Source organism: Solirubrobacter deserti (genome assembly GCF_027587175.1).
In the GTDB taxonomy this organism is placed as follows: domain Bacteria; phylum Actinomycetota; class Thermoleophilia; order Solirubrobacterales; family Solirubrobacteraceae; genus Solirubrobacter; species Solirubrobacter deserti.
The window spans coordinates 1-56082 of record NZ_JAPCID010000020.1 but is presented as its reverse complement, the minus strand read 5'-3'; the positions used below and the strand labels follow the sequence as shown (position 1 = coordinate 56082).

At 72.4% G+C, this 56082-nt stretch carries 55 protein-coding genes and 2 tRNA genes (1 of these 57 only partly in view); 31 read left to right on the top strand and 26 right to left on the bottom strand.

Going from position 1 to position 56082, the window contains the following annotated elements; translation table 11 throughout:
• Both OJ962_RS15700 and OJ962_RS15695 read left to right on the top strand, forming a co-directional pair.
• Positions 1 to 578, top strand: partial view of a sensor histidine kinase gene (locus OJ962_RS15700; protein WP_202954453.1) — the 3' portion only. 1051 nt of this gene lie to the left of the window's left edge; 578 of the gene's 1629 nt are visible here — the last part of the coding sequence; its start codon lies beyond the left edge, outside the window; its stop codon occupies positions 576 to 578.
• Between the two features lie 11 nt (positions 579 to 589).
• A complete protein-coding gene (locus tag OJ962_RS15695) occupies positions 590 to 1954 on the top strand; it encodes a dihydrolipoamide acetyltransferase family protein (RefSeq protein WP_202954454.1) in 1365 nt (454 codons plus the stop codon).
• Between the two features lie 147 nt (positions 1955 to 2101).
• Here the strand turns inward: OJ962_RS15695 and OJ962_RS15690 are convergent, their stop codons facing one another.
• Positions 2102 to 2671, bottom strand: coding sequence for a hypothetical protein (locus OJ962_RS15690; RefSeq protein WP_202954455.1), 570 nt, complete (start codon positions 2669 to 2671; stop codon positions 2102 to 2104).
• 139 nt (positions 2672 to 2810) lie between these two features.
• Between OJ962_RS15690 and OJ962_RS15685 the strand changes: the two genes are divergently transcribed.
• The 6 genes from OJ962_RS15685 (at position 2811) to lipA (ending at position 11237) form a co-directional block, all read left to right on the top strand.
• Positions 2811 to 3854 carry a thiamine pyrophosphate-dependent dehydrogenase E1 component subunit alpha gene (locus tag OJ962_RS15685; protein ID WP_202954456.1) on the top strand — a complete coding sequence of 348 codons (1044 nt, stop codon included), beginning with the start codon at positions 2811 to 2813 and terminating at the stop codon, positions 3852 to 3854.
• A gap of 4 nt (positions 3855 to 3858) precedes the next feature.
• Complete coding sequence (locus OJ962_RS15680) at positions 3859 to 4821, top strand: alpha-ketoacid dehydrogenase subunit beta (protein WP_202954457.1); 963 nt, start codon at positions 3859 to 3861, stop codon at positions 4819 to 4821.
• A 7-nt stretch (positions 4822 to 4828) separates the two neighbouring features.
• Positions 4829 to 6115, top strand: coding sequence for a dihydrolipoamide acetyltransferase family protein (locus OJ962_RS15675; protein ID WP_270006456.1), 1287 nt, complete (start codon positions 4829 to 4831; stop codon positions 6113 to 6115).
• 120 nt (positions 6116 to 6235) lie between these two features.
• Entirely contained in the window at positions 6236 to 9469 is a 3234-nt protein-coding gene (gene lipB, locus OJ962_RS15670) for a lipoyl(octanoyl) transferase LipB (protein WP_202954459.1), read from the top strand.
• Complete coding sequence (locus OJ962_RS15665; RefSeq protein WP_202954460.1) at positions 9469 to 10251, top strand: LLM class F420-dependent oxidoreductase; 783 nt, start codon at positions 9469 to 9471, stop codon at positions 10249 to 10251. Before lipB ends, OJ962_RS15665 begins: the two co-directional genes overlap by 1 nt.
• A complete protein-coding gene (gene lipA / locus OJ962_RS15660) occupies positions 10248 to 11237 on the top strand; it encodes a lipoyl synthase (protein WP_270006455.1) in 990 nt (329 codons plus the stop codon). The genes OJ962_RS15665 and lipA overlap by 4 nt, the downstream gene beginning before the upstream one ends.
• Here lipA and OJ962_RS15655 read toward each other — a convergent pair.
• On the bottom strand, positions 11227 to 12189 hold the full coding sequence (locus tag OJ962_RS15655) for an SIS domain-containing protein (RefSeq protein WP_202955196.1): 963 nt from the start codon (positions 12187 to 12189) through the stop codon (positions 11227 to 11229). The genes lipA and OJ962_RS15655 overlap by 11 nt on opposite strands.
• A gap of 50 nt (positions 12190 to 12239) precedes the next feature.
• Between OJ962_RS15655 and OJ962_RS15650 the strand changes: the two genes are divergently transcribed.
• The 6 genes from OJ962_RS15650 to OJ962_RS15625 are packed head-to-tail and all read left to right on the top strand — an operon-like array spanning position 12240 to position 17534.
• The gene (locus OJ962_RS15650; protein WP_202954461.1) at positions 12240 to 12986 is read left to right on the top strand and encodes a rhomboid family intramembrane serine protease; all 747 of its coding nucleotides are present in this window, start codon (positions 12240 to 12242) and stop codon (positions 12984 to 12986) included.
• Positions 12986 to 13945 (top strand): D-alanyl-D-alanine carboxypeptidase family protein, encoded by a 960-nt coding sequence (locus tag OJ962_RS15645; protein ID WP_202954462.1) that lies wholly within the window; start codon positions 12986 to 12988, stop codon positions 13943 to 13945. Before OJ962_RS15650 ends, OJ962_RS15645 begins: the two co-directional genes overlap by 1 nt.
• Before the next feature lie 22 nt (positions 13946 to 13967).
• Positions 13968 to 14939, top strand: a complete 972-nt coding sequence (locus OJ962_RS15640) for a hypothetical protein (protein WP_202954463.1) — start codon at positions 13968 to 13970, stop codon at positions 14937 to 14939.
• A gap of 3 nt (positions 14940 to 14942) precedes the next feature.
• Positions 14943 to 15578, top strand: a complete 636-nt coding sequence (locus OJ962_RS15635) for a sensor histidine kinase (protein WP_202954464.1) — start codon at positions 14943 to 14945, stop codon at positions 15576 to 15578.
• 40 nt (positions 15579 to 15618) lie between these two features.
• Positions 15619 to 15921, top strand: coding sequence for a DUF485 domain-containing protein (locus OJ962_RS15630; protein ID WP_202954465.1), 303 nt, complete (start codon positions 15619 to 15621; stop codon positions 15919 to 15921).
• Positions 15918 to 17534 (top strand): solute symporter family protein, encoded by a 1617-nt coding sequence (locus OJ962_RS15625; RefSeq protein WP_202954466.1) that lies wholly within the window; start codon positions 15918 to 15920, stop codon positions 17532 to 17534. The genes OJ962_RS15630 and OJ962_RS15625 overlap by 4 nt, the downstream gene beginning before the upstream one ends.
• Positions 17535 to 17585: 51 nt before the next feature.
• On the opposite strand, the gene OJ962_RS15620 is transcribed toward OJ962_RS15625, so the two are convergent.
• Entirely contained in the window at positions 17586 to 18143 is a 558-nt protein-coding gene (locus OJ962_RS15620; RefSeq protein ID WP_202954467.1) for a hypothetical protein, read from the bottom strand.
• Positions 18127 to 19104, bottom strand: coding sequence for an ROK family protein (locus tag OJ962_RS15615; RefSeq protein ID WP_202954468.1), 978 nt, complete (start codon positions 19102 to 19104; stop codon positions 18127 to 18129). Before OJ962_RS15615 ends, OJ962_RS15620 begins: the two co-directional genes overlap by 17 nt.
• On the opposite strand from OJ962_RS15615, the gene OJ962_RS15610 reads away from it, so the two are divergent.
• The gene (locus OJ962_RS15610; protein ID WP_270006454.1) at positions 19097 to 19999 is read left to right on the top strand and encodes a histone deacetylase family protein; all 903 of its coding nucleotides are present in this window, start codon (positions 19097 to 19099) and stop codon (positions 19997 to 19999) included. The genes OJ962_RS15615 and OJ962_RS15610 overlap by 8 nt on opposite strands.
• A 9-nt stretch (positions 20000 to 20008) precedes the next feature.
• A tRNA-Ala gene (locus OJ962_RS15605) sits at positions 20009 to 20080 on the top strand.
• A 1-nt stretch (position 20081) separates the two neighbouring features.
• On the opposite strand, the gene OJ962_RS15600 is transcribed toward OJ962_RS15605, so the two are convergent.
• Both OJ962_RS15600 and OJ962_RS15595 read right to left on the bottom strand, forming a co-directional pair.
• Positions 20082 to 21194, bottom strand: a complete 1113-nt coding sequence (locus tag OJ962_RS15600) for a thermonuclease family protein (protein ID WP_202954470.1) — start codon at positions 21192 to 21194, stop codon at positions 20082 to 20084.
• Between the two features lie 77 nt (positions 21195 to 21271).
• A complete protein-coding gene (locus OJ962_RS15595; RefSeq protein ID WP_202954471.1) occupies positions 21272 to 21547 on the bottom strand; it encodes a hypothetical protein in 276 nt (91 codons plus the stop codon).
• A gap of 394 nt (positions 21548 to 21941) precedes the next feature.
• Between OJ962_RS15595 and OJ962_RS15590 the strand changes: the two genes are divergently transcribed.
• Positions 21942 to 22760, top strand: coding sequence for an RtcB family protein (locus tag OJ962_RS15590; RefSeq protein ID WP_202954472.1), 819 nt, complete (start codon positions 21942 to 21944; stop codon positions 22758 to 22760).
• Here the strand turns inward: OJ962_RS15590 and OJ962_RS15585 are convergent.
• Positions 22757 to 23740 (bottom strand): hypothetical protein, encoded by a 984-nt coding sequence (locus OJ962_RS15585; RefSeq protein WP_202954473.1) that lies wholly within the window; start codon positions 23738 to 23740, stop codon positions 22757 to 22759. The genes OJ962_RS15590 and OJ962_RS15585 overlap by 4 nt on opposite strands.
• Before the next feature lie 151 nt (positions 23741 to 23891).
• On the opposite strand from OJ962_RS15585, the gene OJ962_RS15580 reads away from it, so the two are divergent.
• Both OJ962_RS15580 and OJ962_RS15575 read left to right on the top strand, forming a co-directional pair.
• Positions 23892 to 25460, top strand: a complete 1569-nt coding sequence (locus tag OJ962_RS15580; protein WP_202954474.1) for an alkaline phosphatase D family protein — start codon at positions 23892 to 23894, stop codon at positions 25458 to 25460.
• Complete coding sequence (locus OJ962_RS15575; protein WP_202954475.1) at positions 25460 to 26452, top strand: carbohydrate-binding protein; 993 nt, start codon at positions 25460 to 25462, stop codon at positions 26450 to 26452. The genes OJ962_RS15580 and OJ962_RS15575 overlap by 1 nt, the downstream gene beginning before the upstream one ends.
• Before the next feature lie 36 nt (positions 26453 to 26488).
• Here OJ962_RS15575 and OJ962_RS15570 read toward each other — a convergent pair whose 3' ends face one another.
• On the bottom strand, positions 26489 to 26929 hold the full coding sequence (locus tag OJ962_RS15570; protein ID WP_202954476.1) for a hypothetical protein: 441 nt from the start codon (positions 26927 to 26929) through the stop codon (positions 26489 to 26491).
• 22 nt (positions 26930 to 26951) lie between these two features.
• Positions 26952 to 28841, bottom strand: coding sequence for a GGDEF domain-containing protein (locus OJ962_RS15565; RefSeq protein ID WP_202954477.1), 1890 nt, complete (start codon positions 28839 to 28841; stop codon positions 26952 to 26954).
• Positions 28842 to 28926: 85 nt separating this feature from the next.
• On the opposite strand from OJ962_RS15565, the gene OJ962_RS15560 reads away from it, so the two are divergent.
• From OJ962_RS15560 to OJ962_RS15540, 5 genes are all read left to right on the top strand, one after another.
• Positions 28927 to 28999, top strand: a tRNA-Ala gene (locus tag OJ962_RS15560).
• Positions 29000 to 29083: 84 nt separating this feature from the next.
• Positions 29084 to 29623: a helix-turn-helix transcriptional regulator gene (locus OJ962_RS15555; RefSeq protein ID WP_202954478.1), complete on the top strand. Its 540-nt coding sequence runs from the start codon at positions 29084 to 29086 to the stop codon at positions 29621 to 29623.
• 88 nt (positions 29624 to 29711) lie between these two features.
• Positions 29712 to 30350 carry a hypothetical protein gene (locus tag OJ962_RS15550; protein ID WP_202954479.1) on the top strand — a complete coding sequence of 213 codons (639 nt, stop codon included), beginning with the start codon at positions 29712 to 29714 and terminating at the stop codon, positions 30348 to 30350.
• Between the two features lie 15 nt (positions 30351 to 30365).
• Positions 30366 to 31733: a signal peptidase I gene (locus tag OJ962_RS15545; RefSeq protein WP_202954480.1), complete on the top strand. Its 1368-nt coding sequence runs from the start codon at positions 30366 to 30368 to the stop codon at positions 31731 to 31733.
• A 34-nt stretch (positions 31734 to 31767) separates the two neighbouring features.
• Positions 31768 to 32211, top strand: coding sequence for a hypothetical protein (locus OJ962_RS15540; protein ID WP_202954481.1), 444 nt, complete (start codon positions 31768 to 31770; stop codon positions 32209 to 32211).
• Here the strand turns inward: OJ962_RS15540 and OJ962_RS15535 are convergent.
• The gene (locus OJ962_RS15535; protein WP_202954482.1) at positions 32193 to 33317 is read right to left on the bottom strand and encodes a serine hydrolase domain-containing protein; all 1125 of its coding nucleotides are present in this window, start codon (positions 33315 to 33317) and stop codon (positions 32193 to 32195) included. The genes OJ962_RS15540 and OJ962_RS15535 overlap by 19 nt on opposite strands.
• A 64-nt stretch (positions 33318 to 33381) precedes the next feature.
• Between OJ962_RS15535 and OJ962_RS15530 the strand changes: the two genes are divergently transcribed.
• Entirely contained in the window at positions 33382 to 33639 is a 258-nt protein-coding gene (locus tag OJ962_RS15530) for a hypothetical protein (protein WP_202954483.1), read from the top strand.
• Here OJ962_RS15530 and OJ962_RS15525 read toward each other — a convergent pair.
• The 5 genes from OJ962_RS15525 to OJ962_RS15505 are packed head-to-tail and all read right to left on the bottom strand — an operon-like array spanning position 33636 to position 37750.
• A complete protein-coding gene (locus OJ962_RS15525) occupies positions 33636 to 34109 on the bottom strand; it encodes a Crp/Fnr family transcriptional regulator (RefSeq protein WP_202954484.1) in 474 nt (157 codons plus the stop codon). The genes OJ962_RS15530 and OJ962_RS15525 overlap by 4 nt on opposite strands.
• A 17-nt stretch (positions 34110 to 34126) precedes the next feature.
• Positions 34127 to 35119 carry a winged helix DNA-binding domain-containing protein gene (locus tag OJ962_RS15520; protein WP_202954485.1) on the bottom strand — a complete coding sequence of 331 codons (993 nt, stop codon included), beginning with the start codon at positions 35117 to 35119 and terminating at the stop codon, positions 34127 to 34129.
• Positions 35116 to 35727, bottom strand: a complete 612-nt coding sequence (locus OJ962_RS15515; protein ID WP_202954486.1) for a cytidylate kinase-like family protein — start codon at positions 35725 to 35727, stop codon at positions 35116 to 35118. Before OJ962_RS15515 ends, OJ962_RS15520 begins: the two co-directional genes overlap by 4 nt.
• Before the next feature lie 3 nt (positions 35728 to 35730).
• A complete protein-coding gene (locus OJ962_RS15510; protein ID WP_202954487.1) occupies positions 35731 to 36726 on the bottom strand; it encodes a DNA glycosylase AlkZ-like family protein in 996 nt (331 codons plus the stop codon).
• On the bottom strand, positions 36662 to 37750 hold the full coding sequence (locus OJ962_RS15505; protein ID WP_202954488.1) for a quinone-dependent dihydroorotate dehydrogenase: 1089 nt from the start codon (positions 37748 to 37750) through the stop codon (positions 36662 to 36664). Before OJ962_RS15505 ends, OJ962_RS15510 begins: the two co-directional genes overlap by 65 nt.
• Before the next feature lie 25 nt (positions 37751 to 37775).
• Between OJ962_RS15505 and OJ962_RS15500 the strand changes: the two genes are divergently transcribed.
• Positions 37776 to 39065, top strand: a complete 1290-nt coding sequence (locus OJ962_RS15500) for a lytic transglycosylase domain-containing protein (RefSeq protein WP_202954489.1) — start codon at positions 37776 to 37778, stop codon at positions 39063 to 39065.
• On the opposite strand, the gene OJ962_RS15495 is transcribed toward OJ962_RS15500, so the two are convergent.
• Complete coding sequence (locus tag OJ962_RS15495) at positions 39037 to 39918, bottom strand: SDR family oxidoreductase (protein ID WP_202954490.1); 882 nt, start codon at positions 39916 to 39918, stop codon at positions 39037 to 39039. The genes OJ962_RS15500 and OJ962_RS15495 overlap by 29 nt on opposite strands.
• 45 nt (positions 39919 to 39963) lie before the next feature.
• Entirely contained in the window at positions 39964 to 40812 is an 849-nt protein-coding gene (locus OJ962_RS15490) for a GNAT family N-acetyltransferase (protein ID WP_202954491.1), read from the bottom strand.
• 15 nt (positions 40813 to 40827) lie between these two features.
• Here OJ962_RS15490 and OJ962_RS15485 point away from each other — a divergent pair, with 15 nt between their 5' ends.
• Together OJ962_RS15485 and OJ962_RS15480 are read left to right on the top strand one after the other, a co-directional pair.
• The gene (locus tag OJ962_RS15485; RefSeq protein ID WP_202955197.1) at positions 40828 to 41658 is read left to right on the top strand and encodes an alpha/beta fold hydrolase; all 831 of its coding nucleotides are present in this window, start codon (positions 40828 to 40830) and stop codon (positions 41656 to 41658) included.
• 77 nt (positions 41659 to 41735) lie between these two features.
• Positions 41736 to 42386, top strand: coding sequence for a DUF3105 domain-containing protein (locus OJ962_RS15480; protein WP_202954492.1), 651 nt, complete (start codon positions 41736 to 41738; stop codon positions 42384 to 42386).
• A gap of 86 nt (positions 42387 to 42472) precedes the next feature.
• Here the strand turns inward: OJ962_RS15480 and OJ962_RS15475 are convergent, their stop codons facing one another.
• Positions 42473 to 43081 carry a sugar transferase gene (locus OJ962_RS15475; RefSeq protein ID WP_202954493.1) on the bottom strand — a complete coding sequence of 203 codons (609 nt, stop codon included), beginning with the start codon at positions 43079 to 43081 and terminating at the stop codon, positions 42473 to 42475.
• Positions 43081 to 44181, bottom strand: coding sequence for a glycosyltransferase (locus tag OJ962_RS15470; protein WP_202954494.1), 1101 nt, complete (start codon positions 44179 to 44181; stop codon positions 43081 to 43083). Before OJ962_RS15470 ends, OJ962_RS15475 begins: the two co-directional genes overlap by 1 nt.
• A gap of 32 nt (positions 44182 to 44213) precedes the next feature.
• On the opposite strand from OJ962_RS15470, the gene OJ962_RS15465 reads away from it, so the two are divergent.
• Positions 44214 to 44696, top strand: a complete 483-nt coding sequence (locus OJ962_RS15465) for a GNAT family N-acetyltransferase (RefSeq protein WP_202954495.1) — start codon at positions 44214 to 44216, stop codon at positions 44694 to 44696.
• Here the strand turns inward: OJ962_RS15465 and OJ962_RS15460 are convergent.
• Together OJ962_RS15460 and OJ962_RS15455 are read right to left on the bottom strand one after the other, a co-directional pair.
• Positions 44675 to 45733, bottom strand: a complete 1059-nt coding sequence (locus tag OJ962_RS15460; RefSeq protein WP_202954496.1) for a glycosyltransferase family 4 protein — start codon at positions 45731 to 45733, stop codon at positions 44675 to 44677. The two genes, OJ962_RS15465 and OJ962_RS15460, sit on opposite strands and share 22 nt — an antisense overlap.
• A gap of 12 nt (positions 45734 to 45745) precedes the next feature.
• Positions 45746 to 46897: a S8 family serine peptidase gene (locus tag OJ962_RS15455; RefSeq protein WP_202954497.1), complete on the bottom strand. Its 1152-nt coding sequence runs from the start codon at positions 46895 to 46897 to the stop codon at positions 45746 to 45748.
• Between the two features lie 153 nt (positions 46898 to 47050).
• On the opposite strand from OJ962_RS15455, the gene OJ962_RS15450 reads away from it, so the two are divergent.
• On the top strand, positions 47051 to 47986 hold the full coding sequence (locus tag OJ962_RS15450) for a glycosyltransferase family 2 protein (protein ID WP_270006453.1): 936 nt from the start codon (positions 47051 to 47053) through the stop codon (positions 47984 to 47986).
• On the opposite strand, the gene OJ962_RS15445 is transcribed toward OJ962_RS15450, so the two are convergent.
• Complete coding sequence (locus tag OJ962_RS15445) at positions 47940 to 49412, bottom strand: lipopolysaccharide biosynthesis protein (RefSeq protein ID WP_202954499.1); 1473 nt, start codon at positions 49410 to 49412, stop codon at positions 47940 to 47942. The genes OJ962_RS15450 and OJ962_RS15445 overlap by 47 nt on opposite strands.
• A gap of 30 nt (positions 49413 to 49442) precedes the next feature.
• On the opposite strand from OJ962_RS15445, the gene OJ962_RS15440 reads away from it, so the two are divergent.
• The gene (locus OJ962_RS15440; RefSeq protein ID WP_202954500.1) at positions 49443 to 50642 is read left to right on the top strand and encodes a glycosyltransferase; all 1200 of its coding nucleotides are present in this window, start codon (positions 49443 to 49445) and stop codon (positions 50640 to 50642) included.
• Here OJ962_RS15440 and OJ962_RS15435 read toward each other — a convergent pair.
• The 4 genes from OJ962_RS15435 to OJ962_RS15420 form a co-directional block, all read right to left on the bottom strand.
• Positions 50569 to 51891 carry an ArnT family glycosyltransferase gene (locus OJ962_RS15435; RefSeq protein ID WP_270006452.1) on the bottom strand — a complete coding sequence of 441 codons (1323 nt, stop codon included), beginning with the start codon at positions 51889 to 51891 and terminating at the stop codon, positions 50569 to 50571. The two genes, OJ962_RS15440 and OJ962_RS15435, sit on opposite strands and share 74 nt — an antisense overlap.
• A 116-nt stretch (positions 51892 to 52007) precedes the next feature.
• The gene (locus OJ962_RS15430; RefSeq protein ID WP_202954502.1) at positions 52008 to 53561 is read right to left on the bottom strand and encodes an O-antigen ligase family protein; all 1554 of its coding nucleotides are present in this window, start codon (positions 53559 to 53561) and stop codon (positions 52008 to 52010) included.
• Between the two features lie 4 nt (positions 53562 to 53565).
• Positions 53566 to 55407: a N,N-dimethylformamidase beta subunit family domain-containing protein gene (locus OJ962_RS15425; protein ID WP_202954503.1), complete on the bottom strand. Its 1842-nt coding sequence runs from the start codon at positions 55405 to 55407 to the stop codon at positions 53566 to 53568.
• Positions 55408 to 55462: 55 nt separating this feature from the next.
• A partial coding sequence (locus OJ962_RS15420; protein ID WP_270006451.1) for a LytR C-terminal domain-containing protein occupies positions 55463 to 56082 on the bottom strand: 620 nt, incomplete at its 5' end.

The following is a 56082-nucleotide window of genomic DNA, read 5'->3' as shown; positions in this document are numbered from 1 at the left end:
GCTACCACGGCCGCCTCGACGACGACGCCGACGAGTTCATCGAGTACGCCGTCAACGGCGCCGCCCGTATGCGGAGCCTGATCGAGGGCCTGCTCGAGTACTCGCGCGCCGGGCGCGGCGAGGACCCGCTCGAGCCCGTCGAGCTGGCGGACGTGACGGCGGTGGTGCTGCAGTCGCTGGCGGCGGCGATGGTCGAGGCGAGCGCGCAGATCGAGATCGGCGACCTGCCGACGGTGATGGGCAACCGCGCGCAGCTCGAGCAGCTGCTGCAGAACCTCGTCGCCAACGCGCTCAAGTTCCGCCGCGACGGGCGCGCGCAGGTGTGGGTGCGCGCGGAAGGCGAGGCGGGCGGGATGGCCCAGATCGCGGTCGCGGACGGCGGCATCGGCATCCCGCGCGAGAAGCGCGAGCAGGTGTTCGAGATGTTCCAGCGCGCGCACGACCGCGAGGCCTACGAGGGCACGGGCATCGGCCTGGCCGTGTGCCGCAAGATCGTCGAGCGCCACGGCGGGCGGATCTGGGTCGACGAGCGTGAGGGCGGCGGCACCGTTTTCCGCTTCACGCTGCCGTCCGGGTAATACTGCCTCCCATGTCAGACGTCGCCATGCCCCGCCTGTCGGACTCGATGGAGGAAGGCACGATCCTCAAGTGGCTGAAGTCCGACGGGGATGAGGTCTCCAAGGGCGACGAGCTGGTCGAGATCGAGACCGACAAGGCCAACATGACCTACGAGGCCGACGAGGCCGGGACGCTCGAGATCGTGGCGCAGGAGGGCGACACGCTGCCGGTCGGCGAGACGATCTGCCGGATCGGCGAGGGCGGCGGCGCGTCCGACGAGTCCGAGGCATCCGAGTCCAACGACGAGGAGCCCGAGGCGCCCGAGGCCGAGGAGGCGGGCGACGAGGAGCCGGAGGCGTCCGACGAGGACGAGGACGACGAGGACGAGTCCGCGGGCGAGGAGGCCGAGGACCAGGGCGACTCCGGCGCGGCCGACGAGGCGTCCGAGGATGAGGGCGAGGCGGACACCGGCGAGGCCGGCGACAAGCGCGACGACAAGGAGCCCGAGCCGGAGGAGGGCGAGCGCATCAAGGCGTCGCCGATCGCGCGGCGGATCGCGTCCGAGCAGGGCATCGACCTCTCCACCGTCGAGGGCAGCGGACCCGGCGGGCGGATCGTGAAGGCCGACGTCGAGCAGTCCGCGCCCGAGGAGAAGGCGCCCAAGGAGGAGGAGGCGCCGAAGAAGGGGCGCGCGGCCGACCAGGGCCGCGGCGAGACCGAGCAGGTCGAGCTGTCCCGCCTGCAGCGCACCGTCGCGCGGCGCATGGCGGAGTCCAAGGCCACCGCGCCGGACTTCGTGATGACGCTCGAGGTCGACATGACCGACGCCGTCGACCTGCGCGCGCAGCTGAAGGCCGCCGCCGGGGACGCGCCCGCCCCGTCCTTCAACGACTTCGTCATCAAGGCCTCGGCGCTCGCGCTCAAGGACTTCCCGCGCGCGAACGGCGCCTACCGCGACGGGCAGTTCGAGCTCTACTCGCGCGTGAACGTCGGCGTCGCGGTCGCGGGCCAGAACGCGCTCGTCGTCCCCACGGTGTTCGACGCCGACGCCAAGAGCCTCGGTCAGATCGCCGAGGAGGCACGCAAGCTGGCCGAGCGCGTACGCGAGGGCAAGATCACGCCGCCCGAGCTCTCGGCGGGCACGTTCACGATCTCCAACCTCGGCATGTACGGCATCAAGCGCTTCGTGGCCGTGATCAATCCGCCGCAGGCCGCGATTTTGGCCGTCGGCGAGCTCACGCCGCGCCCCGTGGTCCGCGACGGCGAGGTCGTGGTCCGCACGATCATGGAGCTCACGCTCAGCTGCGACCACCGGATCCTGTACGGCGCGGAGGCCGCCGAGTTCCTGGGCCGCATCCGCGAGTACCTCGAGCAGCCGCTCCGGCTCGTCCTCTAGGAGGCGCTCCCGCCCCCGCCGCGGTCAGACGGCGGGGGCACCCGCTCGTCGCGCCAGGGAGGCGGCGACCGGGTTGAGCGCAGTCGAAGGATTCCCCCCGGACGCTTTCCGCAAAATCCGACGTTCGTCCAGCGACATAACGGTGGTTCAGCGTCGGTTCGGCAGGCGCTCGGTGTCGCGGATCAGGCCGGGCGGGTGCTGGTCGGTGTTCACGAACAGGCAGATCGGGTCGCGGTCGGCCGCGATGTAGGCGCACGCGCGGTAGCGGTTGGGCTCGAGCTCGAGCGTGTCCACGAACGTGATCGGCGCGAAGCGCGGCTCCTCGTCGCGCAGCCACTCGCGCGCCGCGAGCTCTGAGACCACGCGCGCGTTCTGCTGGGCCGCGCGCTCGGAGCGGTGCAGCAGACCGCCCACCAGCAGCGCGGCGAAGATCGTCACGAGCAGCGCCGTACCCGCGTAGTCGCGCGCGATCATGAAGGGCAGGTCGGGCCGGCGGCGCCGCAGCGCCATACCGAGAAACGGTGCCACGACGGCGATCGCGAGTAGATTGAAGAAGCCCGCGAGCAGCGCGGCACCCCACGGGTCGCCGCCCTCGCCCTGGAACGGGAGCCAGGCGACGAGCAGCGCGTCGCCCACCGTCAGCACGGCGAAGGCCGGCCACTGCCAGGCCCCGCGCAGGCGCCACCGCAGGCGCCGCCAGCGAACGGACTCGACCATCGTGGGCGTCAACGATAACCCGCCATGCCGTAGGCTCACCCCTGACCGGACAGCGACGGAGATCCCGTCCGCCCGGACCGGCGCAGGCCCCGGCGATCCTGGGGCGGCGCACAGAAACCGCGAAGGAGAGCACGCCCAGATGGCGACTGAGACCGCCCGAACCGAAGTACCTCCGGACGTATCGGAGCACCTGACGACGGAAGACCGCGTCGGGTTGCTCAAAGCGATGCTGATGATGCGGGGGATCGAAGAACGCGCGATGACGCTCTACCGGCAGGGCAAGGTGCCGGGGAGCTTCTACGACGGCTTCGGCCAGGAGGCCGTGTCCGCGGGAGCGACGTGGGCGATGGCGGCGCAGGACCGCCTGTGCATCCTGCATCGCGACCTCGCGGCGCACATCATCCGCGGCGTCGAGCCGTGGCGCATCTTCGCCCAGTACATGGGCCGGGCCGACGGCATCACGCGCGGGCGCGACGGCAACGTGCACTTCGGCGACCGCACGAAGGGCTGCGTCGGCATGGTCTCGATGCTCCCGGACATGATGCTGATCGCGACCGGGATGGCGATGGCGTTCAAGCTGCGCGGTGAACGGCGCTGCGCGATCACCTGGTTCGGCGACGGCTCGACCTCGCGCGGCGACTTCCACGAGGCCATGAACTGGGCCGGCGTGCAGAAGCTGCCGGTCATCTTCATCCTCGAGAACAACCAGTACGCCTACTCGACGCCGCTGGACCAGCAGTTCGCCGTGAACCCGATCGAGCGCGCCGCCGCCTACGGCTTCCCGGGCGTCTCAGCGGACGGCAACGACCCCGAGGCGATGTTCGAGGTCGTCCGCCAGGCGCGCGAGCGCGCGCTGGCCGGCGAGGGCCCGACGCTCGTCGAGGCCGTGACCATGCGCATGCACGGCCACGCCGCCCACGACGACATGAAGTACGTCCCGACCGAGAAGGTCGAGGAATGGCGCGCGAAGGACCCGATCGACCGCCAGGTGCGCCGCCTCGAGGCGTTGGGCGTGGACACGCAGGCCGTGCGCGACGAGGTCAAGGCCGAGATCGAGGCCGCCGTCGAGCGTGCGCTGCAGTCGCCCCAGCCCGATCCGGACACGGTGCTGGACGGCCTGTTCGCGGACGAGCCGGCGCTGCTCGAGGACGGCAACGCCCCCTGGTCGGGTTTCCGGAGCTAGCGCCATGCCGACCATGACCTACCTGCAGGCGATTTCCGACGCCATGCGCGAGGAGATGCGCTCCGACGAGCGCGTCTTCTTGATGGGCGAGGACATCGGAACCTTCGGCGGCGCCTTCAAGGTGACCGACGGCTTCATCGACGAGTTCGGGGCGAGCCGTGTGATGGACACGCCGCTGGCCGAGTCGGCGATCATCGGCTGCGCGATCGGCTCGGCGGTGGAGGGCATGCGCCCGATCGCCGAGATGCAGTTCTCCGACTTCGTCAGCTGCGGCTTCGACCAGCTGGTCAACGTCGCGGGCAAGACCCACTACCGGATGGGGCTGTCGGTGAACATCACCGTCCGGCTCCCTTCCGGTGGCGGCTTCTCCGGCGGCCCGTTCCACTCCCAGAACCCCGAGGCGTGGTTCATGCACGCGCCGGGGTTGAAGATCGTGGCCCCGAGCACCGCCGAGGACGCCAAGGGCCTGCTGATCAGCGCCGTCCGCGACCCCAACCCGGTGCTGTTCATGGAGCACAAGCACCTGTACCGGCGCGTGAAGGGCGAGGTGCCCGGCGGCACGTACGAGACGCCGTTCACGGCGCGGATCGCGCGCGAGGGGACCGACCTCACCGTGATCACCTACGGCGCGATGGTCCACACCGCGCTGGAGGCGACCGCCGACCTCGACGGCTCGGTCGAGGTGCTCGACCTGCGCTCGCTGGTCCCGCTCGACGAGGAGGCGATCCTCAACAGCGTGCGCAAGACGAGCAAGGTCGTGATCGTCGACGAGGCCAACCAGATGTGCGCCGCGGGCGCGCAGGTGTCGGCGATGATCGCCGAGCGCGCGTTCGAGGACCTGGACGGCCCGATCGTCCGCGTGGCGACGCCGGACGTGCCGATCCCGTTCTCGCCCACGCTCGAGCAGGCCGTCCTGCCCCAGGTCGACGACGTCAGGGAGGCGTGCCGTGAGCTCCTCGAGTACTAGCACTCACGTGGACGTGACCATGCCCCAGATGGGCGTGTCCGTCGCGGAGGGCACGGTCGTCGAGTGGAAGAAGCAGGTCGGCGACTGGATCGAGGCCGACGAGATCATCGCCTCGATCTCGACCGACAAGATCGACACCGACGTCGAGTCACCCGCCACGGGCCGCGTGGCGGAGATCATCGTCAACGTCGGCGACACCGTGGACGTCGGGGTCGTGATGGCGCGGATCGCGACCGATGCGCGGCCGGGTGAGGCGCACGCGTCCGAGAACGGCGACCTCGGCACGGGCGAGGCCGCGGCGGCGGTCGAAGCCCCCGGGGCGGCCGGCGAGTTGCTCGGCGACGCCGAGCGCGACACCTCGCAGGCCAAGCGCTACTCCCCCGTGGTCATGCGCATGGCGGCCGAGCACAACATCGATCTCTCGCAGGTTCAGGGCACCGGCCGTGGCGGCCGGGTGTCGAAGAAGGACGTGCTGGCGTTCATGGAGGGCGGCGCTGAGGAGCCGCCGATGCACATCGAGTCGCCGTACCGGCCCGACGAGCCCGCGATCAAGCGCAAGCCGAAGCCCCGGCTGCAGCGCGTCGAGGAAGTACCAAAGAGCGACACGGTCGCCGCTCCGAGCCCGAGCGGTGGGTCGCTGAGCCGCATGCGCCAGGCCATCGGCTCCCGCATGGTCCAGTCGCTGCAGACCGCCGCGACGTGCACGACCATCGCCGAGGCCGACATGAGCCGCATCGAGGTCGCCCGCAAGGCGGCCAAGATGAGCTACCTGCCGTTCCAGGCGCGCGCCACGATCGAGACCCTGCTCGAGTTCCCGCACCTGAACGCGACGCTCGAAGGCGACCAGCACACGGTCCACAGCGAAGCCGTGCACCTCGGCATCGCGGTGAGCCTGGGCGAGGGCGGCCTGATCGTCCCGGTGATCCGCGACGCGCAGGACCTCAGCGTCGAGGGTCTGAGCAAGCGCATCAAGGACCTCGCGGCCCGCGCGCGGACGAACCAGCTCACGCCGGACGAGGTGAGCGGCGGCACGTTCACGATCACCAACCCCGGGCCGTTCGGGTCGATCATGGCCACGCCCGTGATCAACCTCCCGCAGGTCGGCATCCTCGACACCGAGGCCGTCGTCAAGCGCCCGGTCGTGGTCACGGACGAGCTCGGCAACGACTCGATCGCGATCCGCTCGATGACGTACCTGTGCATGTCCTGGGACCACCGCGCGCTCGACGGCGCGTACGCCGCGCAGTTCCTCAGCGCGCTGCGAAAGAAACTGGAGTCCTGGCCGATCACCTGACCTAGAGAGACGGGGTCTGACGGACACCCGCCCCGGACGGCTGGAAGGCCTCCGGGGCGGGACAGATCCAGCGGGGGAGGCGCACCTCAAGATCGGCTCACGAGCGCCGATTCCCGGCTCATGAGCCGTTGGGCCATCTTCCTCGCCCTCGGCACGCTGATCGGGGTCCTGTACCTCATCCCGGGCCCGCTGCAGGGCAGCGAGACGGTGCTCGGCCTGACGGGGCTGTCCGCCCTCGTCGCGACCGTCTACGCCATCGTGCGCTTCAAGCCCACCGCCCGGCGGGCCTGGATCGTGCTGGCCGCGGGCGTGGCCTGCCTATCGCTCGGGGACGTGCTGCTCACCGCCGGGCTCAGCGCCACCGCGCACGTCGCCTACATGGCGATGTACCCGGTGGTGATGGCCGGGCTCGTGCTGCTCGTGCGCAGCCGCCGCTGCCGCACGACCGCGGGCACGATGATCGACGGCTTGATCGTCACGATCGGGCTCGCGCTCCCGACCTGGACGGCGCTCATCTCCCCGTACCTGCAGCGCAGCGACCTCGACCCGGTCGAGCAGCTGGCGGCGATCGCGTTCCCCGTCGGGGACCTGATCCTGCTCGCGGCGGCCGCGCAGCTCGCGCTCGACGGCGGCCGCCGCTCGCCCGCCTTCCGGCTATTGCTGGGAAGCCTCGCGCTGCTGCTCGTGACCGATTTCACCGCCGGGTCCATGACGCTCTCCGGGGCCGACCGCACGCCGCCGTGGCTGGAGGCCGGCTGGGTGCTCGCGACCGCGCTGTGGGGCGCCGCCGTGCTGCACCCCTCGATGGCCCGCCTCGGCGCGCCCTCCCCGCGGCGCACCGACCTGCTGCTCACCCGGCCGCGGCTGGCGCTGCTCACGCTCGCCTCGCTCGTGGCCCCGGTGCTCGGCGCCGTCGACGAGCTTCTCGAAGGCGACGGGGACTTCATCGTCGTCCACGTGGCGTCGGTGGCGCTGTTCGGGCTCGTGATCGCGCGCATGTTCCTGCTCTCCGCGCGCCAGCGGGCGCTCGGGGAAGAGCTGCACCGCCGCCGCGGCGAGGAGCGCTTCGCCGCGCTGGTCCGCCACGCGACCGACTTGCTGCTGGTGCTCCAGCCGGGCGGCGGGATCAGCTACGCCAGCCCGTCGGTGACGCGCATCCTCGGTGAGCAGCCCGCGGCGTCGTTCCTCGTGTCGGAGGATCGTGTCCGCGTGCGGGGCGCGATCGCCGCCGCCACAGCCGGCGAAGAGGTCGGCGCGTTCGCGTGCACGCTCGTGGACGTGGACGGCCAGCGGCGCGTGTTCGAGGTCCAGCTCACCAACCTGATCGACGAGGAGGCCGTCGGCGGCATCCTCGTCAACGCGCGTGACATCACCGAGCGCGAGGCGATCGAGGCCCAGCTCACCCACCAGGCCTTCCACGACCCGGTCACCGGGCTGGCCAACCGCGCGCTGTTCGTCGAGCGCGTGCGGGACGCGATCGCCCGCTCCCGGCGCTCGGACGGCTCGCTCGCGGTGCTGTTCCTCGACCTCGACGACTTCAAGCTCGTCAACGACTCACTCGGCCACGCCGCCGGCGACGACGTGCTGGTCGAGGTCGCCCGCCGGATCGACGGCGGGCTGCGCGGCTCGGACGCGGCGGCGCGGTTCGGCGGCGACGAGTTCGCGGTGCTGCTCGAGGGCGCCGGCAGCCAGGCGGCCGCCGACACGGCCCAGCGCATCCTCGACGTGCTCGCGGCGCCCGTCACCCTCGCCGACCGGTCCGTCACGCTGCGGGCGAGCCTCGGCCTCTCGGTCGCGATCGGCGACGACGGCCGCAGCGCCGAGGACCTGATCCGCGACGCCGACGCCGCGATGTACGTCGCCAAGCGCGCGGGCAAGAGCAGCTACCGCCTGTTCGAGCCCGCGATGCACGCCGGCGTGCTCGCGCGGCTGGAGCTGCGCACCGGCCTCGCGCGGGCGATCGACGCCGACGAGCTGGAGCTGCACTACCAGCCCGTCGTCCGGCTCTCGGACGGCTCGACGGCGGGTTTCGAGGCGCTGATGCGCTGGCAGCACCCCGAGCGTGGGCTCGTCTCGCCGGCCGACTTCATCCCGATCGCCGAGGAGACCGGGATGATCGTCCCGATGGGACGCTGGGCGCTGCACGAGGCCGCCGCCCACCTGCGCGCGCTCGACGGCGACTACCGGATGAACGTGAACCTGTCGGCCAAGCAGCTGCAGGACCCGGGGCTGGTCGAGGACGTGCGGGCGGCGATCGCCGGGCTCGACCCCTCGCGCTTCGTGCTCGAGCTGACGGAGTCGATGGTGATGGACGACGCCGACCACGCCGTCGACCAGCTGACCGCCCTCAAGGCCCTGGGGATCAAGCTGGCGCTCGACGACTTCGGCACCGGGCACTCCTCGCTCGGGTACCTCAGCCGCCTGCCCGTGGACATCCTCAAGCTCGACCGCGCGTTCCTCGCCGGGGACGAGCCGAACCTGATCGCGGCCGTGGTCAGCCTCGGCCATGCGCTGTCGCTCGAGGTCGTCGCCGAAGGGATCGAGGAGGACGAGCAGTGGCACGCCCTGCGCGCCCTCGGGTGCCAGTACGGCCAGGGTTTCCTGTTCTCGAAACCGCTCACCGCCGCGGACTCGCTGGCCGCCGTAGCGTGGTCTCTATGCTCGGAGCGTATGCCCTCCGAGCTGCTCGTCTGCCACCTGGGCCGCGTCGAATACCGCGAGGCCACGGCGCTGCAGGAGCGTTTGCGCGCGCAGGTGATCGCCGGGGAGCTGCCGGAGCTGATGCTCCTGCTGGAGCACCCACCGGTCTATACGGTCACGCGCCGGACTGATACGTCCGACCTGCCGTTTCCGGAGAGCTTCTACCGCGAGCGGGGGATCGACGTGGTGCAAACACCGCGCGGCGGCCAGCTCACTTACCACGGGCCCGGGCAACTGGTCGGCTACCCGATCATGCGCGTGAGCAGCGTGCCCGAGTACATCCTCACGATGGAGAAGGCACTCGTCGCCGCGCTGGCGGACGCGGGGGTCCAAGCCGGCACCAAGCTCGGCCACAAGCACGTCGGCGTGTGGGTGGGTGACCGCAAGATCGCGTCGGTCGGCGTGCACATCTCGCACGGCGTCTCCTCGCACGGCTTCGCGGTCAACGTCGACGACGACCTGGACCCGTTCGGCTGGGTGGTCGCGTGCGGCCTGCCGGACGTGCAGATGACGTCGATCGCCGCCGAGGGCGTGCGCGAGTCGGTCGCCTGCTTCCGCAAGCGCGCGGCGTGGCGCTTCGCCGAGGCCTTCGGCCGCCGGCAGCGGATCGTGAGCGCGTCGCGGCTGGGCATCGAGCAGCCGGTGCCCGCGTAGTGGACGTCGGCGCGGCCATCTTCCTCACCGGGGACGTCCAGCACCCGGCGCAGCTGGCCCAGCGCCTGGAGGCGGCGGGCTACGAGTCCCTGATGCTGACCGAGCACACGCACATCCCGGTGTCGGCCGGGATGGTCGCGCGCGACGGCGGGCCGCTGGCCGAGCACTACCGGCGCACGCACGACCCGTTCGTCGCGCTGGCGTTCGCGGCCGCTGCCACGGAGCGGCTCGTGATCGGCACGTCCGTGTGCCTGGTCACCGAGCACGACCCGATCGTGCTGGCCAAGGTCATCGCGTCGCTGCAGAACCTCTCCGGCGGGCGGTTCGTGTTCGGGATCGGCGCGGGCTGGAACAAGCCCGAGCTGCGCAACCACGGCACCGACCCGGCCACGCGCCACGGCCTGATGCGCGAGCGGATCGAGGCCATGCGCGCGCTCTGGACCGCGGAGGAGGCGGAGTACCACGGCAAGCAGGTGGACTTCGACCCGATCTGGCAGTGGCCGAAGCCCCAGCCGGTCCCGCCGGTGCTGGTCGGCGGCAATGGCCCGCGCGTGGAAGACCGCGTGCTGCGCTACGCCGACGGCTGGATGCCGAACATGCCCGACCTCGGCGAACTGCGCGAGCGCGTCGCGGCGCTGCGCGAGCGGGCGGGGCGCCAGGTTCATGTGACCTACTACGGCGCGAAGCCCGAGACCTTGGCGCAGCTGCGCGAGGCGGGCGTCGATCGCGCGCTGATCGTCCTCGAATCCGTTCCCGAGCCCCCGATACCATCGATCCAGTGAGCGAACCGGTCCTCCGCATCCACCAAACCCGCTCGCGGTCGAACCCGGGCGGCATGGACGTCCGCAAGGTGATCGGCGAGGACGTGCTGCCCTTCCGCTCGCGCAAGCCGGCCTGGTTCAAGGTCCCGCGCCCCGGCAGCGCGAAGTACCGCGAGCTGTCGAAGACGATCGCCGACGAGGGCCTGCACACGGTCTGCAAGGAAGCGGCCTGCCCGAACATCGGCGACTGCTGGGACCGCGGCACGGCCACGTTCATGATCCTTGGCGACACCTGCACGCGCCGCTGCGGCTTCTGCAACGTCAAGACCGGCAAGCCGACGTGGAACGACCCGCTGGAGCCGCTGCGCGTGGCCCGCTCGGTCGCCCGCATGGGCCTGCGCCACGCCGTGATCACCTCGGTGGACCGCGACGACCTGCCGGACTACGGCGCGTCCGTCTGGTGCGGCGTCATCCGCTCCGTGCGCATGCAGGCGCCGCTGACGAAGATCGAGTGCCTCACGCCGGACTTCCGCGGCGAGGAGATGCCGCTCGCGCGCGTCATCGCCGAGCGCCCCGACGTCTTCAACCACAACCTCGAGGTCGCGCCGCGCCTGTACCCGGTCGCGCGACGCGGCTCCACCTGGAAGCGCTCCCTGCGCGTGCTCGCGAACGCCCAGGAGATGGGCGAGGGCGAGGTCGCGACCAAGTCCGGCCTGATGGTCGGCCTCGGCGAGACGCACGAGGAGCTCGTGGACGCGTTCGGCCAGATGCGCGAAGCGGGCGTGCAGATCCTCACCGTCGGCCAGTACCTGCGCCCGACCGAGCGCCACCTGCCGGTCGTCCGCTACTGGGAGCCCGAGGAGTTCAAGGCGCTCGAGACCGCCGCCTACGACCTCGGCTTCGAGCATGTCGCCGCCGGCCCGCTCGTCCGCTCCAGCTACCACGCGGACGAGCACTTCCCGCAGGACCAGCCCGGTGTCGGGCCCCTCGCGGCCGCTACCGCGTGATTGTCACCTTGTTCAGGCCGCGCGGGGCGTCGGGGTCCAGCCCCTTGCGCAGCGCGAGCTCCAGCGCGAGCTGCTGACCGCGCACGGCGGCCGCGATCGGCGCCAGCGCTTCGGGCACGCCGGTGACCGTCGGCATCAGGTGCAGGTCGGCGCCGCGCTGCTGCAGTGCTTCGACGGCCTCGTCGACATCGGTCGCCGACGGACCGTCAGCGCGCAGGGCGAGCACGGCGGCGCCCGCATCCACGGCCGCGATCGGCCCGTGCAGCAGGTCGGCGACCGAGAAGCCCTGGGCGGACACGAGCGCGGTCTCGCGCACCTTCAACGCGGTCTCCAAGGCGGCCGAGAACATCCAGCCGCGGGCGGTGACGACGAGCTTGTCGATCGCGGCCCAGCGGACGGCGAGCGTCGCCATCGGGTCGGGATCCTCCAACACGGCTGAGACCGCGCCGGGGACGGCGGACAGCGCGCCCTGCTCCCACGGCACCTCGCCGAACGCCGCCGCCAGGACCGCGAACGCCGCCATCTGCGCCGTGTAGGTCTTGGTCGCGGGCACGGCCCGCTCCTCCCCCGCGCCGAGCTCGATCACGGTCTCCGCGGCGGCGGCCAGCGGGGAGTCGGCGTCGTTGGTGATCGCGACCGCGTGCCCGCCCGTCGCGCGCAGGCGTTCGACCACGTCGACGATCTCGGGCGTCTTGCCCGACTGGGACACGCCCACCACGAGCCAGCCGCTCGCGTCGGTCCGCGCGCCGTAGCGCGTGAACAGGCTGGGCGCGGCGAGCGCCACCGGACGGCGCGTCGCGAGCTCCAGCAGGTAGCGGCCGTAGACGGCCGCGTGGTCGGAGGAGCCGCGCGCGACGATGATCACGCCCGCCGGCCGCTCCAGTCCCACGTCGATCCGGCGCGAGAGCAGGCGGGCGAGCACCTCGGGCTGCTCGGTCATCTCACGACGCATGTGTGACCCTGGCATCGCCGTCGACCCTACCGGCTACCCTCGGCCGCGCGATGCTCCCGCTGCGCGACAACGTCCCGACCAGCCGGACGCCGTACGTCACCTACGTCTTCATCGCGGCGAACATCCTCGTCTACTTCTTCTGGCAGAAGGGCGGGTTCTCGCTCAACGGACCCGACAGCACCGCCTACCTGTGCCAGCTCAACGAGTGGGCGGCGATCCCGGCCGAGTTCTCCGGCGACAAGCAGCCGCTCCCGACCGAGTGCGGCACCGACGACGCGCCCACCTACGCGACCCTCTTCACCGCGATGTTCATGCACGGCGGCCTGCTGCATCTCGGCGGCAACATGCTGTTCCTGTGGATCTTCGGCAACAACGTCGAAGACGCGATGGGCCCGGTGAAGTTCGTCGTCTTCTACCTGATGGGCGGGATCGCGGCCTTCGCGCTGCAGTTCGTGACCGACACGGCGTCGGTGATCCCGACGGTCGGCGCCTCCGGCGCGATCGCGGGCGTGCTCGGCGGCTACCTGCTGCTGTACCCGCGCGCGAAGGTCGTGACGGTGATCTTCATCGTGTTCTTCTTCACCATCCTCGAGCTGCCCGCGCTGCTCGTGCTCGGCTTCTGGTTCCTCCAGCAGGCACTGATGGGCTATTTCGACCTGGCCGACCCCACCGGCGGGGGCGGCGGCGTGGCGTACTTCGCCCACATCGGAGGGTTCGTCTGGGGGCTGCTGGCCATTCGTCTATTCGCGAGTAAACAGCGCACCAAACGGCCGCCGGAGCGTTTGTATACACGGTGATGCGCCGAGCGTTCATGGCCCTGCTCGCGCTCGTGCTGTTCACGGCCGCGGGCTATCTGTTCTTCTTCCGCGACAGCGGTGAGCCGCCGCAGGCGCGCACGCCCGCGGCCGCCGGCGCGCTCGAGGACTCCTCGACGGCGCCGCTGGTGAGCGGCGGCACGGCGCCGTCGCCGCTCGCGGTGCGGCTGGACTCGGCCGCCGACCCGATCCAGGTTAAGTTCAAGAAGCCGCCCCGGTCCGCGGTCGTGTTCGACCTGGACACGGGCAAGGTGCTGTGGCGCCGGGACCCGACGAAGGTCCTGCCGATCGCGTCGCTGACCAAGATGATGACCGCGCTGGTGGTCGTCGAGCGCGTCCCCGAGGGCGCGAAGGTCCGCATCACCAAGGAGGCGCTGCGCTACACGGGCTCGGGCGTCGGCGTGCTCCCGCGCGGGAAGTGGATCGGCGTCAACACGATGCTGCACGGGCTGATGCTGCCGTCCGGCAACGACGCAGCCATCGCGCTCGCCCAGCGGGCCGCAGGCGGCAGCGAGAAGCGCTTCGTCCGCTACATGAACGAGAAGGCCGAGCAGCTCGGCCTGCTCTGCACCCGCTTCGCGTCCTCGAGCGGGATCGTCGACAAGGGCAACCACTCGTGCGCGGCCGACCTCGCCGCGATCGCCCGTGCCGTCATGCGCGAGCCGCGCCTGACCCGCATCGTCAAGCGCCGCCAGGCGGTGCTCCCGTTCCCGATCAAGGGCGGCCGGCTGTGGCTCTACAACCACAACCCGCTGCTGCGCGCCGGCTACCCGGGCACGACCGGGCTCAAGACGGGCTACACGGACGCCGCCGGGCGCTGCCTGGTGGCCACGGCGCGGCGCGGAGCGGTCAAGCTCGGTGTCGTCTTGCTCGACTCGCCGGACCCCGGCAAGCAGGCGATGCAGCTGCTCGACCGGGGCTTCAAGGCCTCATCCACCTGAGATCGGGGTAGATCGGGGGCTGATGGCCCCGTCACCCGAGGTGGTTCGACAGCGCCGTATCGCGGCCGTGATCGCGCTCGCGGTGGCCGCCGCGCTGCTCGTGCTGCTGTTCACGCAGCTCACCGGCTCCGACGCCGCCGAGCAGCCACGCGCGGCCGCGGACGGGGCCGAGGCCGAGCAGGGCGAGCCCACGCCGACGCCCGAGCCGCTGCCCGAGCTCCCGCGCGGCGGGCGCACGATCCTGCCCGACTACCGCGTGGTCGCCTACTACGGCGCGCCGCAGGACGACGAGCTCGGGGCACTCGGGATCGGGTCGCCGGCCTCGGCGGTCAAGAGGCTCAACCGCCAGGCGAAGGGCTACGACCGCAAGACGCGGCCGGTGATGCCGGCGCTGGAGCTGATCGCGACGGTCGCGGCCGCCCACCCGGGCGACGACGGCCAGTACATCCTGCGCCAGTCCGACACCGTCATCCGGCGCTATCTGAAGGCCGCGCGCAAGGCCAAGGCGCTGCTCATCCTCGACATCCAGCCCGGCCGCGCCGACTTCTTCAGCGAGACCAAGCGGCTGCGCAAGTGGCTCAAGGAGCCCGACGTGTCGCTCGCGCTGGACCCGGAGTGGCGGATGGGACCGAACGAGGTGCCGGGGAAGACGATCGGCAGCGTCAGCGCGCGCGAGGTCAACGCCACCACGGACTGGCTGAACAAGCTCACCAAGCGGGAGAAGCTGCCGCAGAAGCTGGTGCTCATCCACCAGTTCACCGACGACATGATCCCCGAGAAGGAGATCAAGGAGCGCAGCGACCTGGCGATCGTGTTCAACGTCGACGGCTTCGGGACGCAGACGCTCAAGGTCGCCAAGTACAACGAGTTCACCCGCCAGTCGCACGCCTTCCGCCACGGGTTCAAGCTCTTCTACAAAGAGGACCAGGACACGATGTCGCCGGCGGAGGTCATGCGCCTTCAGCCGCGGCCCGATGTCGTCGTGTACGAATAGGGCGTGCTGCGGCGCGATCGCGAGTCCGAACGGCAACTGCGGGACCTGAAGGCCGAGCTCGGGGCCGCGCGCGAGCGGCTCTCCCGGCTCGATGAGGCCGAGGAGCAGGCGCAGATCGCGCTCGAGCTCTACGACGGGATCGCACGCTCGCTGCACGCGATCGCCGCCGAGGCCGCGAACGGCGAGCAGCCCGCGATCACGCGGCTGACCGACGAGGCGCTGGGTGAGCTCGACCGGCTGCGCGGGATGCTGCGCGGCGGCGCCGACGAGGAGACCGAGCGCAGCCTGATGGCGGTGGCCGCGCTGGTCGACCGGGCGCGAGACGGGGGGATGCCGGTCACGCTGCACGTCGAGGGCACGCCGCGCCGGATTCCCGCCAGCGTCGACCAGGCGGCGTTTCGCATCGTCCAGGAGGCGCTGCGCAACGTGCACCGGCACGCACAGGGCGAGCCCGCGAGCGTGCGCGTGAGCTGGCGCGAGGACGAGCTCGGCGTCGCGGTGCGCAACACCGGCCCTTCGGCCGAGGACGCGCGCGGACTGGCGATCATCGGTGAGCGGGTCCGCTTTCACGGCGGTGAGCTGGCCGCCGGCGCGCCCGCGAGCGGCGGCTACGAGGTCGTCGCGCGCCTGCCCCTCTAGTTCGTTTCGTCACAAATGGGGCCGGGTATCTCGGGCCCCCATGAACAGTCTTGCCGAGCCCGGCTGGGAGGCCCTGGCTCGCGACCCGGAGTTCCGTGCGCTGGTGGCGAGCCGGAGGCGGTTCGTCGCGATCGGCACGGCGATCTACACCGGGTACCTGATCGCGTTCCTGGCGCTGCTGGGCTACGCGAAGGACTTCATGGCGAACGAGATCGGCGGGATCTCGCTGGCGCTCTGGGGTGGGCTGAGCATCTGCGCGCTCACCGTCCTGATGGCGTGGCTGTACGCCCGCCGCGCCGGTGAGTGGGAACGCATGGCCCAGCGGGTCGCGGAGCGGGCGTGACCGGCGAGTTCAACACGCTGGCGGTCGCGGTCTTCGGCTGCGTGCTGGCCGTGACGCTGCTGATCACGCGCTGGGCGGCCAAGCGCACGCACAGCGCGACCGAGTTCTACGCCGCGGGCCGCGGCGTCCGCGGCGCGCAGAACGGCATCGCGACCGCGGGCGACTACCTGTCGGCCTCGACGTTCCTCGGCTACGCGGGCCTGATGTACCTGTACGGCTTCGACGGCTGGATCATCGGCCTCGGCGCCTGCCTGTCGTTCCTGCCGGTGCTCTACCTGCTGGCCGAGCGCATGCGCAACGCGGGCAAGTTCACGGTCGCCGACGTGCTCGCGTTCCGCCTTAAGGCCCGCCCGGTGCGGATCGCGACCGCGATCAACACGCTGCTGATCTCCGGCATCTACCTCGTCGCGCAGCTCGTGGGCGCGGGCGCCGTGATCGAGGCGCTCGCGGGCATCTCGTTCCCGGTCGCCGTGCTCATCTGCGGCGTGTTCATGGTCGTCTACGTCGTCTTCGGCGGCATGCTGGCCACCACCTGGGTGCAGATCGTCAAGGCCGTGATGCTGATGATCGCGGGCACGATCGTCGCCGTCGCGGTGCTGGCGAAATTCAACTTCAACCCGGGCGCGCTGCTCGACGGCGCGGCCGCCAACCACCCGGACGGCGACGCGATCAAGGGCCCGGGGACGTACCTGACGTCGCCGATCCTGATCATCTCCACCGGCCTGACGATCTTCATCGGCACCGCCGGCCTGCCGCACATCCTGATGCGCTTCTTCACCGTGCCGGACTCCAAGGCCGCGCGCACGTCGGTGCTCTACACGATCGGCATCATCGCCACGTTCACGGCGATGGTCACGATCATCGGCTTCGGCGCCCGCGCGCTGCTCGGCCAGGGCGCGACGGAAGCCGTCGGCCCGGGCGGGAACCTCGCCGCGCCGCTGCTGGCGGCCGATCTGGGCGGCGGACTCGGCACCACGGGCGGCGACATCGCACTCGCGCTGTTCTCCGCCGCCGCCTTCGCGACGATCCTCGCCGTCGTCGCCGGCCTGGTGATCGCGTCGGCGGGCGCGATCGCCCATGACCTGTGGCGCAACGTGCTGGGTCGCGGCTCCGAGGAGTCCGAGCGCAAGGTCGCGCGGATCGCGTCGATCGGCGTCGGCGTGGCCGCGATCGCCGGCACGCTCGCGATCGGCTCCGGCTTCAACGTCACCGTGCTCGTGAGCATGGCGTTCGTGTTCGCCGCGAGTGCGAACTTCCCGCCGCTGCTGCTGGCGCTGTTGTGGCGGCGCTTCAACACCGCCGGTGCGCTGACCGGCATCACCTTCGGCATCGTCGCCTCCGTGGTGATGATCGTGCTCAGCCCGCCGGTGTGGCCCGGCCCGGACTCGCAGGGCTCACCTTCGCCCCTGACGTTCCCAGGCCTGGTCACGATCCCGATCGGGTTCCTCGGCTGCTGGCTGGGCACCGTGCTCAGCCGCCGAGAGGAGACGACGGACGCCACCTACGACGAGCTGCTCGTGCGTTCGGAGACCGGCATCGGCTCCGAGGGAGGACCGGAACCCAGCCGGTCAGGCCGCTTCGAGCGCCAGCCGGCCCCCGTGGAAGTCCGCTGAGTCGCCTCCGCGTGCACGGTGGGGGCTCCCGCCGTGCACGCGTGCCGAGGCCTACCGCTTGCGCCTGCGCCGGAGCAGGCGGCTCGCCGGCCCTCTGGGCGCGACCCCGCCGACGCGGTCCACCGTCTCGCGCAGGGCTTGCAGCGCCGCCGGCGAGTCGGCTTCCAGGTGCCACTCGGCGTCCCCTTCGGCGCCCCAGCGGACCGTCGCGTACTCGTGCGGGCCGTAGAAGCGGTAGATCACGAGCGCCTCGGTGGCGGTCACCGGGCCCGGCTTGAGGCGGCCCGCGAGCCACTCCAGGCCCGCCTCGCCCGGTATCGGGCCCTTGGCGCCGAGATGCTGGCCCTTCAGGCGCCCGGCGGCGGCGAGGTCGAAGACGAAGTTCGAGTACGACAGGGACACGCGGCCCTCCTCGTCGTACACGGGCGGGTCGTCGCCCTCGTCGCGCCGGACGTAGAAGCCGGGCGCCACGCGCACCCGGTCGCGGGTCTCCGCCAGGCCCTCGAGCGGCCACTCGGCCACGGCCGCGGGAACGTCCGCCTGGACGGCCTCGGGGGCGGCGCCGAGCATGTCGCGCGCCGCCGCGTGGAAGCTATTCCCCTCGGGCACGCCGCGCGGCGAGCAGCGCCCCGCCGTGCGCGCCGCCCAGGTCGCCGAGCTCGGCGAGCATGATCGCGGGCGGCGTGTCGTCGACGAACAGGTGCGGGATCATGGCCTTGCGGATGCGCTCCACCCACGGCTCGCCGAGCCGGATGCCGAGCCCGCCACCGATCACGACCGCCTCCGGGTCGAGCAGGTTCACCGCGGACGCGACGCCCGCGCCGAGCGCCTCGACGGCGTCCTCGAGCAGCTCGAGCGCCATCTGGTCGTCGCGCGCCAGGGCCCGTTCCCAGATGCCGGAGGACAGGCGGTCGCGGCCGCGCTCCTCCATGATCTCGAACAGGACCGTCTTCTCCTTCTGCTCCACGCGCCGGCGCGCGCGGGCCTCCATCGCGCCCCGGCCGGCGTAGGCCTCCATGCAGCCCCGCCGCCCGCAGCCGCAGACGGCGCCGTTGATGCGCACGACCATGTGGCCGATCTCGCCGGCGGTCTTGCGGCCCACCCACGGCTTGCCCTCGAGGATCAGCCCGCCGCCGACGCCCGTGCCCCAGAACACGCCGAGCAGCGTGTCGAACTCCTTCGCCGCGCCGATCTGGAACTCCGCGTCGGTCGCGAGGTCCACGTCGTTGCCGAGGCTGACGGGCGCGTTGAGCTCCTTCTCCAGCGCCTTGCGCAGGTTGAAGCTGCCGGACCACTCGCTCAGGTTCATCGCGCCCGAGACGGTGCCCTTCACGTCATCCACGCTGCCGGGCGAGCCGACGCCGACCCCGGCCAGGTCGGAGGTGGGGAGCCCGGCCTCTTCCAGCGACTCGATCAGCACGGCGGCCATGCGCGCGGCGATCGCCTTCGGGCCACCCTTCAGCGGCGTCTGATCGCGCTTGGCGCCGAGGACCGTATTGTCGGCGCCCTCGTCCACGACCGCGGCCTGGATCTTGGTTCCGCCGAGGTCGATCCCTCCGTAGATGGCCATGACCCGCAGCTTAAACATCGCTTTCGAGGTGTGGAGCCACGACCGGTGGTCGATTCCGCTGCCGGACGGCCACAAGTTCCCAATCTCGAAGTACACGCTGCTGCGCGAGCGGGTGCAGGACCGCGTGATCGTGCGGGAGAGCGATGCGGTGTCGTGGGAGACGCTCGCGCTCGTCCATGAACAGGACTTACTGGACCGGATCCGGACTGGTCAGATGTCGATCCGCGAGCAGCGCGGGCTCGGGCTGCCCTGGAGTGAGACGCTGGTGGAGCGCGGCCGGCGGTCGGTCGGGGGAACGATGGCCGCGGCCCGGCGGGCGCTCGAGCACGGCGTCGGGATGAACCTCGGTGGCGGCACCCACCACGCGGGCCGCGACTTCGCCCGCGGCTACTGCCTGTTCAACGACGTCGCGGTGACGCTCGCCCGCCTACGTGAGGAGGGCGCCGTCCGCAGCGCGGTCGTGGTCGACTGCGACGTGCACCAGGGCGACGGCACCGCGCAGATCCTCGGACAAGATCCTGACGCGTTCACGCTCTCGCTGCACGGCGCGCGCAATTACCCGTTCCAGCGCATCCCGTCCGACCTCGACGTCGACCTGCCGAGCGGCACCGGCGACGACGACTACCTGGCCGAGCTCGATCGCGCGCTGGACGTCGCGCTGTCGGGTGCGTACGACATCGCGTTCTACCTGGCGGGCGCCGATCCGTGGGAGGGCGACCGCCTCGGCCGCCTGTCGCTGACCAAGCCCGGCCTGCGCGCGCGGGACGAGCTCGTGCTCACGCGCCTGCGCGGCATTCCGACCGTCGTCGTGCTTGCCGGCGGCTACGCGCCGGACCCCAACGACACCGTCGACATCAACGCCGCCACGCTCGACTGCGTCCTGGCACTAAGGTGAAGGGTCTCCGGGGGCGTAGTGATAATGGGAGCACGTGGCCTTTGCACGGCCAAGGTAGGGGTTCGATTCCCCTCGCCTCCACTCAGGGAGCCGCCCACGCCACGGCCGTGACGCCCGCGGCGGTGCGGCAGGTGACCTCGATGGCCGGATTGTCCTGGCCGCGATGGATCACCCAGTCGCACACGCTCCCGTCGGCGAGCGTCGCCGCGTCGCGCTCCTGCGCCGGGCCTTCCATGTCGACCCTCGGCATCGGCGTCCATGCGGCGATCGCGGCGTAGGCGCTCTCGCAGTCACCGCCCGCGACGATGATGTTGCGGATGAATCCGCCGGGGCCTTCGAACGGCGAGCCGTCGGGGTTCAGCCCGTCCGGGCACGCCGTGAAGCCGTCGAAGCGCTCGGCGGCGGGCCGCTCGAAGTCCGCGTGGCAGAGCAGCCACGCGCCCAGGCTGCCGCGCTCGGCGCGGTCCTGCGCGGCGAGCAGGCGCTGCGAGCGCGTGTAGTCGCCGTAGCCCGCCGCGGCCCAGCCCGACGCGATCAGTTCGCGCCCGAGGTCCGTGCCCGTGTGCCCGGCGTCCAGGTATGCGCGCAGCCGGCCCTGAAGGTCCCGCACCGGCTTGACCTTGACGTCGGTGCGCACGTCGACGAGCGGGCCGACCTCTCGCGCGTTCGTGGGCGCGAGGTCGACGAGGCCGTCACCGTCGCTGTCGCGCGCCTCGGTGCCGAACGCGAGGTCCAGCGTGGCCGCGAGCGCTTCCTTGTGCCCGCACCGCCCGGCCGCCGGCGGTGTGAGCCCGATCAGCCGCACCGTCTCGCGGCGCCTGAGTCCGCTCGACCGCCCGGTGCGGGCGATCTCCACCGCATAGACGCCGGGAGCGGGCGCGTCGACGATCTGAGCCCGGCCGACCAGCGGCTTGGCCTTGGCCCGCTTCTTCGCCTTCGGCTTCGGCTTCGGCCGGGCGGGCTTCGACGGCCGGCTCGGCTCCTTCGGCCGGCTTGGCTGGCCGGGCTTCAAGCACGGACAGGGCAGCGCCTCGCAGTACAAGCCGTCCCCATCGGCGTCAAGCGTGTCCGCGGCACGCTGCGCGGCGGCCTGGGTCTCATAGTCCGAGCACGTCGCGGCGGACGCCGGCGCTGCGAACAGCAGCGCGCACACCACGGCGGCCGCCAGCGCAGCCGCATTCCCGATCACCTTCACCGTCCTGCCTCCTTGCAGCTTCGTTCCTGGTTCCGCGCCGTCGAGCGCAGAGGCCGGAAAGGTAGTCCGGCACCGGCTCAGCCGGAACAGGTGCGAGGTTCGGCGCCGTCAGCTTCACTTTCCCACCACTTCGGACCGCGCTCGCCGAGCGCGACCTTGGCGGCGTGGACCCGGTCGCGGGCCGCGCGTTCGGCCGGCTCGTCGCCGCGGCGCTTGGCCCAGCCCACCGCGCTGCGCGCGCTCATCAGCTCGCTGACGAGCTCCTGGCGACGCTCCTCGGGCAGCGACGGGTCCGAGCGGCGCCAGCGGCGGCCGTCGATCACGATCCAGCGTTCGTCGTCTTCGGCCGGCACGGTTCCGGGCTACCCTGGACGTCGCTGCTGCCACGCCTGCGCGGCGTGGACTTCACCTGATCCGTCGCCGGATACCGCCCGCGTCCGGCTGATCCCTCGTTCTCAGTGGAAGGCAGCGATGGAGCTCCTCGCGAACCCGCACGGCTTGCCCGCCGTGCTCATGTCGGGGCCTGGCGTCCCGATCGAACCCAAGGCCGTCCGGCAGGCGCTGGCGGGCCGTGTTCTTCGAGGGCGCGCGTGACCTGCGGCTGCGGCCGCAGGACCGGCTGGCCGTGCTCGAACATGGGCTGGTCGCGCTGCTCGACGCCCCGCACGTGAGCGGCGGGGCGGGCGGCTGGGCGCCGGTCGCGGACGAGCTGGCGCGCCATGTCGAGCGCGCGCACGGCGGGGCGGGATGGACGCCGGCGGCGTCGACGACGCGCTGGCCGCCTGGGCGCGCCGGACGGGCGAGCGCGACAGCCAGCTCGGCTCGCTCGGCGGCGGCCACCACTTCTGCGAGCTCCAGCGTGTCGCCGAGCTGTGCGACGGCCCGACCGCGTGGGCCTGGGGCCTGCGTCGCGGCGCGCTCGCGGTGATGGTCCACGCGGGCTCGCTCGGTTTCGGCCACGTGGCCCGCTCCCGCGGCGGCACGGAGCCGTTCCTCCGCGCCGGGCCGGAACAGGACGCCTACGTCCGCGCGCAGCACAACGCCGCCAACCTCGCGTTCGCGAACCGGCTCGCCCTGACCGCGATGGCGGTGGGCGCGGTCGCCCACGAGCTGGGCTCCCCGCCGCGTTGGGTGACCGTCGGCGACGCGCCGCACAACCTGATCTGGCGCGAGGGCGACATCTGGCGCCACCGCAAGGGTGCGTGCCCGGCACTGCTCGGCAAGCCCGTGCTGATCCCGGGCTCGATGGGCGACTCGTCCTGGGTGCTCGCGGGCACGGGGGCCGAGGCGGCGCTCGCCTCCACGAGCCACGCCGCCGGCCGGGTCCTCGCCCGCGGCCGCGCGGCCCGCACGCGCGACGACCAGGCCGACGCCCGCCTGCGCGTCGTCACGCCGGTCGACCCGCTGCGCGTCCGCCGCGACGTCCGCAACGAGCACGCCCGCCGCGTCCGCGAGGAGGCACCGCGCGCCTACAAGCCGATCGGCCCGGTGGTCGACGCCGTGGTGGCGGCCGGCGCGGCGCGCCGGGTCGCGCGGCTGGAGCCACTCCTCACCGTGAAGGGCTAAGACACCTTGCGCACGCGCGGGGTGCGGTCGGGCGCCATCCAGAAGACCTCGTAGTGCGTGGCGACGACGTCGGAGGCGCCCCCGCGGGTGAGGACGACGGGGCGCTTGCGGTCCTCAGCCCAGGCGCGCAGGACGCCGCGGCGGTCGACCGCCGCCAGCAGCGAGAACGTCGCGGCGATCGGGCCGCCGGCGCTGGGCAGCTCGTGGTGGGGACCGTGGTTGGCGTCCAGGTAGCCCGCGAAGCCGGGGCGGGTGTACGCGATCGCGGCGCCGCCCAGGTGCTGGAACTCACGGGCGTCGCCGATCGGCGTGACGCGCTTGTTGAAGCAGGCATGCACCGACTTGCCCTTGCGGGTGACCACGATCCGGCGGTAGCGGACGAGCAGGTTCGCGCCCGTGCGCGGCGTGCAGTTGGTCATCTTGCGGGCCCGCAGCGGCTTGGCCCGCGGCGGCGCGGGCTCGTCCGGCACGTTGAGCAGCGCCGTACGCGGGCCGGACGGCGTCAGCCAGTACAGCCGCCGACCCTGGAAGACGAGCTCGAGCTCCTCGGAGACCGGCGTCGGGTCGATCACCTCCGTGCGGCCGTCCCCGTGGCGCAGGACGATGCCCTGCGGGCCGGCGTCGACGCCCCAGCGGCCCGTGGCGGGCTGGCCCGTGAGGGCGTCGTAGGTGTCGCTGCCGAGGTACTCGATCGACGAGTCGTCGGAGTCGTAGCCCTTCTCGCGCACCAGCGTGATCCAGCGGTCGCCCCACACGTGGCCGAAGTCGAGCCGCGCCTCAGGGCCGTCCCCGCGGTCGCGGTAGACGTGCTCGGTGTTGGTCGGGCGCACGCAGGACGCCCAGCCCTCCCCGTCGGCCCACACCTGCAGGACGGGCGAGTCGTACCAGACGTTCGCGGCTGGAGCGGTGCGGCACGCGGCGGACGCGGAGGCGGGCAGCACGACGAGGATGAGGAGCGTGAGGAGGGCGGCACGGAGCATGCACGGCAGTCTCCCGGCCGGCGCTCACCGTCTCGATGCGGACACCTCGCCCACCGACAGGCGGCAAACCGCCACAGGACACCGAATGTTCACCTGACGCGCCCGTTCGCGGGCAAATGTCCCGCCCGCCAACGATTCGAGTGGGGGGCGAATGTCAAGAGAAGGGCTGTCGCGACGGCGGTTCATCGCGGTCGCGGGCGCGACCGGCGGTGCCGCGGTGGCATCGCAGTGGCCGTTTGCGCGGGCGCGCACCGCGCCGCCGCGCTTCGTGGGGTACCCGTTCACGCTGGGGGTCGCGTCGGGCGACCCCACGCCGGACGGCGTCGTGCTGTGGACGCGCCTGGCGCCGGCGCCGCTGAGCCCCGACGGGGGCATGCCGGCCAAGCCGTACCCGGTGCAGTGGGAAGTGGCCAAGGACGAGGCGTTCACGAACGTCGTCGCCCGCGGCGAGGAGATCGCGGTGCCGGGCGAGGCGCACTCCGTGCACGCCGAGCCGGCCGGGCTCGAGCCCGGCTACGAGTACTTCTACCGCTTCAAGGCCAACGGGGAGATCAGCCCGACGGGCCGCACCAAGACGGCGCCGGCGACGGCCGCCAGCGTCGCCGGGCTGGCGTTCGCGTTCGCGTCCTGCCAGCAGTACGAGCACGGCTACTACACGGCCTACAAGCACATGGCCAACGAGGACCTGGATCTGGTGATCCACCTCGGCGACTACATCTACGAGTACGACACGAACTCCTACCAGGTGTCCGGCAACACCAACGTGCGCGGCAACTCCAACCACGAGATCGTGGACCTCGGGCACTACCGCGAGCGTCACGCGCAGTACAAGAGCGACCCGGACCTGCAGGCCGCGCACGCGGCGTTCCCGTGGCTGGTGACCTGGGACGACCATGAGGTCGACAACAACTGGGCGGACGACATCCCGGAGGACGGGCTGCCGCTCGAGCACTTCGCGCGCCGCCGGCGCAACGCGTTCCGCGCCTACTGGGAGCACATGCCGCTGCGCAAGGCCACGCGCCCGGTCGGCAAGGACATGCAGCTGTTCCGCCGCGCCGCCTACGGCAACCTGGCGTCGTTCCACGTGCTGGACACGCGCCAGTTCCGCTCCGACCAGGCGTGCGGCGACGGCACGCGTGCGGGCTGCGACGACCGCAACAACCCGGCGCGCACGCTCACCGGCGCCCAGCAGGAGCAGTGGCTCTACAACGGCCTGGAGACCTCCCCGGCCAAGTGGCAGGTGATCGCACAGCAGGTGTTCATGGCCCAGCGCGACGCCACCAACGGTCCCGGCGAGAGCTACAGCATGGACGGCTGGGACGGCTACACCGTGTCCCGCGACAAGCTGCTCGACTTCATCGAGACGCGCGAGATCGACAACCCGATCGTGATCACGGGCGACGTCCACCAGAACTGGGCGAACGACCTGCTCGCGGACTTCAGCAACCCGCAGTCGAAGATCCTCGGCTCCGAGTTCGTCGGCACCTCGATCTCCACCACGGGCGACGGCAACGACAACGTCAACACGGCGACGATGGCCGAGAACCCCTGGATCAAGTACAACAACCAGCGCCGCGGCTACGTGCGGGTGCAGCTGGACCAGAACGTCTGCCGCACCGACTACCGCACCCTGCAGTACGTCAAGCGGCCCGGCTCACCGATCACCACGCACAAGTCGTTCGTCGTGGAAGCGGGCAACCCCGGCCTCAAGGACGCGTGATGAAGTTCGCCATCGCACTCGCGGCGGCTGCCATCGCCGTCGTCTTCGCCATCCGGGCCGACGCGGTCGAGGAGGCCCCGGACGCCGCCCTGCAGCTCGTCGAGATCGAGCAGCAGACGCCGTACCTGGAGTCCTACAACTCCACCATCGCGGTCGGCAACACGACCCAGTCGATCATCCGCCGCCAGGGCAACTCGGGCGGCGTCGTGTTCTCCAGCCAGGCGTACGCCCAGTTCGAGAACCACAACGCGGACGGCAGCCGCGCGACGTTCCCGGTCGAGGTCGAGGAAGGCGCGCTCTACGGCATCTCGATCCAGTTCGTGAAGGCCCCGACGCACGGCATCGTGCAGGTCGCCGTGGACGGCCGCCCGCTCGGCCAGCCGGTCGACCTCTACGCGCCCGCGCTCCAGCGCGCTGAACCGGTGAACGTGGGCACGCTCGCGCTGGCCGAGGGCAAGCACACGTTCACGTTCACGGTGACGGCCAAGAACGAGGCGGCGACGAACTACTTCGCCGGCATCGACCTCGTGATCCTCGACACCCAAGCCGCCGTCCAGCCGACGCCGACGGCGGTGGCCACGGCGGAGGTCGGCGGCGAGGTGCCGCCGACGCTCTCGCTCACCCTCGACGGCACCGTCGGATTCGACGCCTTCCAGCCGGGGGTGGCGCGCGAGTACACGGCCAGCACCGACGCCAAAGTCACCTCCACCGCCGGCGACGCCATGCTGAGCATCGCCGACACCGGCGCGAACCCGGGCCACCTCGTCAACGGCGCCTACTCGCTCCAGCAGCCGCTGCACGCCCGCGCCGGGAACAGCGGGGACTTCTTCCCGCTGCGCGCCGCACCGCTGCGGCTATACGCCTACAGCGCCCCGGTCTCCGGCCACTCGGTGCCGCTGCAGTTCCGGCAGGCGATCGGCGGGAACGAGCCGCTTCGCACGGGGCGCTACGCCAAGACGCTGACGTTCACGCTGACGACCACGAACCCGTAACGCTCGGATGATCGGGGTGGGCATGCCCCACCCCGATCACTTGTCCCAGTCGAAGTCGCGCGGCGGCTTCTGCTCGAACCACAGGCGGTCGTGCTCGGGCGTCTCCTGGAGGAACTCCGGGGTCTCCTCGAGCACGTCGTCCTCGCCCTGTGCGCCGGCCGGGCGTGACTGCAGCGCCTCGTCGGCCGGGACCTCGTCGCGCTCGTCGGCGAGCCACGGGTCCTCTTCCTGGCCGATCTCCGACTCGTTGAGCGAGACCGCCGCGGGCGGCTCCTCGTTCATCGGCGGCTGCGGCTCCTCGGCGGCGGCCACAGGCTCCTGCGCCGGCTCAGCCTCCTGCTCCGGCTTCTGGGCGAACTCGTTGCGCATGCCGGGCCCCAGCGCCTCGCGCTCCTGGCGTGCGAGGTCCTCCGGATCTGCTCCGTGCTTGCGCTTGAGCTCGAGATGCTCGCGGATGGCGTCGTCGAGAAGTCCCATAAGGCGCCGCTCCCTTCACAGCCTACTCGGCCTTGACCGTCCGATTCTTACCCGAGCGCTTCGCCCGGTAAAGCGCGGCGTCCGCCGCGGCCACCAGGCCTTCCTTGTCGGATTGTGGCGAGGACGCCAGCGAGGCCGCGCCGAAGGACGCGGTCACCTTCAGGACACCGTCGCCGTCCAGCAGCGGCAGCTCGAGGTCCTCGATGCGCTTGCGCACGCGCTCCGCGAAGTTGAACGCGCCGTCCAGGTCGGTCTGCGGCAACGCGACCGCCATCTCCTCGCCGCCGTAGCGCGCGGGCTCGTCGATCTCACGCGCGGACTGGCGCAGCACCCGCGCCACCGCACGCAGGACCTCGTCGCCCTGCATGTGCCCGTAGGTGTCGTTGACGCGCTTGAAGTTGTCGATGTCGAGCATGATGAGCCCCATCTCGGCGTCGTAGCGGCGGGCGCGCTCGACCTCGGCGTCCATGACCTCCTGGAAGCGCCGGTGGTTGAACAGCCCCGTGAGCTCGTCCGTGACCGCCTGGCGCTGCACGGTTTCGTGCAGGTCGACGTTCTCGACCGACACCGCCGCCTGGCTCGTGAGGTAGGAGAACAGGTCGCGCTCCTGCGGGCTGAACGCGCGATCGCCGCGGGCGACGGAGACGATGGCCAGGACGCGGTCGCCGCCTTCGGTCGCGCTCAAAGGCGCCGCGAGGGCGGACGAGCCACCGACGCTGATCTCCGCCGCCTGGCCCGCGTCCATCACCGCCGCCTCGGCGGCGTGCAACACCCGGTGGAAGCTGCTCGGGTCGCCCGTGTGCGCGACCTCCTCCATCGGCGCGTCGGCGCGTCGGCGCATCGTGGCGCGCCCGCAGTCGCCGCCGACGCCGTCCACCGCCGTCTGCACGACGATCTCCAGCACGCCGACGCGATCCAGGCCGCGCGCGAACGACTCGCCGACGCGGCGGATCGCGTCCTGTAGGCGGCCGCGCTCCCGCTGCAGCTCCTCCAGCCGGCGCTCGAGCTGGACGGCCATCCGGTTGAACTCGTCGCCGAGCGCGGCGAACTCGTCGTTGCCCTCGGTCGGCACCTGGACGCTGAAATCACCGCGACCGATCCGCTGCGCGCCCGACAGCAGCCGCTGGACGTGCTCGGACAGCGTCCGGCTCACGATCAGGAAGAAGATCAGCGCGAGCGCGAGGAACAGGACGGTCAACCCGATCACGAGGAAGACGGCGACGCGCTCCGGCGGCGGCAGCTCGGCCAGCAGGCGCACCGTGACCCGGGAGCCGTCCGGCTCGTCGGCGTTGAAGGAGGTGGTGCGGTAGTCCTCGCCGGCGATCTCGATCGTCTCGCCGCGGCGAAGGTCCGGCAGCTGCTCGGTCGCCGACCGTGGCAGCGTCGTCGCGGCCTGCTCGCCGTCGCGCTCGACGACGGCCTCCATCTCGAGCAGCCCGGCGATCTCGTTGGCGTACTCGCCCGCCTCCGTGGTGGAGACCGTGATCTCCCCCACCTGCCGGTCCTGGTCGTCGACGAGCTGCGCCGACGACGCGGCGATCGCCGTCGCGTCGCCGATCTCGATCGGCCGCCCGAGAGCGTTCGCCGTGAGCCGGATGTACCGGATACCGCCGTCGCGGGCGAGTTGTTGCAGGCGGCTGCGAACCGCGAGCGGCTCGTCGTCGGCGATGCTCGAGGCGAGCCGCGTGTCTTCGGTGATCGGCTGGATGGCCGCCATCGACTCCTGGCGGTGCTGCGCGTACAGGTTCTCCGCGGTCTTCTGCGCCTGCTCGAGGCTCGAGTCCAGCCGCCGGTTGTCGGTCGCGCCGAGGATCTGGAACAGCACGAAGCCGACCGCGAGGATCGGCACGATCACGATGACGGCGAAGAACAGCCGCAAGCGGCCGCGGAAGGAGGGCTGGAGGAGTGGCATGTCGATCGCGAACCGCTCCCGCAATCTATCCAGGGCGGCTATAATCGGCATTGAACGGCGGGACCCCAAGTCCTTCCGCGCATATGGGGCTATAGCTCAGTTGGGAGAGTGCCTGGATCGCACCCAGGAGGTCGCCGGTTCGAGCCCGGCTAGCTCCATCAGCCCGTCTCAGGCAATGCCGAGGCGGGCTTTCGTACGTCTGGGGCGCTTTCGGTCCTGAGGCGGACGTATGCTGCCGCTCCATGCTCGGCGACGTGATCAAGCGGCGCTGTGAGGAGTTGAACCTCACCCAGACCGAGCTCGCGGACCGCGTCGGCGTCCACGTGCGGCAGATCCGCCGCTACGAGCGCGGCGAGCAGCAGCCCGTGCTGGGGGTGGCGGCGAAGCTCGCCGCGACCCTCGGGATCAGCCTGGACGAGCTGGCCGAGCTCGACGGCGGGCCGCTCGACGGCGAGTGGTGGAGCGCGCGGCGGGTGCGGATCGACGGGCGCGAGCTGATCGCGACCACGCCGGTCACGCTCCGGCGCCGCGGCGACGTGATCACGGTCGAAGGGCGCGGCCTGCGCGGCGAGCTGCGCGTGTGGGAGGCCGAGCGCGTGCTCACCGGCTGGTACGGCGGCGCGGGAGCGCCCGGGACGATGTTCTTCGCGCTGCGCGGCGAGGCCGTGGCGGAGGGGCGGTGGGTCGCGCGGACGGCCGACGGGACGGTCGTGAGCGGGTCCGCCGTGCTGGCCCGGACCCGTGAGGACGCGACGCAGGTCATCGCCGCGCTGACCGGCTGATTCAACAATCGCCGCAATTTGCCGACGAAAGTGACGAACTATCACTCGACTCGGCCGGAAGACACGGCCAGGAAAGGACCGAAGCGCCGTGTCTGGGCTCTTCTCCAATCTCAATATCAGCCGCAAAGCGGCCACGTGGCTCGCCTTCGGCGCCACCGGCGTCGCGACGGGCGCCGTGTGGGCGTCCGGCTTCGCCTCGATCTCACCCACCAGCAACGCGGCGGCCGAGTCGCCTGCCATGGCCAAGACCGCGCCGGGCAACTCGACGTCCGCGCTGAACGGCAAGGCTGCCCCCGTCGACGCCCTCGTGTTCGACTGGGACGGCCGCTGGGGCAAGGTGACGACCCCGAAGGTCATGTTCAAGGTCGACCTCACGGGCCCGGAGTACGCCGGCACCAAGGAGTACAACGTCGCCGTCCTGCTGTCCAAGACGTCCGTGCTGACGGGTTGGGCGACGCTGCAGCTCGAGTTCGAGCGCGTGCAGGAGGCCGCCAGCGGCACCTGCGACGCGGCCGACTTCGACGGCGCGACGAACACGCGCGTGCTCAACGTGGACGACCAGGACGCCGCCGTGTACTGGAACAACCTCCCCGGGAACGCGGTGCACTGCATCGGCGTCGACACGAGCACCGGCGACGACCACACCGGCACGTTCCTGCGCTCCGCGCAGGACTCCGAGCCGACCGGCCACCCGCTGTTCATCGCGACCGTGGACCGCGCGGCCTAACCGCCGCAGGCAGCCGTGCCGCCGACGACGCTCCTTGCCGACCCGGGTCTCCGGGTCCTCGGACAGCGCGCTCGCACGCATCGCGTCGAGCGCGCCGTCGTCGGCGACCGCCGAGCCGGCGGCACGCGCTGGCTCGGGTTCGTCCTGGTCCTGCTGGTCGTCGCCGGCGGGTTCGGGTTTCTGCGCACCTGGCCGCCGATCGCGACCGTGATGTCGGCCAGCATGGCGCCGACGATCGACACGGGCGACATCGTCGTGCTCAAGCGCCTCGACGGCGCCCCGCGCGTCGGCGAGATCGTGCTGATCCAGGTCCCCGACGATGCGCGCTCGCGCTACGGCTACCCGCCGGTGGTCATCCACCGCGTGGTCAAGATCACGGCCGACGGCGAAGTGACCACCAAGGGCGACGCCAAGCCCGACGCGGACCCGTTCACGGTGCCGCAGACGGCGATCACGACCCGCGTCCTGACGAGCATTCCGGCCGCCGGACAGGCGTTCAGCTTCCTCGGCAGCACGCTCGGGCTGCTCTGGATCGCCGGCGGCGTGCTCATGTTCTTCGTGCTGCCCGCGCTGGAGCGCCACCGCGAGACGCAGCGCCGCGCCGAGCAGGAGCGCGAGACCCGCGAGCACGTGCTCGACGTGCTCCGCGAGCAGGTCGAGTCGCTCCCGGCGCAGATCGAGCAGGCCGTGGCCGCCGCCGTCGCGCAGGTGACGCCGGAGACGGCCGAGGCGCGCATCGCGGCCGCAGCCGAGCGCGCCGCCGTCGCGGCTGCGCCGCTGATCGCCGGCCCGGCGCCGCTGCGGCTGGTGTCCACGGCGCAGTTCGAGGCGCTCGGCGCCCTGCGCGTGGCCCCGCGCCCGGCGCCCGCGACCCCGTTCGTGCCGCCGCGACGGACCCCCGTGCCGGTGCTGGCGAGCGCGGTCGCGCCGTTCGCGTGGACGCGCGCCGCGGCCCCCGCGACACCGCCGGCAGCGCCGGCTTCGCCGACCTTCGGCCCACGCCTCACGCTTCCGACGCCGGTCTTCGGGCCGCCGCGCCCCGCCCCCGCGGCGCCTGCATCGACCTCCGGCCTGCGCGTCTCTCTGCCCACCCCCACTTTCGGGCCCGCGCGGCCCGCCCCCGAGGCGCCCGCGCCGACCTCCGGCCGGCGCGTCTCGCTGCCCACCCCCACCTTCGCGCCCTCGCGGCCCGCCCCCGCGGCACCGACTGCAGGTGCGCCGGCGGTGCGCTGGCGTGCCCTTCCCGCGGCGTTCGTCGCTCAGCCGGCGCCTCCCGCGCCGGCGGTCGCTCCGCGACGGCTCGCGGCTGCCTCCCGGTTGGTCGCCGCCTCGCAGGCCGGGACGACCCGGTTCGTCGCGGCGAGCGAGCTCAGCGTCGCTTGACCCGCGTGCCCGCGCTTGCGAACGTGCGGGCGGGATGCATCACACGCTGATCGTTGCCAACCGGACCGCGGCGACGCCGGTGCTGCTGCAGGAGATCGACCGCCGGGCGGAGTTCCGGCGCACCGCGTTCACGCTGCTGGTGCCGGACGCGACGCCGAGCAACTGGCGCCTCGAGGACGCCGTGAACACGCTGCGCGACGCGGCGGCGGGGATCAACGGGACGCGGCCGACGTGGGTGGACGGGATCGCGAACGCGAGCGAGGACCCGTTCGAGGCGGTCAAGTCCGCGGTGGAGACCGGCGAGTACGACGACATCGTCGTGTCCACGCTGCCGTCGCGCACGTCGGTGTGGCTCAAGCGGGACCTGCCGCGGCGGGTGGAGGCGCTCGGCCTGCCCGTGGCCGTGATCACGCCGGCGACCAGCCACGGCTTCTCGCTGTTCGCGAAGGGTCCCGGCTCCTATGAGAGCGGGCGCTGAGCGGCGGCTTCGACCGCCCCGTAGAAGTCCTCGGGGCTGTCGTCCGGACCGGCCATCGCTCGCTGGGTGAGCAGAACCGCGACGGTGTCGTGGCTCGGGTCCACGCTCGCGGTCGTGCCCGTGCCGCCCGTCCAGCCCCAGGCGCCGGTCTCCGTGATCACGCCGGTGCCGAGCCCCCAGCTGGCTCCCGGAGGGAGGAACGCGTCCGAGGCCGTGGCGCGCTGCTGGGGGGTGAGCGCGTCGGCGCTGAACGCGGCGCGCGAGGCATCGCTGAGCAACTCGCCGTCCGCGATCGCGTTGCAGAAGCGCAGGATGTCCCCGGCCGTCGAGACGAGCCCACCGCTGAGCTGCTCGAACCCGGGCGGGCGCGCGAACCTGCCGTCCGGCGGGTCGGTCAGCTCCAGCGCGCCGTCGTCCCCCGGCCGGTAGGCGGCCGCCATCCGCGCGGGGTCGACGGCGGCGAACGCCGTGTCGGCCAGCCCGAGCGGCCCGAACACGCGCTCGGCCAGCAGCTCGCTCAGCGTCCGCCCGGTCGCGCGCTCGAGGACGATCCCGAGCAGGTTCATGCTCGTCTCGTAGCGCCAGCCCTCGCCCGGCTGGAACACCAGCGGCAGCTGCCCCACGCGCGCGATGAACTCGTCAGCACCGATGGTGTGGCCCATCGGGCTCGCGAACACGCCCCGCTCCATCATCGCCGTGATCAGCGGCGAGGACTCCAGCCCGACGCCCCAGCCCGAGGTGAGCGTCAGCAGGTGCCGGACCGTGACGGGCCGGACCGCGGGCACCGTGTCGTCGAGCGGGCCGTCGGCGGCGCGCAGCACGCGCGGCGACGCCAGCTCGGGCGCCCAGCGCGCGACCTCGTCGTCGAGCGCGATCACCCCGTCCTCGACCAGGCTCAGCGTGAGCACGCCGCCGATCGGCTTCGTCACCGACGCGATCCGGAACAGCGTGTTCGTCCGCATCGGCGGGCTGCCGGCCTCGATCGCCGTCCGCCCCGCCGCGTGGATCTCCACGTGCCCGCGCACGCGCACCGCCGCCACGTAGCCCGGGATGCGCCCGGAGGCGACGGCCGCGTCGGGCACGGCCCAGATCTCATCGAAGCTCATGTACCGGATTGACTGCCCGTACCCGCCCGATTCATCGCTCGTCCGACTTCGCTACGATCCGCACATGGACCGGTTCGACGACGTCGACATCCGGATCGTGGATGAGCCCGAGCCCACGCGCGCGCCGCGGCGGCTCGGTCACGCGGCCATCGCCCTGACGGCGGCCGCGGTCCTCACCGGCACGCTGGCCGCCAGCGCCACGGCGCTGACGGGCACCGCCCAGGCGCCCACCCGCGCCGCCGAGTCGTCCTCGGCGGAGTCGTGGTGGGACGGGAAGTGCCGCAAGGGCGAGGATCACCGTCGCGCGACGGTGACCTACTAGCTCCCCCGCAGATCCGCGATCACAGCACTGGCGAGGCGCAGGCGAAGCGCGAGGATGCGCGCGAGGTCGCGCAGCATCAGGTTCGCGATGGCCGGCTCGTGCTCGTGCAGGCGGTCGAACGCGGCGAGGTCGATGCGGACGACCTCGACGTCGGTGAGCGCCTCGAGCGTCGCCGAGCGCGGGTAGCCGTCGAAGAACGCGAGCTCGCCGAGCACGGACGGTGCCTCGATCGCCTTGAACGAGCCCTCGTCGCGCGGCAGGCGGACGCCCACCGTGCCCTCGGTCAGCAGGTACAGCGCGCGGTCCTCCTCGCCGGCCTGGACGAGCGCGAGGCCTGCGCCGAGGTGCCGCACGTCGGCGTACGAGAAGACGGTCGCCCAGTCCGCCGCGGTGGCGTCCGGCATGAACAGCAGGTCGGCGGAGTCTTCGTGGGCTTCCTCCGCGAAGACGGTGAACGGTCCCTCGTGCACGGCGCAAACGTACAGGGTCAAGCGGAGAACTCGGCCAGCGCCCGCGCCTCTTTGTCCACCTGGGCGCGTTGTCGCCGGTTGAGGTCGACGAACGGGGTGACCGTGCCGTCCGGTTTCCACGTCCCCGCGACCTGGCCGTCGACCAGGAACGTGCCGATCGACTGCGGCATCTTGGTGTGGAAGATGCGCTCGCGAAACGCCTCCGGGAGGATCAGCGCGCGCCGGGCGTGGACGAGCAGCGTCGCGTCCCAGGTCGGCAGAAAGCGCACGGGGGCGGGCGTGTCCGGGTCGGGGAGCGGGAGGTCCGGGAGGTCGTAGAGCGTCGTGCCGTCCTCGGCCTCGTGTGTGTCGAGGCCGTCGAGCGCCGGCTCGATCTCCTTGATGCCCATGCCCGCCCAGTTCGCGATGTCGCCCTTCGCCGCCGGGCCGAACCCGGTCAGGTAGCGCCTGACCAGGTGGCCGACCGGGTCGTCGACCGGCGGCTGCGGCAGCCAGTCCTCGGCGAGGCCGAAGTTGTCGGCGCGGCGCTTCTCCCACGTGCCCTGCGGCGGGACGCGGACCATGTCGACCCACGCGCCGACGCCCTGCAGCGCCTCCTTCCCGATCAGCGCGTCGATCTCCTTACGGCGGAGCGGCCCGTCCTTCAGCGCCGCGCGCAGCGTCGCCGCCGCCTCGTCCAGCGGCCCGTGCTTGCTCACGCGCGTCCACCAGGCGCGGCGCGAGTCGCGGATCGCGAGCGTCAGCGGCCAGTAGTCGGCCGCCGACACGAGGTGGATCGTGAAGCGCATCAGCGTCCCCTGGACGATCGAGCGGTCCTCCAGCGCGCGCGTCACCGCGTCGCGCTCGAGGCCGGCCACGCGCGACCACAGCCCGATGTACATCGACGGCGCGTACTGCGCCTGCAGGCCGGCCATCGCGTCCAGCGCGGCCGGCAGGTCGAGCTCGCGCCGCTCGAGCAGCCCTTGGCGCGCGAGCACGGCGCGGTTGAGCTGGCGCTGGGTGAGGATCACACCGCAGCGGCGATTACGTCCACCACGGCCTCGGTGGAGAGCGCGGTGGAGTCGATCACGAGGTGGTAGAGCGCGGGGTCGCGGGCGTCGACGCCGTAGAAGTGACGCACGTAGGCCTCGCGTGCGCGATCGCCGTCGCGCCGCAGGCGCTCCGCGTCGGACTTGGAGAGCCCTTCGTACTCCATCGCCTGCGCCACGCGGCGCTCCGGCGGACCGTCCAGGCGCACGTGCAGCGCCTCCGCGTGGCGACGCAGGATCACGGCGGCCGCGCGGCCGAGGATGACCGCGCCACCGGCGGCGGCGTGCTCGCGGATCAGCCGCTCGGTCTCGCGCCGGTAGTCCTCGCCGGCCAGCACGCCGGCCTGGACCATCGCGCCGGCGAGCTCGGGCAGCAGCGCGAAGCTGGACGCGAGCCGCCCGATCGCGTCACCGAGCGACTCGTCGTGGGCGAGCGCGTCGTCGAGCGAGCAGCCGAGCCGATCGGCCACGGCCGTCGGGATCGCGCGGTCCAGGAACTCGACGCCCAGGCGCTCGGCCACGGCGGGGCCGATCCGGCTGCCGCCGGCGCCATAGGACGCGGAGATGGTGACGAGCGGTGGCGTGCCCAAACGTTACCCCCAGTTGACTGCCTTGCACTCCGGAAGCCGCGCGGCCTCGGCTTCCGCGGCCTCGCGCACGGCCTTGGCGAGCTTGCCGAACGGTTCGATGCTCACCACGCCGTCCTCCAGCGTCCACACACCCGCCATCACGCCGTCGACGAGCAGGACGGGCGAGAACCAGCCGCCCGGGCGGTAGATGCGCTCGGGATGCGCGGTCGCACGCTTGTCGCGGGGCGCGGCGACGACGTACTGGTCGAACGCCGGCAGCAGCCGCACGTACCCCGCCGGCGCGGCCGCCTCGATCGCCGCGACGTCCTCCTCCAGCGCCAGCCCGAACTCGGTCTCGACCACGTCGTCCGGGAACCACTTGCCGGCCTGAGCCGGCGACGGGTGCCCGAACCACTTGGCCAGCTCCTCACGCGTCGCCGGGCCGTAGCGGGTGAGGAAGCGCCGCGCGACGTCCTTCGTCGCCGCCTTCGGGTCCATCGGCTCGAACGGCTCGGGCAGCGTGAAGCGCCCGTCCTCGGCGTAGATCAGCTCGCCCCGGAACGCGACCGGCTTGAGCAGGTCGCCGTAGCCACGCGCGAGCCCCGGGTGGAGCGTCGCCAGCTCCTCGCGGCTCTTGGGCCCCTCGCGCAGCGCGGCCGGGACGCCCTCGATGATCGCCTTCACGTCGTCCTCGCCCAGCTTGAAGTGCTTGAGCCAGGACCTGGTCTCGTAGCGCGGCTTGAGCGCGGCCTGCGCGCCCACCCACAGCGGGAGCTCGTCCGTGCGGTGCAGGTGCAGCGTGCCGCGCTGGGCCCACGTCTTGACCAGCGTCCGGTCCCGCCACAGCAGCTCGTGGACGTCCGGCGGGTCGTCCATCCGCGCCCACAGCGTCAGCTGGGCGCTGGAGAGCACCTGCGCGTGCAGGCCGCAGAGGTCCGAGACGACCGCGAGCGGGTCAGTCGCGTGCGCCGTCAGGTGCTGGCGCGCCATGCGCCAGGCCAGGACGGATTCCCACTTCATGCCCGACAAGATCCTGGATCGTGCCGACGCCCGCGTTGCGGACCGCCCGGCCGAGGTCCCGGTTGATGCGCCGAGCCCACAGCGGGCCGCCGTAGACGAAGCCGGTGTAGCCCTGCACGAGGGTCGCGCCGGCACGCACGCGCTGGAGCACGTCCTGCGCGTTCTCGACGCCGCCGACCGACACGAGCAGGACCCGGTCGCCCACCCGCGCGCGCAGCCGGCGCAGCACCGCGAGCGAGCGCGCCTTCAGCGGCGCGCCGGACACGCCGCCCGGCCGCGCCAGCAGGTCCGCGGGCGCATCCAGCCCTTCGCGGGAGATCGTCGTGTTGGTCGCGATCAGCCCGTCCAGCCCGGCCTCGACGGCGAAGTCCGCGAGCTGGTCGAGCTGCTCGTCGGTGAGATCCGGGGCGAGCTTGACCAGCACGGGCTTGTCGGTCTCCCCACGCACGGCGTCGAGGAGCTCGCCCAGGTGCTCGATCGTCTGCAGGTCGCGCAGCCCGCTCGTGTTCGGCGAGCTGACGTTGATCACGACGAAGTCGGCGTGCGGTGCGAGCAGCGCGGCGGACGCCCGGTAGTCCTCGGCCGCCTGCTCCAGCGGCGTGACCTTCGACTTGCCGATGTTGATCGCGACGATCCCGCGGCCGGAACGCTGCGCGAGCTTGCCGACGACCGCCTGCGCGCCCGGGTTCGGGAACCCCATGGCGTTGAGCAGGCCACGGTCGGCGGGAAGCCGGAACACCCGCGGGCGCGGGTTGCCGGGCTGCGCGTGCGCGGTGATCGTCCCGACCTCGACGAAGCCAAAGCCGAGGTTGCCGAGGCCCTCGAACGCCGTCGCGTGCTTGTCCAGGCCGGCGGCCACGCCCAGCGGGCTGTCGAACTCCAGGCCCAGCGCCCGCACGCGCAGCACGGGGTCCGCTTCGGCGCGCGGCAGCCGGGCGGCGAGCGCAAGCGCGCGGGTCCCGAGCAGGTGTGCGTTCTCGGCGTCGACGCGCGAGAGCACCCGGCTGTAGAGAGCGGCGTACAAGCGGCACCAGACTAGCCTGGGGGCCTTGCTCCGCCTCCGCATCGCGCTGCTCGCCGCTGTGCTCTTCGTGGGCGCCGCCGCCCTCCTCGTGTACCAGGCCGACGACCCGGACGAGAACGTCCAGGTCATCCCGACGCCGCCCGGTGCCGAGCGCGGCGAGCCCGTCGCGGACCCGTTCGCGTGGTCGGCGGAGCGCTCGGACGAACTCACGCGGCGCGCCGCCGCGGGCACGAGCCGCGTGCTCTACACGCGCTCTCCGGGCGGGGCGGCGGAGACGGCCGCGCGGGTCGCGCGCTTCCGGGAACCGGTGGAGGCCGCCGCGCGGGAGGCCGGGGTGAACCCGGACCTGCTCGAAGGGCTCGTGTTCCTGGAGAGCGCGGGCCGGCCGGACGTGCTCGCGCCCGGCGGGATCGAGAGCGCCGCGGGCTTGACGCAGATCCTCGCCGAGACGGGCCAGAACCTGCTCGACATGGACATCGACCTCGAGCGCAGCCGCTCCTACACGCGCCGGCTCGAGACCGCGCAGCGCGAGGCGAACGGGCCGCGCATCCGGGCGCTCACCCGGGCTCGCGCCCGCGTGGACGATCGCTTCGACCCCGCGAAGGCGCTCGCCGGCACCGCGCGCTACCTCAAGCTCGCGCTGGCCGAGTTCGACGGCCGCGAGGACCTCGCGCTCGTCTCCTACCACATGGGCATGGGCAACCTGAACAACGTCCTGGAGGCATTCGGCGGCGGCCCGCGGCCGTACGTGGAGCTGTATTTCGACTCCAACCCGCGCCGGCACCGGGCCGCGCACGACCTGCTCGTGGGCTTCGGCGACGACTCCTCGAACTACTACTGGAAGCTGCTGGCCGCGCGGGACGTCATGCGCGCGCACCGGCAGGATCCTGAGGCCCTGCGCCGGACCGCGGCCGAGCGCGTGCAGGACGCGAGCGGGCGGGGGCGCCTGCTCGCCGGGGCGCCGCGGGGCGATCTGGGCACCCTCAACGCCACGCCCGAGAACACGGGGCTCGAGGTCGCGCCCGAGCTCGAGCTGCGCGACGAGGCCGCCGCCGTCGCGGCCTACATGGGCTCCGAGGTGCGCTCCATCCTGGGATCGGGCGCGCTGCGGATCACGAGCGCGACGGACGGCGGGTGGAGCTTCCGCGTCTCCCGCGACTACGCCTCCGAGCGTCAGGCGCTGGCGTTCCAGTACGTGCTGGACCGCCTGACGGTGCTCGACGTGATCGCCTGGTCACGCGCGGAGCGGACGATCCGCGTCACGGCGGGCCGTGACGCGGACGTGCTCACACCGCTCCTGGACCGGCTGGGGTGAGTTCTTCTTCCTGCGCGGGCGCCGACTGCGCGGCGCGGGCCTCATACGCGGCGCGGGCACGCTGGTCGGTGTCCACGACGTGGTTGGAGTTCATCGCGCGGGACACCGCCTCGCGCACGCGGCGCGGGACGACGGCGCCCGTCCAGATCACGCCGGCGAGGCGCTTCGGGGCCCAGACGTCGAACTTGGGGACCTTCAAGGCGTCCACCGTCTGCGCCGCGATCTGCTCGGGCGAGACGCGCGGGACGCCGCGCAGGTCCGGCACGCCGGCGGCCAGCTCGGTCTTGGCGAAGCCCGGCATCACGACCGTGACCTCGACGCCCGTCCCGCGCAGCTCCGCGCGGACGGCCTCGGACAGCCCGATGACGGCGTGCTTGGTGGCGCAGTAGGTCGCGAGGCCCGGGGCGGCGGCACGGCCGGCGAGCGAAGCGACGTTGACGATGTGGCCCGTCCGGCGCGGGCGCATGCGGCGCATCGCCTCCTGCGTGCCGTGGATGACGGCGCGCACGTTGATCTCCAGCTGGCGCGAGATCGACGCCTCGTCCTCGGCCTCCAGCGGGGTCACGTGCATGATCCCGGCGTTGTTGACGAGGATGTCGATCGGGCCGAGGCGGCGCTCGACCTCGTCGAGGAACGCGGTGAAGGCGGGTCGGTCGGTCACGTCGAGCGGGAGGCCGAGCGAGCCGTTCGCCAGGCTCGCGGCGGAGGTCTCGGCGGCGGCGCCGTCGAGATCGCCGATGGCGACCACGACCCCCTCGCGCGCGAGGGCCTGTGCGAGCGCCAGCCCGATGCCGCGGGCTCCTCCCGTGATGACGGCGACCTTGCCGCTCAACGAGCGGGGAGTCTTGGACATGACTCGATTATGGCCGGTAAGCGAGTGACCGAAAGTCCAGATCGGTCACAGGAAGGCTCCGCTGGGCAGGTAGGGGCGGAACGGGCCGACCTCGCCGCTCACGAATACGCCGCCCGTCCCGGCCCTCAGCTCCAGCCCGGCCTCCACGCACACCCGGATCGCCCACTGCTGGGAGCTGGTGAGCCACTCCACCATCATCTCGCTCTCAGCCCGGGCGAGCGCGGCGCGCAGCAGGTCGGCCGCCGCGTCCTCGTCGCGCGCGGCGAGCAGCCGCAGGCCGCCGCCCGGCGGCACGACCGCGTAGCCGCGCTCCGGCGCGATCAGCAGGGTCTGCCCCATCTCCAGCTGCGCGCCGATGTCGACCCCGTGCGCGGCGCCGCGCACGTGGCGGTCGACCGTCTCCGTGAGCGGGATGTCGCCCGCGTCGCCCTCGACGATCCCGCCGGGCGCGGTCACCCGCGGCGTACCGAAGGCGCTCGCCGACGGGTGGAAGTCCAGGCCGAGGCGGGAGTAGGCCCGCAGCGCACGCGGGTCCGGCGAGGCGAGGATGATCCGCCCGCGCGCGCCCGCGGCGTACTCGTTCGCCCGCCGCAGCAGCGCGCTGCCGGTGCCGCTGGACTGCATGTCCGGCCGCACGATCAGCAGCGAGAGGCCCCAGACGTCCTCGCGCCGGAGCGCGAGCGCACAGCCGACGATCGCGCCGTCGTGCTCGGCCACCCAGGCGCCCTCGGGGTCGGTGGTGGCGAGGTGGCGGTAGCGGATGTGCGCCTGCGCCGGGTCGGGACGCGGCTCGGGCGGCTCGTCGCGGCTGGCGCTGAGGGCCTCGAAGGTGAGGAGGTTGAGCTCGTGGACCTCCTCGACGTCTTCCACGCGCATCGGACGCAGCTCGGGCACGACTACGATCCTCGCATGGGGAGCCTCGTGGTCGGCGATCAGCGGCTGGCGTACACCGAGTACGGCTCCGGCCCGAAGCTCGCGGTCCTGCTGCACGGGCTGCTGTTCAACCAGCGCATGCACGCGGCGCTGGCGCAGGCGCTGGCCGAGCGCGGGCACCGCGTCGTGACGCTCGACCTGCTCGGCCACGGCGACTCGGATCGCCCCGCGGACAAGTGGCGCTACTCGATGCCCGCGTTCGGCGCGCAGGTGATCGCGCTGCTGGACGAGCTCGACGCCGACGAGGCCGTGCTGCTCGGCACCTCGCTGGGTGCGAACGTCGCGCTGGAAGCCGCCGTGCGCTCGCCTGAGCGCGTGCGCGCCTTGGTGGTCGAGATGCCCGTGCTCGACCACGCGCTCATCGGCTGCGCGATCTTCTTCACGCCCGTGATGATCGCGCTGACCGCCGGCGAGCCCGCGATGCGCGGGCTGTCCCGGCTCACGCGGCTGGTGCCGCGGCGCCGGTTGCCGTGGCAGGCGGACATCCTGCTCGACTGGGTGCGTCAGGACCCGGCGCCGAGCGCCGCGGTCTTCCAGGGCCTGTTCTTCGGGCGCACCGCACCGCCGCGGGAGGAACGGGCGGCGATCGAGGCGCCGACGTTGGTGATCGGACACCAGTACGACATCGTCCATCCCTTCTCGGACGCCGGTATGCTCGCGGAGGAGCTTCCTCATGCGGAGCTCATGCAGGCCCACTCGTTGATCGAGTTGCGGGTCGCTCCTAAGCGCCTTACCAACGAGATCGGACGGTTTCTGGACGAGTGTTGGCTCCCCCGCGCGGCGAATGTCCGCGCGCGGGCGTCCTAAATCAATCTTCCACCGCTACCATCGCCCGCCGGATGTCGAGTCGCCAAGAAGAAAAAGAACGTCGTAAGCGCGAACGGATGGAGAAGCTGGAGGCCGAGAAGGCCGCTGCCGCTCGCCGCAAGCGTCTCCAGCTCGTGTTTGCCTCCGTCCTGGTCGTAGCCCTGCTCGCCGGCGGCGGCGTCGCGGCCGCCGTGCTGCTGGGCGGCGACGACGAGCCGGAGGTCGCGGCGGGCGCCGCGTCGATTCCGGCGCTCAAGACGGGCGACGTGAAGGAAGCGGCGAAGCTCGCGGGCTGCAAGTACGAGCCCAAGGTCGCCAACGAGGGCGCGGGTCACGAGGAGAAGGACTTCAAGGCCTCGGACTACAAGCAGAACCCGCCGACGTCCGGCAACCACCACCCGACGTGGTACGAGGACGGCATCTACGCGCCGGGCGACACGCCGGAGCTCGGCCGCCTGGTGCATACGCTCGAGCACGGGCGCATCGACATCCAGTACAAGCCGGGCACCTCGCCCGAGACCGTCGCGCAGCTCGAGACGCTCTACAACGAGATGGACGGCGGGCACCACCTGCTGCTGTTCGAGAACACGACGGGCATGTCGGCCGCCGTGGCCGCGACCGCGTGGGACGCGTCCCTGACGTGCCCGACGATGAAGCCCGAGGTGTTCGACGCCATCCGCGGCTTCCGCAAGGAGCACATCGACAAGGGCCCGGAGATCGTCCCGTAATAGGAAGTGAAGGCGGACATCCCCTCCGCCCCACCCCGATCATCCGACCTTCACGGGCGGCGCTGACTCAGCGTCGCCCTTCTGCTTTAACCGCGCCAGCCGCCGGTCTCGCCGCGATACAGGCCGTGGCCGGTCACGGCCATCCGCGCGGTGTAGGCGATGATGCGCAGGTCGAGCCACAGCGAGGCGCGCTCGAGGTACTGCAGGTCGAGCTCGATGCGCTCGCTCCACGGCAGCGAGGCGCGACCGTTGACCTGCGCCCAGCCCGTGAGCCCGGGACGGACGCTGAGCCGCCGCCGCTGGCGGTCCGTGTACTGGTCCACCTGGACCTGGATCGTCGGCCGCGGGCCGACCAGCGACATCTCGCCCTTGAGGATGTTCCACAGGTTCGGCAGCTCGTCGATCGACGTGCGCCGCAGCAGCGCGCCGACCTTCGTGATCCGCGTGTCGCCCTCGTCGACGGCCATGCCCGCGCCCATGTGCTCGGCGCCGGAGACCATCGTGCGCAGCTTGTAGACCTCGAACGCGTGCCCGTCGAGCCCGACGCGGCGCTGCCGGTAGATCGGGTGCCCCTGCGACTCGAGCCGGACGGCGAGCGCGGCCAGCGCGACGATCGGCGCCGTCCCGACCAGCAGCGGCACCGCGACGGCGAGATCGAGCGCGCGCTTGCGCCGCGAATGCAGATAGCGGTTCATCAGCGCGTGCCCTCTGCCTTCTCCCAGCCGGCCTGCGTGCCGTGCCGGAGCCAGTCATAGAGACCGAGGGCGAGCGCGGCCGTGGTGAGCAGGTAGTAGCGGGCGACGAGCGCCGGCTTGGCGCCGCTGTCGCTCAGGGCGGCGGCCAGCAGCGCGGCCTGGGCGGCGCCCGCGAGCCGGTAGAGCGTCCCGCGGCGCAGCAGCGCGAAGGTGGCGACAGCGAGCAGGATGTGCAGGAACGGCGTGCCGTAGCGCAGCAGCCGGTGGCTGACGATCATCAGCGCGTACAGCGGCGAGTACCCGCGCGGGTCCAGGAGCCCGCCCTCGAGCACGATCGGCCAGCCGTAGGACATCATCCGCCGCTTGCGGGCCCACTCGCCCTCGATCGAGGGCACCATCTTCTCCGTCGCGCGCGCGTCGGGCACGTAGACGGCGCGGAATCCGCTTTTCACCATCTGGAACGGCATCGCGAGGTCGTGCCCCATCGTCGGGTTCACGCGCTCGTAGGCACTGCGCCGGACGGCGTAGATCGCGCCGTTGCCGCCGGTGACGGACGCCAGCGCCGACTCCTGCGCGCGCAGGAACATCTCGTAGCGCCAGTACAGCCCTTCCTGGTTTGTGCCGGCCTCGTTGGTGAAGGACACGTTGCCGCACGCGTAGCCCACGGCCGGGTCCGCGAACGGGCGAACGAGCCGGCGCAGCGCGTCGGGCTCCCACATGGTGTTGGCGTCGCTGAAGGCGAGGATCTCGCCGCGGGCGACCTGGACCGCCGCGTCCTGGGACACGTACTTGCCGCCGCGGGGCAGCGCGAGCACCTGGTCGGCGCCCTCCGCGCCGCGCACGGTGGGCTCGTCGCCCCCGTCGACGGCGACGATGACCTCGAGGCCGGGGTAGTCGAGCGCGCGCGCGTTCGCGACCTTCGCCGCGATCACGGCCTCCTCCCTGTAGGCGGCGACGATCAGGCTGACGCTCGGCGTGACATCGGCGCCCGGCGCGGTCGGCGGTGAGCCCTTCAGCCGGCGCAGCAGCGCCAGCGCGGGCGCGTAGGCCGCCTGTGTCCAGACGATCAGGGCGGCGGAGATCCAGAACAGGGCGCGCACGGGCGGCGAAGAGAGTGGCAGACTGGCGCGCTGTGCTGACGCTCCGCCGACCCACTCCCGAAGACGCCGACGCGCTCGTCGCCGCCTGCCAGGACCCCGAGATCCCGCGCTGGACCAACGTCCCCAGCCCGTACACGCGCGAGCACGCGCTCGCCTACATCAACCGCGACGACCCGCGCGTGCTGAACTTCCTCGGGTTCGAGGACGACCAGCTCGTGGGCTCGTTCAGCCTGCTGGAGATCGACCTGGACGCCGAGTACGCGGAGGTCGGCTACTGGGTGGCCAAGGAGGCGCGCGGCCGCGGCGTCGCCACGCAGGCGGTGGAGCGGCTCAAGCTGGTCGCCGACCAGCTGGGCATCACCCGGCTGGAGCTGCTCGCGCACAAGGACAACGCGGGCTCGCGGGGCGTGGCGCGCAAGGCGGGGTTCATCGACACGGGCGAGCTTCGGCCCGCGCCGCGCGTGGACCCGCCGACGGCGCCGGACTACGTCGTCTACGCCTGGAGCGCCGAGTAGAGCTCGAGCGTGCGGCGGGCGATGGCCTCCCAGCCGTACTCGCCCGCGGCCGCGGCGCGGGAGGCGGCGGCCATGCGCTCGAGCCGCTCGGGGGCGGCGAGCAACGCCGACAGCTCGCTCGCCAGCGCTTCGGGGTCGTCCGGCTCGACCAGCGCCGCCGCGCCGGTGGCCGCAACCTCCGGGAACCCGCCGACGCTCGTGAGCAGCATCGGCTTGCCGAAGGCCAGCGCGGTGAACAGCACGCCGGACTGGTCGATCTCGCGGTACGGGAGCACGACCAGCGACGCCGCCCGGAACGCGCCCGCCAGCTCGCCTGCGGATACGAACCGCAACGCCGTGCGCACGCGTGGGCCGTGGATGAACGCCGTATCCATGCGCGGCATGCCGATCACCCACAGCTCGGCGTCGACGCCCGCGCGCCGCCAGGCCTCCAGCAGCACGTCCACGCCCTTGTAGGGCCGCAGCAGCCCGAACATCAGCACGACCGGCTTGTCCGGCACCGCGAACGGCGCCTCGCCCGGCACGTCGAGCCCGGTCAGGGCCCCGTGGCGGATGACGTGGACGAGGGCGGGGTCGAGCCCCAGCTCGTCGCGCAGCCGGGCCGCGCCGTGCTCGGAGTGCACGACCACCGCGTCCATCCGCTCGTACAGCCGCCGCTGCGCCGCCAGCTGGCCCGGCCTCGGCTCGCGCGGGAGCACGTCGTGCGCGGTCAGCAAGCGTGGATGCCGGCGCGGCATCAACCAGCCGTCGAGCTGCTGGACCGGCAGCCACTGGAAGTGCACCACGTCAGCGCCGCGCGCTCGGTAGCGCAGCATGTCGGGCACGTGCTGGGCGAGCCGCGCGGCGGTCCGCCCGCGCGCCGGCGCCCAGCGGTAGAAGTGCTCGACCACGTCGACCGCGGGCGCGTCCGGCACGTCGCCGTACGTGAACGCGCTCGTGATCAGCGACACCTCGGCGCCCGCCTGAGCGAGCGCCGAAGCCAACGCCCGGTCGTAGGGCGGCGTGTAGGCCGCCGGATCGACCAGGTGGACGCGCATCGCGCGCCCAGGTTACGACAGGGCCTTGACCAGGTTCACGCGGCCGAAGCCGAACTGCGGGTCGCGGCCCGCGGCGCCCTTGTCGTCCACCGAGGTCTGCAGCTTGGAGCGGATCTGCGTGGCGGTCAGCGCCGGGTTCTTCGCCGCGATCAGCGCCGCGACGCCCGCCACGTGCGGCGTCGCCATCGACGTGCCGGAGAAGGCCACGTAGCCGCCGCCGCGCTTGGTGGAGAGCACGTTCACGCCCGCCGCGGCGATCTCGACGTCCGCGTTCGCGTTCGAGAACGAGGCGCGCGCGTCGTTGCGGTCCGTCGCCGCGACCGAGACGACCTCGGGGTACGCGGCCGGGTAGTTGAGCGTCGCGTCACCGTCATTGCCGGCCGCGGCGATGATCAGCGACCCGCGCGAGGACGCGTCGCGCACCGCGGTCTGCAGCGTCGAGGAGGCGCCGCCGCCGAGCGACATGGAGATGATCTTCACGCCCTTGCCGGCGAGGTAGGTGATGCAGTTGGCGACGCCCGCCGTGGTGCCCGAGCCGACCGCGTTGAGCGCCTTGCAGATGGCCAGGTTGGAGTTGTAGGACACACCCGCGACGCCGACCGAGTTGTTGGCCTTGGCCGCGATCGTTCCCGCGACGTGCGTGCCGTGGTCGTTGTCGTCGTTGCACGAGCCCTCGACGACGCGGTTGGTGAGCAGCTGCACGCGCCCGCAGGCCACGACCTTGCCCGACAGGTCCTCGTGCGCCGCGTCGATGCCCGTGTCCACGATCCCCACCGTGATCGCCGGGAGGTTCGGATAGCCGGCGAGATCCCAGCCCTCCGGCGCGTCCATGTCCGCGTCGTTGGCGTTGCTCAGCCCGTACAGCTCGCCGAAGCGCGCGTCGTTGGGCACGCCGAACGCCTTCAGCTCGACGTTGGGCTCCGCGTACTCGACCGCCGCGGAGCGATTGAGGATCGCCGCCGCGTCCTTCGCGTCGGCGACCGCCACGACCTGGGCGCCGTTCGCCGCCACCGTGCCGAGCACGGTCGACAACCCGGCCCGCTCGGCCAGCGCCGACTTCGACGCACCCGGCTTGTACTTGACGATCACTTCCTCGGCCCCCGCCGTGGTCGGAACCGCCAGAAGTGCGACGAGGCCGAGCGTCGCCGAGATACCCCTACGCATTGGAACCGCCTCCCGTTTGAGTCTCCCAACTCTTGGAGGTGAGAACGCGCACACGAGACCCGACTTGCGCCCTCGCTGACGTGGTGTCAGCTATCTGAACCGTGCGTATGCGGCAGACTGCAGGCCGTCGTGGGCGTCGAGCTGTCCTTTTGCGTGGTCAACACTGAGCAGCGTGGACTGCTGCGCTACTGCCTGGACTCGATCGCCCGTGAGCGGGCGACGCTCGACTTCGAGACCGAGGTGCTGGTGCTCGACAACGCGTCGCAGGACGGCTCGGTCGAGGTCGCCAGCCGGCACCCGGCGACGACCGAGGTGATCGCGCTGCCCGAGCGCCAGGGCAAGGCGGCCAACGACAGCCTCCTGTTGCAGCGGGCCCGCGGCCGCTTCTGCATGCTGCTCAATGAGGACTCCGAGCTGGAGCCGGGCGCGGCCGTGGCACTGTACGGCGCGCTCGAGCACGACGACCAGGCGGGAGCGGCGGGCGCGATGCTCGTCCGGCCGGACGGCGAGCAGCAGCCCTCGGCGTGGCGCTTTCCCTCGGCGTGGACGGCGCTGCTGTCCGCGTTGTGGCTGCACAAGCGCTTCGTCGTGCAGAGCAGGGGCGAGGTGGTGCGTCCGGTCGACTGGGTCCAGTCCGCCGCCATGCTCGTGCGGCGCTCCGCTGCCGAGGAGATCGGCTTCTTCGACACGGACTTCTTCGTCTACTCCGACGAGGTCGACTTCTGCAAACGGCTGCAGGACGCCGGCCACCACGTGCTGTACGTGCCCGAGGCCCGCGCCGTGCACCACGAGCAGCTGCAGACCGGCAGCGTGCCGAGCCGGCGAATCGTCGAGTTCTCCCGCAACCGCGACCGCTACATGCGCAAGCACCACACATGGTTGAGCGCCTACACCGTGCGCTTCCTCACGGCGTGGACGTACCTCGTGCGCGCCCTCGGCGCCCTCGTCCTGCCCAACCACAACCCGAAGCGCTACCTCAAGCACGTCAGCGCGACGCTGTTTCCCAGCCGCGGCGAAGGGCTGCGCGAGGGCGCCGACGAGTTCAACCGGCGGCTGGAGCCTCCCGTGGGCCGCGTCGACTTCGACTGAGCAAGCCCCGCGCGGCCCGCAGCTCGCCCGGGCGGAAGAAGCGCGTCGCGATCAGCGCCAGCGGCAGCGCCGCGAGCACGAGCGCCCGGCTGACGAAGCCCACGACGCCGTCCGTGGGCAGCAGCAGCTCCCCCGCCGCCGTGAGCGCGCCGATCACCGCGACCAAGCGCAGCAGGCGGCCCCACTCGAACGCGACCGGGAACAGCTTGCGGGTGAGCGCCCACATCGCGACCAGCGTCACGGCGTAGGCGCCGACGAGCGCGAGGCCGGCGCCCGCGATCCCGAGCGAGGGCACCAGCAGGACCAGCAGCACGACGTTGGCCCCGAGCCCGCACAGCGCCGCGGGTGCGTTGCGAACCGTGACCTTCGCCCGGCCCGCCATCGCCACCAGCACGAGGAACAGCCCGTACAGGGCCCAGCCGAGCGAGACCCACGGGAGCGCCTCGTGGGCCGCGTAGAACTCCGGCGCGGCGAAGATCCGCACCACCCAGCGGCCGAGCAGCGCGATGCCCGCGACGACGAGCCCGGTGAAGAGCACGTAGTAGGTCGCGATGCGGGCGTAGACGCGCGCCGCCTCCTCGTCGCTCTCGATCGAGTACGCGAGCGGCGGCCACGCGTACTGGAACGCGCGCACGGTGAACACGACGATCCCGGCGAGCTTGACGCTCAGCGAGTACAGGCCGGCTTCGTCGGGGGATTCGGCGCGGTAGAGCCAGAGGCGGTCGATGAAGAAGATCAGGAAGACGGACACCTCGGCGGGAACGGTCGGCAGACCGAAGCGCAGCATCGGGCCCAGCTGTGGGCGCGACGGCAGCCCGAGCACGTGCCGCTCCACCCACCACAGGCCGAGCAGGACGGCCGCGGAGGCCGCGTAGTTGCCCAGGACGAGCCCGAACGCGCCCTGGTCGAGCCCGACCACGAGCACCACGGTGAGCGTGACCGTGAGCGCGACGTTGATCAGCGACGCGATCGCGAAGTCCCGCGCGCGCTCCTCGACCCGCAGCAGCGCGTACGCCAGCTCGAGGTTCGTGAACGCCCACAGGCCGAGCGCGCCCGCCCGCAGCACGTCCACCTGCTCGGTGCCGAGCAGGAGCCGGCTCACGGGCGCCGCGAAGACGACGATCAACAGCGCTGCGACGGTCGTGATCGCCAGCAGCGTCCCGACCGCCGTGCGGGCCAGCGCGCGCCGGCGGACCGGGTCGGCGTCCAGGTAGTGGAAGCGCACGAACGCCTCGCCGAGCCCGAGCCGCAGGACGATCGAGCACAGGATGATCGTCGTCAGGATCAGCTCGGCGGTGCCGTAGTCCGCGCTCGTCAGGTGACGCGTGTAGAGCGGGAGCGTGACGAGCGCGATGACCTTGGAGACCGCGTCCGCGAGCTGATACGCCGCGCCCGTGCGCAGCAGCCGACGCAGATAGCTCGTCATCCCACGGCGAGACGCTAGCGTGCGTGCGCGATGACCGACCCGGCTGGCGGCTATGGGTGGCGCGCGGGACCCGCGGGCGCGGCGGCGCGCGCCGAGCGCGCGGGCCAGGACGAGCCGCCGCCGATCGGGGTCCTGCTGCTGCCGCGCGCGCTGGAGTCGTTCATCCTGCGCGACCAGGCCGAGGACCTGCTGACCGCGCCCGGCGTCGTGGCCGTGGAGCCCGCGCGGATCTCGTACGGCGCGTATCTGCGGCTGCCGGTCTCGGTCGGCGACGGACTGGCCGCGACGCAGGCGCGCCGGCTGAAGCTGCCGGGGGTCCCGCGCGTGATCGTCATCTTCCACCCGCTGCAGTACCCGCTCGCCCGCGGGCTGATCGCCCAGCACCCGGACGCCGAGCTCTGGTACTGGCAGTGGGACCGCTTCGACGCCGCCTACGACGCGAACCCGCGCCAGCGCGCGCGGCTCGAGGACCTGCACCTGGCGGCGTCGCTGCGCGCGAGCGTCAATATCGTCGTGACCGACGCGCTGGGGCAGTTGCTCGACGAAGCGGCGGGCGCCCCGCAGCTCGTGCCGCTCGCGGCCGACTCGTTCCCGTCCGCCCCGCTCACGCCGGTCGTCGCCGTCTCGCTCGGGCATCTGGGCCACCGCACGGACTGGAAGCTGCTGCGCGCGGTGGCCGCGGGCATGCCGGAGCTCGTGCTGCTGCTGATCGGCGAGTGGCACGAGGCCGAGTCCGGCCACGACGAGGACTTCCAGGCCTGCCGTGCGGCGCCCAACCTCGTGTGGCTGGGCCGGCGCTCGGACGAGGAGGCGGCGCGGCTGATCGCGTGCGCCGACGTTGGCATCGTCCCCTTCGAGCGCTCGGACTTCAACGACACCGGGCTGCCGTACCGGATCCTCAAGTACGCGCGGCTGGGGCGGCGGACGGTCTCGCGGGACCTGAAGGGCGTGCGCACGTGGGCGGAAGCCGTCACCACCGCGGAGACGCCCGAGGAGTGGATCGCCGCCCTGCGCGCGCACGCGGGCGCGCGCATGCAGCCGGACGCCGAGCTGCGCGAGTGGGCGCTGAGCCAGACCGCCCACCAGCAGAACGGGCCGTTGTGGGAGCGGCTGGAGGCGTTGGGGATCGAGAGCGGACGGCTGGGCAGCGAACGCGTCAGGGACAGCGAACGTACGCCACGAGAAAGCCGCCGGAAGCGGCGCGCTCGAACGCCGGATTCGGCAGGTTGACCGTCGGGTTGGTCCCGTCGGCGAACCCGTAGCGGCGCAGCGCCTTCTGGCCGAGCGCGAAGACCTCGACGCCGCGGTCGCGCCGCTGCGCGCTGCGCGCCCCGATCCGCGCGTCCTGCTGGTGCCACTTGGCGTCCGGGACGAGCCGGTAGGTCGGGAACGTGAGCGTCCCGCAGCGCATGCCGGCCTGCACCTCGGGCTGGGCGAACAGCGCGACGAGGCTGTCGTGGGTGGCCCGGATGAACCGCATCTCCTCGCGCACGTTCGTGAGCGACGGGGCGAGGATGACCAGCCCGATCGCGCCGGCCACCGCGGCGCCCGCGCTCGCCCGCACCCACAGCGCGCGGACGCGGCCCTCCGCCTCGGTGAAGCCGAGCAGCGCGTAGCCCGCGAACAGGCACATCGCGATCGCCGGCACCGTCAGATAGCGCGGCAGGATCGAGAGCCCGAGCACGCCCGTGCCGACGAACGTCACGATCCCGCCGACCAGCAGCGCGCCCGGGACCAGCACCCGCCGCCAGCCGATGAAGCGCCACGCCAGGTACGCGCCGACCGGCGCGAGCAGCGCCACGGGCGGACGCACGGTGGAGCCGATGAACGTGACGAACGAGCCGGGGACGTGCTGGAGCCCGCGCACGCGCCCGAGATCCTCGGCGAGCGCGCTCGTGGACTGCACGGAGTGGATCGGGTTGCCGGTGACGATCCAGTCCGTCAGGCACCAGAGGGCCGGGGCGATGAACACGATCGGCAGCTCACGCGGGCGACGCCGCCACAACCACCACAGGCCGGTCAGGACCCAGGCTTCGGGGCGCAGGAGCCCGGCGAGGACGAGCAGGACGGGCGCGCCTCGGCGGTCCTCGGCCGCGAGCACGCCGGCCCAGACCACGAGCGCGAGGAACGGCGGATCGACGTACCCGCGGGCGGCGTAGAGGAGGAACGAGGCCGACGCGGCGACGAACAGCGCGGCCAGCGCGCCGCTCCAGCGCCCGAACACGGCCGCGCCGAGCCGGTAGGTCCCGAGCACCAGCGCGGCGTGCGCAAGAAAGCACACCAGCACGAGCGCGCGGTCGCCGCTCTCGCCGAACACCAGCCCGAGCACCGCCGCCACCGCGATGTAGAGCGGGTGCTGGGTCGGCGCCGCGTAGGCCGTCAGCGACGGCAGCGTCCCGTCCAGGATCTCCCGCCCCCACACCAGGTGGTAGTAGGAGTCGTAGTTCGGATACGTGCGCGTGACCGCCCACACGGCCACCGCCGCGGCGAACGCGACGACCGCGGCGGCCAGCTCGACGCGCCGTGGGAACCGGGATGTTCGCCCTCTGGGCGAACTCCCAGCGACTGCGAGCCTCCCGGGCGACGTGTTGCCTGTCACTGGCGGACGACGGCGGCGGGCTGGCTACGGTGCCCGTTGAGCGCCGCGGCCACGTCGTCCTCCGGCTCGTGCCGGCGGCTCGCCAGCGGCGCGGCGAGCGCCGACCCCAGCGCGAGCAGCGTCCACGTCACGGGGTCCTCGAGGAACGCGGCGTAGAGCCACGTGTGCAGCACGAGCGCGGCGAACATGGCCGCGAGCGCCGCGCGCACCGGGTTGCCGCGCGCACCGTGCAGCAGCCGCCGGAACGCGAGCACGAGCAGCGCGACGTAGAGCGCGAGGCCGACGAGGCCCTGCTCGGCGGCGACCGTGATCGGGATCGTGTGCGAGGCGGACGTCGCCTCCCGCCCGGAGGCGTCCTCGGCGCGCCGGTACTCGGCGTTGAAGCTGCCCGACCCCCAGCCCTGCAGCGGCTGCTCGCGCGCCAGATCGACGCCGCCCTGCATGAGCTCGACGCGGCCCGAGGTGGCGTCGTCGAGCGTGTCGGAGTCGAAGCTGTCGATCCCCAGGGCGCCCGGAAAGGCGAACACGAGCACCGCCGCGGCGACCGCGGCCACCAGCGCGGGACCGACCACGTACTTGGCGCCGAAGCGCAGCCAGGCGACGACGGCGAGCCCGAGCAGCAGCGCCGCGAAGCTCGACTGCGACAGCGTCGTCAACAGCCCGCCCCAGAGCACCAGCAGTGCGCCAATCGCCAGCAGCAGGTTGCGCGGCCGCTTCGCCCACAGCAGCACGGACGCGAGCCCGAGCATCACCAAGGCCAGGAAGCGCCCGTAGATGTTCGGGTCAAAGAACAGCGAGTTGACCCGGAAGTATTCCTCGACCTGATTGGAGGCGATCACCTTGGGGTTCAGCAGCAGATGGCGCGTCTGGAACTCCCAGAAGCCGATGCCGGCGAACAGCAGCGCGAGCACGACCAGCGCGCCGCCGCCCCACAGCAGCCGCCGCGGCGTCCACTCGAGCCCGCGCAGCAGTACGAACAGCAGCGCGAACGGCACGTAGAAGAACACGACCTGCTCGAACGCCTTCGCGCGCTCGTCGGCGTAGATCGACTGCAGCGCGTAGAGCACGATCCCGCCCAGCAGCACCCACTCCAGCCCGCCCGAGCGCTCCGCCGGCGTGCCCGCGTGCCGGGCCGCGAGCCGCGGGATCAGCCACGCCAGCGCGCCCGCGCCGATCACGACGTACAGCGGGACGAGCAGGTTCGCGGTGCTGCCACCGGCCTGGATCGGCACGCGGAACGGGAGTGCGGCCAGCGCCAGGACGGCGAAGAAGCCCGGCCGGCGCGCGAACAGCCACGCCAGGCCGCCCATCGCGGCCACGCCGATCGCCGCGGCGGCGAGCGCCAGCGGCCCGCGGTCGCGCACCGACTCCACCTGCGGCGAGTTCCAGATTTCCCCCACCAGCAGCACCGGCGTGAGGACCAACGCGCCGAGCATGGCCCACGCGCGCCCGCGCACCGTCCGGCCGAGCACGGCCGCGGCCGCCAGCACGGCAGCGACGATCATGCCCGCCAGCAGGGCCCACTCGGGGAAGGCGGCGGTGTCGCTCACCCGATCACCCTTCGGACCTGATCCTGGGCTGCACGCCGCGCAGGATGTCGTAGATGTTGCGCGTCACCTGCGCGACGTTCGGATCGTCCAGGCGCTGCGGCCACTCGGGCAGGCCGACGCGGATGACGGTGCCCTTGCCGAGTTGCACGGCCGAGAGCGCCGACCGGATCTCCCGCGCGGGCTTGCCCGTGTTCGCCGCCTCCAGCTCCTCCTCCGGCGTGAGCGGCTGCCCGACCGCCGCCAGCACCTTGCCCTTGCCGAGCGACGCCGCTTCCTCGAAGCGGGTGAAGCCCGGCAGATCGAGCGCGCCCTCCATCAGGCCGAAGCTCGTGTCCTCGGGCTCGTACTGGACGAGCGTGGCGGGTGCGCCGACGCGCCGCTCCTTGGCCACGCGCGCGCCGAACGGGTCGGCCGCGGCGGGCTGGGTCGGGCGTTCGAGCGTCCCGGAGTCCTCGTCGTTGCGCACGCGCAGCCGCACGCCGCGCAGCAGCGTGTCCGAGCCGAAGATCGCGAGCTTGCCGCCGTCGTTGACGTACTTGCGCAGGCGCTGGCCGAGCGGGCGTGTGATCCAGGTCATCGAACCGGCCAGCAGCACGCCCTCACGGTCCGTGGCGCGTGGGCTGCGGGTGAGGTCGAGGTCGATGTCACTGGTGAGGTCGTACCGGATCCTCCGGCGGTCCAGGAATACGAGCAGCGGCGCGATGTCGTCGGCAAAGCCGGCCGGCAGCCCTTTCTCGCCCGCGTACATGCGCGGCCAGCGGACCTTGTCGCCGGTCGCAAGCGTGTTCGGAAGCCCGTCGAACGGCGTGTCGTCGATCTTGTCGGAGCCGAGCCAGCTCAGCGTCGGCACCACCACGAGCACCTTCGCGCGTTCCTTGGCCTGTACCAGGAACGGCACGGTCGTCGACCAGCGGCCCGCGCGCAGCTCGAGCAGGTAGACGCCCGAACGGCCCTCCGGGGCCCGGAAGACGAGGCTCGCGTCCCGCGCGGTGTTGCGCTTGACGACCCGGCTCTCCCCCACGCGCCGCACGCGCCAGCGGTACTTCGCCCCGCGCGCGTCCACGAAGAACTCGGCGCGCCCGCCGGCGGTCACCGGCCGCACGGGCGGCTGGGCCGAGATGCCGCGTACGGTCAGGCCCGGCCGGCCCGGCACGGCGCCGACCTCGAACTCCGCCGGGGCCACCCCGCGGTTGCCGGCGGTGTCGCGCACCTGCGCCTGGATGAGGTACACGCCCGGGTCCAGCGGCTTGCCCTCGACCAGGCCGTCCCAGCGCCTGCGCTGGTAGCGCCCGGGGCGGTCGAACATCGCGACCTGCTTGGGCTTGCCCTGGTCGGTGCGGAACACGCGGAAGATCGTCGGGAAGCGCGAGCGCCCGCGCGTGTAGATGTCGATCGCCCGATCGCCCTGGGAGACGACGTTCTGCCAGCCGTCCTTCTCACCGCACGGAGCGCCGATGCAGACCTGCGGCCGCGGCGCGCGGGTGTCCACGGTCATGGTCTTCTGCACGATCGCCGAGCGGCCCTCGTCACGCAGCGCGACGCGCAGGCGGTACTGGCCGTCGGGCACGACGCGCCCGTCGTCGCCCTTGCCGTCCCACGTCATCCGGCGCCAGCGGTTGGGCTGCAGCGGAACCGAGTCCACGAGCCGGCGCACGCGATCGCCGTCGAGGTTGACCACGTCGACCGTGGCGTCGTCGGCGACCTTGATCGAGACCGCGATGTCGCTGGCGTCACGGTTGCCGTCGCCGTTGGGCGAGAACGACGTCGTGATGTCCGGGACGTCGATGACGGGCGGCTCGCTCTTGAGCCGCTGGGCGACGAAGAAGGCCGCAAACGTCGCTCCCACCAGGACCACGAACGTGATCCGGGCGATCAGGGGCAGCGCCCCAGCCCGGGAAGGGCTAGCCGGTGGACTTGTCTTGGCCAATGACCACGACCACGTTCCACTCGCGCTGGCCCACCTGCACGGCCGCGGCCTGGATCTCGTCGCTGAGCTGCTCGACGCGCTCGATGCCGAGGACGTCCGCGACCCCCTCGGCGGCGCTCTTGTCGCCGCGGGCGTACATGACCGTCGACGTGGTGGTCTGCTCGGCCTCGCCGAGGTTGCCGAACAGGACGTTGCCGTCGGGGTAGCCGTCCTGGACGAGGTTGTCCCGGAACCCGCTGGCGAGGCCCGCCTCGTTCGTGCCGTTGAGGACGGCGACCTGCGCCTCCTCCTTGCTCACGCCCGGCTCCGGAGTGGCCTCCGGCGTCGCGTCGCCGCCCTCGGGCGTGGGGTCCTCCTCGATGCGGTTGCCGGCGGGAGGCGTCGGCGAGCTCGCGTTCTCGGGGTCGTCGCCACCGATCTGGGTGAACGCGAAGCCGACGCCCGCGATGACGAGCACCGCGGCGATCGCCGTGACGATGATCCCGCGCGCGTTGCCCTCGCGCCGCGGCGGCGGCGAGGCCGCGCGGCGGCCGGGCGACGCCTGGCTGCGACGGGGCGGCAGCGGCTCCAGCCGGCGCGCGGCGGGCGTGGCCG

Bases quoted from the DNA above. Each gene is read 5' to 3' on its own strand.
- OJ962_RS15495 (WP_202954490.1), bottom strand. From the start codon at position 39,918: ATGTCCAAGACTCCCCGCTCGTTGAGCGGCAAGGTCGCCGTCATCACG.
- OJ962_RS15455 (WP_202954497.1), bottom strand. From the start codon at position 46,897: ATGCGTAGGGGTATCTCGGCGACGCTCGGCCTCGTCGCACTTCTGGCG.
- OJ962_RS15585 (WP_202954473.1), bottom strand. From the start codon at position 23,740: ATGCTCCGTGCCGCCCTCCTCACGCTCCTCATCCTCGTCGTGCTGCCC.
- OJ962_RS15565 (WP_202954477.1), bottom strand. From the start codon at position 28,841: ATGCCACTCCTCCAGCCCTCCTTCCGCGGCCGCTTGCGGCTGTTCTTC.
- OJ962_RS15530 (WP_202954483.1), top strand. From the start codon at position 33,382: ATGGACCGGTTCGACGACGTCGACATCCGGATCGTGGATGAGCCCGAG.
- OJ962_RS15615 (WP_202954468.1), bottom strand. From the start codon at position 19,104: ATGGCCATCTACGGAGGGATCGACCTCGGCGGAACCAAGATCCAGGCC.
- OJ962_RS15540 (WP_202954481.1), top strand. From the start codon at position 31,768: ATGCATCACACGCTGATCGTTGCCAACCGGACCGCGGCGACGCCGGTG.
- lipB (WP_202954459.1), top strand. From the start codon at position 6,236: ATGAGCCGTTGGGCCATCTTCCTCGCCCTCGGCACGCTGATCGGGGTC.
- OJ962_RS15580 (WP_202954474.1), top strand. From the start codon at position 23,892: ATGTCAAGAGAAGGGCTGTCGCGACGGCGGTTCATCGCGGTCGCGGGC.
- OJ962_RS15655 (WP_202955196.1), bottom strand. From the start codon at position 12,189: ATGCGTCGTGAGATGACCGAGCAGCCCGAGGTGCTCGCCCGCCTGCTC.
- OJ962_RS15445 (WP_202954499.1), bottom strand. From the start codon at position 49,412: ATGACGAGCTATCTGCGTCGGCTGCTGCGCACGGGCGCGGCGTATCAG.
- OJ962_RS15680 (WP_202954457.1), top strand. From the start codon at position 3,859: ATGCCGACCATGACCTACCTGCAGGCGATTTCCGACGCCATGCGCGAG.
- OJ962_RS15575 (WP_202954475.1), top strand. From the start codon at position 25,460: ATGAAGTTCGCCATCGCACTCGCGGCGGCTGCCATCGCCGTCGTCTTC.
- OJ962_RS15630 (WP_202954465.1), top strand. From the start codon at position 15,619: ATGAACAGTCTTGCCGAGCCCGGCTGGGAGGCCCTGGCTCGCGACCCG.
- OJ962_RS15460 (WP_202954496.1), bottom strand. From the start codon at position 45,733: ATGCGCGTCCACCTGGTCGATCCGGCGGCCTACACGCCGCCCTACGAC.
- OJ962_RS15555 (WP_202954478.1), top strand. From the start codon at position 29,084: ATGCTCGGCGACGTGATCAAGCGGCGCTGTGAGGAGTTGAACCTCACC.
- OJ962_RS15685 (WP_202954456.1), top strand. From the start codon at position 2,811: ATGGCGACTGAGACCGCCCGAACCGAAGTACCTCCGGACGTATCGGAG.
- OJ962_RS15475 (WP_202954493.1), bottom strand. From the start codon at position 43,081: ATGAACCGCTATCTGCATTCGCGGCGCAAGCGCGCGCTCGATCTCGCC.
- OJ962_RS15640 (WP_202954463.1), top strand. From the start codon at position 13,968: ATGGCCCCGTCACCCGAGGTGGTTCGACAGCGCCGTATCGCGGCCGTG.
- OJ962_RS15480 (WP_202954492.1), top strand. From the start codon at position 41,736: ATGGAGAAGCTGGAGGCCGAGAAGGCCGCTGCCGCTCGCCGCAAGCGT.
- OJ962_RS15695 (WP_202954454.1), top strand. From the start codon at position 590: ATGTCAGACGTCGCCATGCCCCGCCTGTCGGACTCGATGGAGGAAGGC.
- OJ962_RS15590 (WP_202954472.1), top strand. From the start codon at position 21,942: ATGGACGCCGGCGGCGTCGACGACGCGCTGGCCGCCTGGGCGCGCCGG.
- OJ962_RS15535 (WP_202954482.1), bottom strand. From the start codon at position 33,317: ATGAGCTTCGATGAGATCTGGGCCGTGCCCGACGCGGCCGTCGCCTCC.
- OJ962_RS15485 (WP_202955197.1), top strand. From the start codon at position 40,828: ATGGGGAGCCTCGTGGTCGGCGATCAGCGGCTGGCGTACACCGAGTAC.
- OJ962_RS15690 (WP_202954455.1), bottom strand. From the start codon at position 2,671: ATGGTCGAGTCCGTTCGCTGGCGGCGCCTGCGGTGGCGCCTGCGCGGG.
- OJ962_RS15570 (WP_202954476.1), bottom strand. From the start codon at position 26,929: ATGGGACTTCTCGACGACGCCATCCGCGAGCATCTCGAGCTCAAGCGC.
- OJ962_RS15650 (WP_202954461.1), top strand. From the start codon at position 12,240: ATGCTCCCGCTGCGCGACAACGTCCCGACCAGCCGGACGCCGTACGTC.
- OJ962_RS15440 (WP_202954500.1), top strand. From the start codon at position 49,443: ATGACCGACCCGGCTGGCGGCTATGGGTGGCGCGCGGGACCCGCGGGC.
- OJ962_RS15610 (WP_270006454.1), top strand. From the start codon at position 19,097: ATGGCCATGACCCGCAGCTTAAACATCGCTTTCGAGGTGTGGAGCCAC.
- OJ962_RS15510 (WP_202954487.1), bottom strand. From the start codon at position 36,726: ATGAAGTGGGAATCCGTCCTGGCCTGGCGCATGGCGCGCCAGCACCTG.
- OJ962_RS15645 (WP_202954462.1), top strand. From the start codon at position 12,986: ATGCGCCGAGCGTTCATGGCCCTGCTCGCGCTCGTGCTGTTCACGGCC.